General features: G+C 71.6%; 54 protein-coding genes and 3 pseudogenes. 32 read left to right on the plus strand and 25 right to left on the minus strand.

From position 1 onward, the window contains the following. The first annotated feature begins 28 nt into the window (after window positions 1-28). The 3 genes from ACIBJC_RS23430 (at window position 29) to ACIBJC_RS23440 (ending at window position 2818) form a co-directional block, all read left to right on the plus strand. Window positions 29-763, plus strand: a complete 735-nt coding sequence (locus ACIBJC_RS23430) for a hypothetical protein (protein WP_399295470.1) — start codon at window positions 29-31, stop codon at window positions 761-763. Window positions 764-936: 173 nt separating this feature from the next. Beyond that, window positions 937-2163: an MFS transporter gene (locus ACIBJC_RS23435; protein WP_399295472.1), complete on the plus strand. Its 1227-nt coding sequence runs from the start codon at window positions 937-939 to the stop codon at window positions 2161-2163. 160 nt (window positions 2164-2323) lie between these two features. Then, on the plus strand, window positions 2324-2818 hold the full coding sequence (locus ACIBJC_RS23440; protein ID WP_399295474.1) for a cupin domain-containing protein: 495 nt from the start codon (window positions 2324-2326) through the stop codon (window positions 2816-2818). Between the two features lie 90 nt (window positions 2819-2908). Here ACIBJC_RS23440 and ACIBJC_RS23445 read toward each other — a convergent pair whose 3' ends face one another. Then, on the minus strand, window positions 2909-4366 hold the full coding sequence (locus tag ACIBJC_RS23445; RefSeq protein ID WP_399295476.1) for a hypothetical protein: 1458 nt from the start codon (window positions 4364-4366) through the stop codon (window positions 2909-2911). Window positions 4367-4521: 155 nt separating this feature from the next. On the opposite strand from ACIBJC_RS23445, the gene ACIBJC_RS23450 reads away from it, so the two are divergent. The 7 genes and pseudogenes from ACIBJC_RS23450 to ACIBJC_RS23480 form a co-directional block, all read left to right on the plus strand. Further along, complete coding sequence (locus ACIBJC_RS23450; RefSeq protein ID WP_399295478.1) at window positions 4522-5529, plus strand: small ribosomal subunit Rsm22 family protein; 1008 nt, start codon at window positions 4522-4524, stop codon at window positions 5527-5529. Between the two features lie 438 nt (window positions 5530-5967). Continuing rightward, the gene (locus ACIBJC_RS23455; RefSeq protein WP_399295480.1) at window positions 5968-6612 is read left to right on the plus strand and encodes a dihydrofolate reductase family protein; all 645 of its coding nucleotides are present in this window, start codon (window positions 5968-5970) and stop codon (window positions 6610-6612) included. Window positions 6613-7202: 590 nt separating this feature from the next. Further along, window positions 7203-7802 (plus strand): hypothetical protein, encoded by a 600-nt coding sequence (locus ACIBJC_RS23460; protein WP_399295482.1) that lies wholly within the window; start codon window positions 7203-7205, stop codon window positions 7800-7802. Between the two features lie 82 nt (window positions 7803-7884). Continuing rightward, window positions 7885-8226 carry a PadR family transcriptional regulator gene (locus ACIBJC_RS23465; protein ID WP_399295484.1) on the plus strand — a complete coding sequence of 114 codons (342 nt, stop codon included), beginning with the start codon at window positions 7885-7887 and terminating at the stop codon, window positions 8224-8226. Further along, entirely contained in the window at window positions 8223-9182 is a 960-nt protein-coding gene (locus ACIBJC_RS23470; RefSeq protein ID WP_399295486.1) for a hypothetical protein, read from the plus strand. The genes ACIBJC_RS23465 and ACIBJC_RS23470 overlap by 4 nt, the downstream gene beginning before the upstream one ends. Window positions 9183-9384: 202 nt before the next feature. Then, a complete protein-coding gene (locus tag ACIBJC_RS23475; protein WP_399295488.1) occupies window positions 9385-10218 on the plus strand; it encodes a phosphatase PAP2 family protein in 834 nt (277 codons plus the stop codon). Further along, a pseudogene (locus tag ACIBJC_RS23480) lies at window positions 10143-10374 on the plus strand (hypothetical protein); the annotation flags it as partial. The gene ACIBJC_RS23475 and the pseudogene ACIBJC_RS23480, both read left to right, overlap by 76 nt. Before the next feature lie 7 nt (window positions 10375-10381). Here the strand turns inward: ACIBJC_RS23480 and ACIBJC_RS23485 are convergent. Then, the gene (locus tag ACIBJC_RS23485; RefSeq protein WP_399295490.1) at window positions 10382-10588 is read right to left on the minus strand and encodes a DUF397 domain-containing protein; all 207 of its coding nucleotides are present in this window, start codon (window positions 10586-10588) and stop codon (window positions 10382-10384) included. Further along, on the minus strand, window positions 10585-11418 hold the full coding sequence (locus tag ACIBJC_RS23490; RefSeq protein WP_399295492.1) for a helix-turn-helix transcriptional regulator: 834 nt from the start codon (window positions 11416-11418) through the stop codon (window positions 10585-10587). The genes ACIBJC_RS23485 and ACIBJC_RS23490 overlap by 4 nt, the downstream gene beginning before the upstream one ends. A gap of 176 nt (window positions 11419-11594) precedes the next feature. Here ACIBJC_RS23490 and ACIBJC_RS23495 point away from each other — a divergent pair, with 176 nt between their 5' ends. From ACIBJC_RS23495 to ACIBJC_RS23510, 4 genes are all read left to right on the plus strand, one after another. Beyond that, complete coding sequence (locus ACIBJC_RS23495; protein WP_399295494.1) at window positions 11595-11810, plus strand: hypothetical protein; 216 nt, start codon at window positions 11595-11597, stop codon at window positions 11808-11810. Further along, a complete protein-coding gene (locus ACIBJC_RS23500) occupies window positions 11807-11980 on the plus strand; it encodes a hypothetical protein (protein ID WP_399295496.1) in 174 nt (57 codons plus the stop codon). Before ACIBJC_RS23495 ends, ACIBJC_RS23500 begins: the two co-directional genes overlap by 4 nt. A gap of 614 nt (window positions 11981-12594) precedes the next feature. Continuing rightward, entirely contained in the window at window positions 12595-12804 is a 210-nt protein-coding gene (locus ACIBJC_RS23505) for a hypothetical protein (protein WP_399295498.1), read from the plus strand. Window positions 12805-12993: 189 nt separating this feature from the next. Further along, a complete protein-coding gene (locus tag ACIBJC_RS23510; RefSeq protein ID WP_399296026.1) occupies window positions 12994-14160 on the plus strand; it encodes a pentapeptide repeat-containing protein in 1167 nt (388 codons plus the stop codon). Between the two features lie 63 nt (window positions 14161-14223). Here ACIBJC_RS23510 and ACIBJC_RS23515 read toward each other — a convergent pair. Next, window positions 14224-14340, minus strand: a pseudogene (locus ACIBJC_RS23515) (AAA family ATPase); the annotation flags it as partial. A gap of 80 nt (window positions 14341-14420) precedes the next feature. On the opposite strand from ACIBJC_RS23515, the gene ACIBJC_RS23520 reads away from it, so the two are divergent. The 4 genes from ACIBJC_RS23520 (at window position 14421) to ACIBJC_RS23535 (ending at window position 17536) form a co-directional block, all read left to right on the plus strand. After that, complete coding sequence (locus tag ACIBJC_RS23520; RefSeq protein WP_399295500.1) at window positions 14421-14900, plus strand: Tn3 family transposase; 480 nt, start codon at window positions 14421-14423, stop codon at window positions 14898-14900. 635 nt (window positions 14901-15535) lie between these two features. Further along, window positions 15536-16372, plus strand: a complete 837-nt coding sequence (locus ACIBJC_RS23525) for an alpha/beta fold hydrolase (protein ID WP_399295502.1) — start codon at window positions 15536-15538, stop codon at window positions 16370-16372. Further along, window positions 16365-16985, plus strand: a complete 621-nt coding sequence (locus ACIBJC_RS23530) for a TetR-like C-terminal domain-containing protein (RefSeq protein WP_399295504.1) — start codon at window positions 16365-16367, stop codon at window positions 16983-16985. Before ACIBJC_RS23525 ends, ACIBJC_RS23530 begins: the two co-directional genes overlap by 8 nt. Before the next feature lie 110 nt (window positions 16986-17095). Continuing rightward, complete coding sequence (locus tag ACIBJC_RS23535) at window positions 17096-17536, plus strand: SRPBCC family protein (RefSeq protein WP_399295506.1); 441 nt, start codon at window positions 17096-17098, stop codon at window positions 17534-17536. A gap of 294 nt (window positions 17537-17830) precedes the next feature. Here ACIBJC_RS23535 and ddaH read toward each other — a convergent pair whose 3' ends face one another. Next, window positions 17831-18934, minus strand: coding sequence for a dimethylargininase (gene ddaH / locus ACIBJC_RS23540; protein WP_399295508.1), 1104 nt, complete (start codon window positions 18932-18934; stop codon window positions 17831-17833). On the opposite strand from ddaH, the gene ACIBJC_RS23545 reads away from it, so the two are divergent. Beyond that, window positions 18876-19499 (plus strand): TetR/AcrR family transcriptional regulator, encoded by a 624-nt coding sequence (locus tag ACIBJC_RS23545; protein ID WP_399295511.1) that lies wholly within the window; start codon window positions 18876-18878, stop codon window positions 19497-19499. The two genes, ddaH and ACIBJC_RS23545, sit on opposite strands and share 59 nt — an antisense overlap. Window positions 19500-19786: 287 nt before the next feature. After that, window positions 19787-20536, plus strand: coding sequence for a bifunctional DNA primase/polymerase (locus ACIBJC_RS23550; protein WP_399295513.1), 750 nt, complete (start codon window positions 19787-19789; stop codon window positions 20534-20536). 96 nt (window positions 20537-20632) lie between these two features. Here the strand turns inward: ACIBJC_RS23550 and ACIBJC_RS23555 are convergent, their stop codons facing one another. The 7 genes from ACIBJC_RS23555 to ACIBJC_RS23585 all read right to left on the minus strand — a co-directional run bounded on the left by ACIBJC_RS23555 (window position 20633) and on the right by ACIBJC_RS23585 (window position 28353). Next, window positions 20633-21553 (minus strand): hypothetical protein, encoded by a 921-nt coding sequence (locus ACIBJC_RS23555; RefSeq protein ID WP_399295515.1) that lies wholly within the window; start codon window positions 21551-21553, stop codon window positions 20633-20635. After that, window positions 21504-22526, minus strand: coding sequence for an iron uptake transporter permease EfeU (gene efeU, locus ACIBJC_RS23560; RefSeq protein WP_399295517.1), 1023 nt, complete (start codon window positions 22524-22526; stop codon window positions 21504-21506). Before efeU ends, ACIBJC_RS23555 begins: the two co-directional genes overlap by 50 nt. Window positions 22527-22555: 29 nt before the next feature. Continuing rightward, on the minus strand, window positions 22556-23875 hold the full coding sequence (efeB, locus tag ACIBJC_RS23565) for an iron uptake transporter deferrochelatase/peroxidase subunit (protein WP_399296028.1): 1320 nt from the start codon (window positions 23873-23875) through the stop codon (window positions 22556-22558). Between the two features lie 31 nt (window positions 23876-23906). Continuing rightward, entirely contained in the window at window positions 23907-25082 is a 1176-nt protein-coding gene (efeO, locus tag ACIBJC_RS23570; RefSeq protein WP_399295519.1) for an iron uptake system protein EfeO, read from the minus strand. 259 nt (window positions 25083-25341) lie between these two features. Further along, window positions 25342-26190, minus strand: coding sequence for a heme ABC transporter ATP-binding protein (locus ACIBJC_RS23575; protein ID WP_399295521.1), 849 nt, complete (start codon window positions 26188-26190; stop codon window positions 25342-25344). Next, a complete protein-coding gene (locus ACIBJC_RS23580; RefSeq protein ID WP_399295523.1) occupies window positions 26187-27311 on the minus strand; it encodes a FecCD family ABC transporter permease in 1125 nt (374 codons plus the stop codon). Before ACIBJC_RS23580 ends, ACIBJC_RS23575 begins: the two co-directional genes overlap by 4 nt. Before the next feature lie 16 nt (window positions 27312-27327). Beyond that, the gene (locus tag ACIBJC_RS23585) at window positions 27328-28353 is read right to left on the minus strand and encodes a hemin ABC transporter substrate-binding protein (protein WP_399295525.1); all 1026 of its coding nucleotides are present in this window, start codon (window positions 28351-28353) and stop codon (window positions 27328-27330) included. Between ACIBJC_RS23585 and ACIBJC_RS23590 the strand changes: the two genes are divergently transcribed. The 4 genes from ACIBJC_RS23590 (at window position 28341) to ACIBJC_RS23605 (ending at window position 32859) form a co-directional block, all read left to right on the plus strand. Further along, complete coding sequence (locus ACIBJC_RS23590; RefSeq protein ID WP_399295527.1) at window positions 28341-28475, plus strand: hypothetical protein; 135 nt, start codon at window positions 28341-28343, stop codon at window positions 28473-28475. The genes ACIBJC_RS23585 and ACIBJC_RS23590 overlap by 13 nt on opposite strands. A gap of 163 nt (window positions 28476-28638) precedes the next feature. Then, the gene (locus ACIBJC_RS23595) at window positions 28639-30081 is read left to right on the plus strand and encodes an HtaA domain-containing protein (protein ID WP_399296030.1); all 1443 of its coding nucleotides are present in this window, start codon (window positions 28639-28641) and stop codon (window positions 30079-30081) included. A gap of 59 nt (window positions 30082-30140) precedes the next feature. Beyond that, window positions 30141-31763 carry an HtaA domain-containing protein gene (locus tag ACIBJC_RS23600; protein WP_399295529.1) on the plus strand — a complete coding sequence of 541 codons (1623 nt, stop codon included), beginning with the start codon at window positions 30141-30143 and terminating at the stop codon, window positions 31761-31763. A gap of 493 nt (window positions 31764-32256) precedes the next feature. After that, entirely contained in the window at window positions 32257-32859 is a 603-nt protein-coding gene (locus ACIBJC_RS23605) for a PhzF family phenazine biosynthesis protein (RefSeq protein ID WP_399296032.1), read from the plus strand. Between the two features lie 69 nt (window positions 32860-32928). Here ACIBJC_RS23605 and ACIBJC_RS23610 read toward each other — a convergent pair whose 3' ends face one another. Both ACIBJC_RS23610 and map read right to left on the minus strand, forming a co-directional pair. Next, complete coding sequence (locus ACIBJC_RS23610; protein WP_399295531.1) at window positions 32929-33606, minus strand: heme oxygenase (biliverdin-producing); 678 nt, start codon at window positions 33604-33606, stop codon at window positions 32929-32931. A gap of 212 nt (window positions 33607-33818) precedes the next feature. Next, window positions 33819-34676, minus strand: a complete 858-nt coding sequence (map, locus tag ACIBJC_RS23615) for a type I methionyl aminopeptidase (protein ID WP_399295533.1) — start codon at window positions 34674-34676, stop codon at window positions 33819-33821. Window positions 34677-34747: 71 nt separating this feature from the next. Here map and ACIBJC_RS23620 point away from each other — a divergent pair, with 71 nt between their 5' ends. Next, complete coding sequence (locus ACIBJC_RS23620) at window positions 34748-34999, plus strand: hypothetical protein (RefSeq protein WP_399295535.1); 252 nt, start codon at window positions 34748-34750, stop codon at window positions 34997-34999. Between the two features lie 61 nt (window positions 35000-35060). Here ACIBJC_RS23620 and ACIBJC_RS23625 read toward each other — a convergent pair whose 3' ends face one another. Beyond that, window positions 35061-36410 carry an MFS transporter gene (locus ACIBJC_RS23625; protein ID WP_399295537.1) on the minus strand — a complete coding sequence of 450 codons (1350 nt, stop codon included), beginning with the start codon at window positions 36408-36410 and terminating at the stop codon, window positions 35061-35063. A gap of 104 nt (window positions 36411-36514) precedes the next feature. Continuing rightward, entirely contained in the window at window positions 36515-37126 is a 612-nt protein-coding gene (locus ACIBJC_RS23630) for a hypothetical protein (protein ID WP_329825881.1), read from the minus strand. Between the two features lie 136 nt (window positions 37127-37262). Between ACIBJC_RS23630 and npdG the strand changes: the two genes are divergently transcribed. Further along, complete coding sequence (gene npdG / locus ACIBJC_RS23635) at window positions 37263-38027, plus strand: NADPH-dependent F420 reductase (protein WP_399295539.1); 765 nt, start codon at window positions 37263-37265, stop codon at window positions 38025-38027. Window positions 38028-38133: 106 nt separating this feature from the next. Here the strand turns inward: npdG and ACIBJC_RS23640 are convergent, their stop codons facing one another. Continuing rightward, window positions 38134-39531 (minus strand): hydrolase, encoded by a 1398-nt coding sequence (locus ACIBJC_RS23640; RefSeq protein ID WP_399295541.1) that lies wholly within the window; start codon window positions 39529-39531, stop codon window positions 38134-38136. Between the two features lie 331 nt (window positions 39532-39862). Between ACIBJC_RS23640 and ACIBJC_RS23645 the strand changes: the two genes are divergently transcribed. Further along, the gene (locus tag ACIBJC_RS23645) at window positions 39863-40045 is read left to right on the plus strand and encodes a hypothetical protein (protein ID WP_399295543.1); all 183 of its coding nucleotides are present in this window, start codon (window positions 39863-39865) and stop codon (window positions 40043-40045) included. 85 nt (window positions 40046-40130) lie between these two features. Here the strand turns inward: ACIBJC_RS23645 and ACIBJC_RS23650 are convergent, their stop codons facing one another. Next, window positions 40131-40934, minus strand: a complete 804-nt coding sequence (locus tag ACIBJC_RS23650; protein WP_399295545.1) for a site-2 protease family protein — start codon at window positions 40932-40934, stop codon at window positions 40131-40133. 218 nt (window positions 40935-41152) lie between these two features. On the opposite strand from ACIBJC_RS23650, the gene ACIBJC_RS23655 reads away from it, so the two are divergent. Both ACIBJC_RS23655 and ACIBJC_RS23660 read left to right on the plus strand, forming a co-directional pair. Next, window positions 41153-41383, plus strand: a complete 231-nt coding sequence (locus ACIBJC_RS23655) for a hypothetical protein (RefSeq protein ID WP_399295547.1) — start codon at window positions 41153-41155, stop codon at window positions 41381-41383. 23 nt (window positions 41384-41406) lie between these two features. Continuing rightward, complete coding sequence (locus ACIBJC_RS23660) at window positions 41407-44901, plus strand: AfsR/SARP family transcriptional regulator (protein WP_399295549.1); 3495 nt, start codon at window positions 41407-41409, stop codon at window positions 44899-44901. A gap of 19 nt (window positions 44902-44920) precedes the next feature. On the opposite strand, the gene ACIBJC_RS23665 is transcribed toward ACIBJC_RS23660, so the two are convergent. The 3 genes from ACIBJC_RS23665 to panB form a co-directional block, all read right to left on the minus strand. Next, window positions 44921-45832: an ABC transporter permease gene (locus ACIBJC_RS23665; protein WP_399295551.1), complete on the minus strand. Its 912-nt coding sequence runs from the start codon at window positions 45830-45832 to the stop codon at window positions 44921-44923. After that, window positions 45829-46872, minus strand: coding sequence for an ATP-binding cassette domain-containing protein (locus tag ACIBJC_RS23670; protein ID WP_399295554.1), 1044 nt, complete (start codon window positions 46870-46872; stop codon window positions 45829-45831). The genes ACIBJC_RS23665 and ACIBJC_RS23670 overlap by 4 nt, the downstream gene beginning before the upstream one ends. A 181-nt stretch (window positions 46873-47053) precedes the next feature. After that, complete coding sequence (gene panB / locus ACIBJC_RS23675) at window positions 47054-47887, minus strand: 3-methyl-2-oxobutanoate hydroxymethyltransferase (protein WP_399295556.1); 834 nt, start codon at window positions 47885-47887, stop codon at window positions 47054-47056. Between the two features lie 126 nt (window positions 47888-48013). On the opposite strand from panB, the pseudogene ACIBJC_RS23680 reads away from it, so the two are divergent. The 3 genes and pseudogenes from ACIBJC_RS23680 to ACIBJC_RS23690 all read left to right on the plus strand — a co-directional run. After that, a pseudogene (locus ACIBJC_RS23680) lies at window positions 48014-48262 on the plus strand (TetR-like C-terminal domain-containing protein); the annotation flags it as partial. 357 nt (window positions 48263-48619) lie between these two features. After that, window positions 48620-49645: an endonuclease/exonuclease/phosphatase family protein gene (locus ACIBJC_RS23685; protein ID WP_399295558.1), complete on the plus strand. Its 1026-nt coding sequence runs from the start codon at window positions 48620-48622 to the stop codon at window positions 49643-49645. Between the two features lie 125 nt (window positions 49646-49770). Continuing rightward, window positions 49771-51012 (plus strand): MFS transporter, encoded by a 1242-nt coding sequence (locus tag ACIBJC_RS23690; protein WP_399295560.1) that lies wholly within the window; start codon window positions 49771-49773, stop codon window positions 51010-51012. A gap of 54 nt (window positions 51013-51066) precedes the next feature. On the opposite strand, the gene ACIBJC_RS23695 is transcribed toward ACIBJC_RS23690, so the two are convergent. From ACIBJC_RS23695 to ACIBJC_RS23710, 4 genes are all read right to left on the minus strand, one after another. Then, window positions 51067-52821, minus strand: a complete 1755-nt coding sequence (locus tag ACIBJC_RS23695; RefSeq protein ID WP_399295562.1) for an NAD+ synthase — start codon at window positions 52819-52821, stop codon at window positions 51067-51069. Between the two features lie 93 nt (window positions 52822-52914). Then, on the minus strand, window positions 52915-53334 hold the full coding sequence (locus tag ACIBJC_RS23700) for a CBS domain-containing protein (protein WP_399295564.1): 420 nt from the start codon (window positions 53332-53334) through the stop codon (window positions 52915-52917). 201 nt (window positions 53335-53535) lie between these two features. Continuing rightward, window positions 53536-54261: a DUF305 domain-containing protein gene (locus ACIBJC_RS23705; RefSeq protein ID WP_399295566.1), complete on the minus strand. Its 726-nt coding sequence runs from the start codon at window positions 54259-54261 to the stop codon at window positions 53536-53538. Beyond that, window positions 54258-54905, minus strand: a complete 648-nt coding sequence (locus tag ACIBJC_RS23710; protein ID WP_399295568.1) for a DUF3105 domain-containing protein — start codon at window positions 54903-54905, stop codon at window positions 54258-54260. Before ACIBJC_RS23710 ends, ACIBJC_RS23705 begins: the two co-directional genes overlap by 4 nt. Window positions 54906-54935 lie beyond the last annotated feature (30 nt).

Raw genomic sequence — 54935 nt, forward strand, 5'->3', positions numbered from 1 at the left:
TCAACCGCTACTCACCTCAGGACTGGAAATGACCAAGACAGATCTCACGCTCTCCTACATCGACGGACGACCGTCCACGATCGGCATCGAGGCCGTCAACGAGGTGCTGCGCACCGTGGGCGTCCACGCCGGCCGGACTCCCGTTCCCGATCAGGCTCTCCCGATCCTGGAGGTGTCCAAGACCCGGGCGCTTTCGGAGGACGAGCAGGCCGGGCTGATCTCGATGTTCAGCCAGCACCGCAGCGACCTGCTGGCGCACATCCAGCTCGCCGGCCGCACGCCCGAGGCCCCTGACGGCGGCCATCTGAACACGTCCGAGCACGGGGTCGCTCCGTACCCGAAGGTCTACGACATGCAGGCCATGGACGACGACGCCAAGCACTTTGTGCAGGCGCGCTTCGGCCGCCTCCACGTCAACACCACCGACGACGGCGTCGGCATCGACGAGGTCATGACCGTGGTGTCCGGCGGCCCGATGACGTGGTTCTACCGGCTCCCCGACGGCGTTGTCGTCAAGCTCTCCGTGCCCGCAGTGGAGACCGGCGACTTGGCCTGGCGCATCAGCTACCCCGGCAAGCGTCCCCACGGCGCGTTCCTGGACGCCGAGCACGGCCTGATCGTGGCATACGCCCACGGCCCCGAGAAGTTCGTCATGCGCTACGAGGCCCCGAGTGCCGAGGGCGCAGACGCGCTGGGCACCAACCCGTGGATCGAGTTCGACGGCGACGCGCCTCGGATGCTGGACGACGTGACCGCGAGCTGACCGCGAGCTGACCGCCTACGAGGTGAACAGGCCGGCCATGGCCCTACGCGCCCTGCCAGCCGTTCGCCTCACGCTCCCTCTGGAACTCCAGGCCGTCGCCACCGGACAAACCGGGTGGTCCGGCCCCATCCCTCCTCCCTTCCATCCCACTGTCCACCGGCACAGGAAGAGTCATGTCCATCACGACCGGACCAGCCACCACGCGCACCCCCGCTTCCGTGAACGAACCCACCCGCCGCGTCCCCGTCCTCTGGCTGGCGTTGCTCGCCACTCCGGTCGCCGCCGCCAACAACGCCGCCGTCCTGATCCTCGGCGACATGAGCCGCTCCCTCGGTATCACCAAGGCCACCGCGTCGTGGCTGGTCACCGTGTTCGCGCTGACGCTGGCCGTCGCGACCCCGCTGATCGCGACGTTGGTGCGCCGGCGTGGCACCCGCGCGGCGCTGTGGACCAGCGCGGCCTTCGTCGTCGCCGGCACCGCGCTCGTGGCCGTCTCGCCGTGGCTGCCGCTCACCCTCGTCGGCCGGGCCGGACAGGCGGCGGGCGGCGCGGGCATGATGGCCATTGCCATGAATCTCGCCGGCACCGCCCGCCGCATGGGCGTCATCAGCGCCGGCTCCGGGATCCTCGGAGGCGTCGGCCCGCTGCTCGGCGAACGCCTCACCGACGTGGTCTCCTGGCGGGCGGCCCTGTCCATCCTGATCATCACCCTCCTGGCCGTCCCCGCCGTCAGCCGGCACACCACCAAGGCGCCCCCCACGACCGAGGGCCACTTCGATGCCCGCGGCGCGGTGTTGCTCGCGATCCTGTCCAGCGGCATCGTCCTCCTGCCGTCGAACCCGCTGCCCGCCCTGGCCGTGGCGGCCGTCACCGCCGCCCTCCTGGCCCTGCACATACGGCGCCGCCCGCACGGCTACGTCCCCCTGGCCGCGCTGCGGTCCCGGCTCTTCCGCGGCTCGGTGCTGATCGCCGTCGCCCTGTCCGTTCTCTACTTCACGTTGCTGTTCGGGATCCCCCAGCTGATCACCGACCGGGCCGACTGGTCGACCGGATCGGTCGCGGTCGGCCAGATGACCGCCATGATCGCCGGGTCCATGCTCACCCTCGCCTTCGCCGCCGTCTCCGCGCGCCTGGGCCAGAGCACGGTACGAGCACTCCTGCTCGCGGTCGGAGCGCTCGCCGCCGCGGCGGCGATCTTCGCCCACAGCGCGATCGTCCTGTTCCTCGCGATCGGCCTGGCTGTCTTCACCGCGACCGGCGCCAACGCCACCCAGTCCATGGCCGCCGCCTCCGCCGTCCCCGAACGTCAGCGGCCCACCGCCATCGGCCTGTTCCAACTCGCCTACCTCATGGGCGGAGCCCTCGGCCCGGCCCTGGCAACCATGCTCATCCTCAGCTGAGTGACCGGCCGCACCACGGACCGGGCGAGTCACCACGCCCATTCGGCCCACCCCGCCCACCTGCGGCAACGCAGCAGACAGGCGTGTCACCGCCCTTACCAACCGCTCTGTCTGAAGAATCCCGTCGCGGCGTCAAACCGCCCTCACGAAAGGAACCATCGTGTCGTACCCCGACCCTCGCTACCTCAACGACAACGGCGAGATCAGCGCGAAGTACCAACCCTCGGCCGAGGAGCCCGACACCGGCTTCATCGGCGCCACCAACATCAGCTACGTGGCCACCGAGGAGACGACCGGGGGCGAGTACGGCCTGTACAAGGTCGACATGGGACCGAAGACCATGGGCGCCGAAGAGCACTTCCACCGGGCGATCTCGGAGTCGTTCTACGTGCTCTCCGGCGAGGTCCAGTTCTACAACGGCGAACGCTGGATCAGGGGCGGGGAGGGAGACTTCCTCTACGTGCCCGCCGGTGGCCTGCATGCCTTCCAGAACGACTCCGATGAGCCGCTGTCCATGTTGATGATCTTCTCGCCGGGTGCGCCGCGCGAGGAGTACTTCGAGAAGGCCGCAGAGTACGCGGAACGCGGCCGCGAAGAGGCCAAGGCCTTCCAGGTGCGACACGACACCTACTTCACGGACATGCTTGACGCCTAGACATCCCCCTCCGCAAGGGCTCGCCAGATGTGCCGGGCGGCCAGCCCCCTCCCCGGCCCCGGGTCGCGTAGGCCCCGGTCCCCGGGGCCCTCAGCTCCAGTTGTCGCGGTGCGGAAAGCCGGTCAGATGTGACCTGTCCCTGCCGTCCGTCCAGCGGAAGAGACCGACCCCGGCGATCTCCGCGCCGGGCAGCCGCACATTGCGGGCCAGCGTCTCGGGCGTCGCGGTCGCCAGATCCACGGTGACCGGGGCGCTGCCCCCGCCCGCCAGCGCGTCCGCCGCGCTCCGGGCGCTGCGCGCCCCGTACGCCGTGCCGTCGTCCGCGACCGTGGCCAGCGTCAGCGGGCGGGTACCGTCCTCCTCCTCGAAGCAGTACGCGCGCTTCTCCTCCAGGTCGAAGGCGAGCCGCCCGGCGACCAGGTAGTTGCCCTGCGGCGAGATGACGAGCTGCGGGTCGTCGGCCGGGGTGATCGCGGGCTTGCGGCAGCGGACCTGGAGCACCGCCTTGCCCGTCGCCGCGTCGTGCAGCGCCCACACCTCGTGCGTACGGGCGTCCTTCGCGCCCTTCTTCTTCTGCCAGGTGGCGAGGATGTAGCCGCCCGCCGTCGAGGCGGGCACCCCGGTCGCCGCGTCCGTGTCCTTCGGCGCGACCTTCCTGCTGTACCAGCCGCCGCGCACCCAGAACTCCTTGGCGCCGCTGACGAGCAGGCCCTTGTCGGTCGTCCCGCGCACCTGCGTCAGCTTGCGGCACTCCTTGCAGCCCTTGGGGTAGCCGAGCGCGCCCGGCGGAACACTGACCGCCTCGCCGGTCACCGGGTCCACGACGGCGCTGGTGGCCTTGCCGTCGGTGATCAGCAGGCCGGGCCCCGACGCGGTGACCTTCGGCGCGTCGGCCCAGGGGATCTCGACCCGTCGCACGGAGCCGTCGGACGCGCTGTAGATGTCGAGGGAGATGAGCGCGTCCGAGGGCTGCCCCGGACCCTGGTTGATCCGCCCGTACGACCAGGTGACGAAGAACTCCCGGTTGTCGCCGGTCGTCACGGTGAGCAGCCGGGGGAAGCGGTCGGCGGGGAACAGGGTGCGCCGGGGCTCACCGTTCCAGTCGGCCTTCCCGGTGGCGGGGTCGACGGTACGGATCAGATACCGGTCGTCGTCGGTCCTGGACAGATAGGCGACGAGCCCGGTGTCCTCGGCGATCGCATAGGTGGGGGAGCCGTCGATGATGTCCCAGCCGCGCCCCGTGTCGTACGCGGCCGGCACGGGGAGCTGCGGAATCCGTGACGTACCGCTCGGCGACGGCATCGTGGCCTTGGTCCCGGTGGTCGTGCTCTTGCCGTCCCGGTCGCCCTTGGCGTCCTTCGTCGGGCCGCCGCAGGTGGCGAGCAGGAGCAGCAGCGCGAGCACGATCACTCCGGCCACCAGGGACCCGCGTACGATCCGCTCTCTCCTGGTCGGGGCTTCCCCGAGGGGCCGCATCCGCCGCATGGGTCTGAAGGTCCCCGTGGGGCCGATGGTTTTGAGCCGGATCCGCTGCCACCTGGTCCCCATGGTCCCCGTGGTCCTCCCGTGAGAGCCCCCGCCCCGCCTGACAAGGCCGTCAGCGTAGCAACAGGCCGTCAGGCCTTCGGCGTTCGCACCGGGGTGACGGGCGGGCGACCTGTCGGCGGCGCTGCGGGTTGCCCCGGTTGCCTACAATCTGGCCGGTGAACGCCACCCTCTCCACCGCGGAAACCCTGCGCGCCCAGCTCGGCCGCCTGCTCGACGGGCTGCCGCCCAAGCAGGCCACGCAGGCCGTCGACCGGCTGATCGCCAACTATCGCGGGACCACCCCGACGGACGCGCCCGTACTCCGGGACCGCTCGGACGTCGCCGCGTACGCCGCGTACCGGATGCCCGCCACCTTCGAGGCCGTACGGTCCGCACTGGAGGCCCTGGCGGACGCGGCGCCCGGCTGGACGCCGGGCAGCCACCTCGACGTGGGCGGCGGTACGGGGGCGGCGGTATGGGCGGCGGACGCGGTCTGGGGCGACGCCCCGGACGCACCACGGGCCACCACCGTCCTGGACTGGGCCGAACCGGCGCTCGCCCTCGGCCGCGAACTGGCCCAGTCCTCGGGCCTCCCCGCGCTGCGCGCCGCCGAATGGCGCGGCGGTCGGATCGAGGAGGCCCTGAAGCTGGCCGGAAGCGATCTCGTGACGGTCTCGTACGTCCTGAAGGAACTGGCCGCGCCGGACCGTACGGCACTGGTCACCGAGGCCGCGCGGGCCGCCCGGGCCGTGGTGATCGTGGAACCGGGCACCCCCGACGGCTACCTGCGCATCATCGAGGCCCGCGACCTCCTGATCGGCGCGGGCTTCCACGTCGCGGCCCCCTGCCCCCACGACCGCGCCTGCCCGATCACCCCGGGCACGGACTGGTGCCACTTCTCGGCCCGGGTCAGCAGATCGTCCCTGCACCGCCAGGTGAAGGGCGGCTCACTCCCGTACGAGGACGAGAAGTTCAGCTACGTAGCGGCGGTCCGCTTCACCCCTGACCCGGCCCCGGCGCGCGTGACCCGCAGGCCGCAGATCCGCAAGGGCCAGGTACTCCTGGAACTCTGCACGGCGGACGACGCCCTGCGCCGCGAAACGGTCACGAAGCGCCACGGCCCCCTCTACCGCGCGGCGAGGGACACGGACTGGGGCGACGCGTGGCCGCCGCGCGAAGGCTAGTGCCCCTCCCGGCACTAGTCCCGTATTTCGCGGGTCGCTGATTCGGCTGGAGAGCGGGGCCGGGCAGTGTCCGGCACGGGCCTGTCAACGTTCGATCGGGTGTGTCGATGACTTCCCGGTCCCCGCGGCCACGAACGGAACGCCCCCGTATGGAGTGCGTGATCGAGGCCGTGGTGACCAAGCGTTTGGGCGCTCTGCCCGTCGCTGCCGAGTTTCTGCGCCGGCTGGACGTCAAGGACCGGAAGCCCCCCCGCTTCCGCTGGACGCTCGCCCGGTGAGGGGTACGCGGCCGCGCCGGGGGATGACCACGGGGAGTCGTCGCCGTGCGCGCGGCTGCGGGAGCTCGCTGAGAACTGCACGATGCGGCGATGAGTTTTCCCGGCCCGGCCGGTCTACGGTTCGTCAGGTGATCAGAAAGTGCGAAGCAGGAGGAGCGACATGAGCCAGTTGCTGCGGGTCCAGAACTTCACCGTCTCGAGCGACGGGTTCGGCGCCGGCGAGGGCCAGAGCCTCGAAAAGCCTTTCGGCCATGCCGATCCGGGGAACTTGCTCGCCTGGGCCTTTGCCACCGACCACCCACCCATCAACCGCTCCGAACCCGGTGGCCGAGGTCTGGACGACTACTTCACGCGGGACTACGCCCGCAACATCGGCGCCGAGATCATGGGCCGCAACAAGTTCGGGCCGCAGCGCGGGCCCTGGCAGGACCACGAGTGGCAGGGATGGTGGGGTGACGAGCCCCCGTTCCACACGCCGGTGTTCGTCATGACGCACCACAAGCGCCCGTCGTTCACGCTCTCCGACACCACGTTCCACTTCGTCGACGGCGACCCGGCCGCGGTGCTCGCCCAGGCGAAGGAGGCAGCGCAGGGCCAGGACGTCCGGCTTGGCGGTGGGGCCACGATCATCCGGCAGTTCCTCGATGCCGACCTCGTCGACACCGTGCATGTGGCGGTCGCGCCGACGAAGCTCGGCTCCGGGGCCCGGCTGTGGGAGTCCCCCGACGAGCTGCTCGACCGGTTCCACCAGGACGTCGTGCCCAGCCCGAGCGGCGTGACGCACCACCTGTTCTGGCGGAAGTGAGGCCGGGCCGGCCGGCCGGCGCGGGCTCCGTCACCCGGCGCCCGCGGCATGGCCGCTGCCCAGCGGCGTCCTGGCCTCGCATTTCGCGGGTCGCTGCGGGTGCTGTTCAGGTCTGCAGCCAGCGTGGGCGTCGCACGTCGAGTCCCAGCAGATCGAGGAGGTCGACCTGGACGATAGTCCAGCAGGACCTGGGCGGGGGTGGCCTGCTCGATCGGGCGGGAGGCGATCAGCGCGTACCAGCCGTCGGCCGCCGCCTGCACGACCAGCACCTGCTCGTCGAAGTGCCAGGCCAGGGTCGGCCGGCCCTCCTCGTCGGTGCCGATCTCGGTGCGTAGGCAGGAGGCGACCCTGCGGGTCTTGGCGATTACCCCGACCCGGGCGGCGAGCTTCTCAGCCGTGTTGTAGTAGCGGCCACCGGCCCCGCGCTGAACTTTCTCCAGTTCGGCTGTGGCCTTGGCCAGCCGCTTGGTGCGCGCTTGGCGCTGGCCGGCGGCGTTACCGGTGGAATGCACCAGGATCCGGCGCACCTGTAGCACCGGATCGCGCTTGCGGGGCCCGGGGATGCGCTGGATGTCCTGAAGGACGCGGTAGTGCCCACGCTGCTCGGGCGGCAGGTGCTCCTCCCGCTCGGCGGTGCAGTCCACCGGCGCGGCATGCTGGAGGTCCAGGCCGGCCCGGAACTCGTCGCTGATCTTGGACGCCGGTACCGGCGCGATGAAGTCCACCTCGGCGGCCAGCAGCGCACCGATGTTGCCCCAGGAATACAGCTTGGAGTCCGCGACCATCAGCAGGCGTCGCTCGCCGGCGAGTGCCTTGAGGGCCTGTATCGCGCCGACGACCTGGGAGACCTCCCCGGCGTCGCCGGAAAGGACGCGGGAGAAGACCGGGACGCCGCCGTCGGCGGCCACCCCGATGCCGGCCTGGACCTGCTTCAAGTCCACCCGCCGGTCCTTGGGATGCCCGAACTTGACCACCGGGTAGTCCTCGTCCTGCCCGGCCTCGGGGTAGGCGCCGTGCACGGACATGCTCGTCATATCCCAGTGGATGCGGGCCACATCGATGCCGAAGTCGGCGATCGCGGCCGCCCCGACGCTGCCGGCAGGCCGGACCAGGTCGCGGTGAGCATCCGCCAACGCCGCGCGGGTGCGTCGAGGAGACCGCCGTCGCGCCCGCCGGCCGGGAGAGGGTGACGCTCGCCGCAGGCGTGGAGGCGCTGCCGGTGACCACCCGAGGCTGGCGGATATATTTCGTAGCTCGATATATGCTCGACGCATGACCAGACGGAATCCGCCCTTGACGGAACCGCAGTACTTCATCCTTGCCGCACTCATGGATGGTCCGTTGCACGGTTACGGCATCATCAAGGCTGCCGGGCAGGCCACCGACGGGCGGCTCCGGATCGCTGTCGGCACTCTCTACGGCGCGCTGGAGCGGATGGAGCGGGCCGGGCTGGTGGCCGCCGGCGACGAGGAGATCGTGGACGGGCGGGCGCGGCGCTACTACCGGCTCACGGAGGACGGCACCGAGGCGCTCGCCCGGGAGGCGCTGCGGATGCAGCAGGCGGCGGCTGTCGTCATCGGACACTCGCGGGATGCCGGGGTGGCCCCGGCGTGAATCGTCTGCTGCTTGCGACCTATCCCGAGCCCTACCGTTCCCGGCAGGGAGAGGAAGTGCTGGCCTGCCTGGCCGAGGCGTATCCCGGCCGCTCCTGGCCCCCGCCGCGGGAAGTTGCCGCCTTGGCGCGTGCCGGGGTGCAGGCCCGCGCCCGTGCCGTCGCCGACGACACGGCCCGGCCGTGGTGGCTGGACGGCATCCATCTGACCGCTCTCGTCCTCGCCGCGCTGGCGCTGGTTCCGTACTTGCAGGATGTGTGGCACTGGGCACTGCGCATCGACCCCGGACAGCACGCCATCGCCTTCCACTTCTCCGGCTGGTACCCGTGGGCGCAAGGTCCCGGCGGCCGGACACGGCTGCTGCCCTACGGGCTGCTTCCGCTGGTCTGCCTGATCGCCCTGCTGCGCGGCAGGGCCTGGATCGCACTGCCGGCCGCAACGGTGATGATCTACGCCGGTGCCACGTTCAACAGCACTACGTTCTTCGGCGACGAGGGCAAGGCGGGCCTGAGCTACTACGGTCTCGGCGCCCCGATAACCGCCCGTGACCTGGTGCTCTCGGGGACACTGTGCGCCGCGTGCGCCGTGCTGGCGCTCTGCCGTCCCAGCCGCCTGCGACGCCGCTCCTACCGCTGGCTGGCCCCCGTCGTACTCGCCATGTTCATTGCCGGGAGCCTGCACATCATCTCCGTCAGTCCGGCTTTCCAGCGCGGCTTGTTCGTCCTCGAAGCCACCGCGCTGCTCGGCGCGTGGGTTGCGACGGCAGCCACCGGCGACCACCGGTGGCTGATCCCCGTCGCGGCGGTCGCGATCGTCCGCACGCAGGCGATCGTCGTCCGGCCGGACGCGTTCATGCAGTCCTTTCCAGACCTGGTCGTCTTCCTCCTGCTGATCGCACCCCTCCCCGCCCTGGCGTTCACCGCCCAGCGCCGACAGGGGCAGGCACCCGCCGAATAGGAGCGGACCCCCGGTGGGCCGGCCGAGCCCGGCGGCCCACGTCGTGCCACAAGGCGTGCGTGACCGAACTCCCCCCAACGGAAGAAACAGAGCGATGACTCAGCACGAATCTCCGATCCTGCCCGCGAACCGTCCGGGGGCCTCAAGGCGGGCCCCCGAGGCCCCCGACGGCCTCGGCCCGTCGCGTACGACACGGCCGTGGATGCCGGCTCTGCTGTACACCCTGGGGTTCCTGACGGTCTACCTGCTCGCCATCTGCACCCCGTGGGGGCAACGAGCTGAGAACGTCCTGTTTGATCTCGGTAGAGACAACCCTGAAGATGTATGGATCTACCCCCTGTCAGGAGCGGAATACGGCTCGACGCCCCTGCCGCCGCTGGAATTGAGCGCCAAGCCCACCCTGATGGTGGGCCTGGCCGTCATCGTGGTCCTCACTCTGGTGCGGCGGTGCTGGTGGCAGGGGTGCGCGGCGCTCGGGGTCGTCATTCTCACGGCCGGAGGCAAGGAGGTGCTCAAATCGACCATCCTGCCCCGTCCCGATCTGGTGGGCGCGCGCGAGAGTCTCCTTGATCAGGGTTTCCCCAGCGGGCACACGGCCATCCCCGCCGCGCTGACTCTTGCCGCCGTCCTGGTGGTTTCCCCCCGCATCCGCCCCTACGTCGCCACGGCCGGTGTGCTGTGGCTCGCCTGCATCGCCGCCTACAGCGCGACCAACGGCGGCCACCGGCCCAGCGAAGTGCTGGGAGCCACACTGTTGGCCTGTGCCTGTTACGGCCTCGCAACCTGGCTGCTGCCGCCAGCCGCCGCGCCAGGCGCCATGCGGAGCCCCCGTGCGCTGCCCGTCATCACCCTGACGACGGCACTGGCCGTCGCCCTCGTTTCCGGCGCACGGAACGACACCCTCACAAGGTCACTGGTCTCCGCGGCGACGGCCTTCATATGTGCGGCCCTGGTCTGGTACGCCGCAGTCGGGCGACCCGCACACGCCCACACGGAGTCAGGCACCTGTTCGCCGCCTACGACCTGGCCAAGGTAAAGCTCTACGGCCACATCAAGCCGAAGAAGAAATGGCACCGACCACTCCAGCCACAAGGAGCAGGACAGCATGATTCGCCGCTACATCATCTTGCGGAACAAGCACGCCGCCGGCGAACGCCTACGCGAGACCGTGGACAGGGCGAACGTTGCTTGATGCGGCACTAGTTGTCGTTGGCTGCGAAGGCGACGAAGTCGCTCCAGGCGATGGGAGTGAGGAGGAGCACGGGCCCGGTGGGGGTCTTGCTGTCGCGGACGGGGACGACGCCGGAGGGGACGAGGTTACGGGCGAACTCGACGCACTCGCCTTCGTGGCCGCTGCTGTAGCTGGACTTCTCCCAGAGCGCGTCGGAGAGGTCGCATGTGTTCATGGGGTCCAGTCCTCCCTTGCCTTGCGCAAGAAATCGATTGACGCCGCCGGGGCAAGTGCATCGGCGCGTAGCCGATCGTAAAGTACGCCAGCTTCCGCCACGACCTTTCGGGAGTCGGTCACATGGCCCGCCCCCAGAGTCTCCTGGTAGAGGACGTCCGGTTCATTGTCGTCGAACTTCATCAGCGTGAATGCCAGCGGCCAGGCGGGAGCACCTGAGCTGTACGGGAGTACCTGAACGGTGAAGCGAGGGGATTCCGCTTCCTTGATCAAGTGCGCCAGTTGCTCAGCCATGACAGCGCGACTGCCGATCTCCCGCCGAAGGCAGGACTCATCCAGAAGGACCCACATCAATGGTGGATCCTCGCGCTCCAGCACGTCACGCCGTTTCAACCGGCGTGCGACCTTCGCGCTGGTCTCGTCCGCGTCGTCGGTCGGGCAGCCTTTCCGGAAAACCGCATGGGCATACGCCTCGGTCTGCAACAGGCCGGCAACCAGGTTATTGCTGTAGTTCAGTACCGTGGAGGCCTTCTGTTCGAGCTGAACGTACGGCTCGAACCAGTCCGGGTACCCGCCCTTCTCGGCGCACCGGTCCCGCAGCCGGGCGAACATCCGTGGCGTGCCGAAGACTTCGTCGCACCCGGCGGCGAATTCCGGACTGGCCATCCGCTCCCCGGCCTCCACCTTCGCCACGTACTGCTGCCCGTACCGCGCGGGCGCGCCCACCGCGCGCTGGCTCAGGCCCCTGCCGACCCGCCACTCCCGTACCTCGTTGCCGAAGTAGGCCGCCCCGCTGACCGGCCCCGTCGGTCCCTTCACCCCGTCCGACATACGTCCGTCTCCTTCACCCCAGGCCCGTTGCCGTGCTCTCAACTCTGGTCAGCGTACGCGCGAATGCCGAAGCTTGGGCACAGACAGTAATTATTCGGCGACAGAGGGGCGCGGCGATGGCTGACCGGAAACTACCCGTCCAAGGCACCGGAGTTGACGGAACGCGGGGCCGGCCGATGAAGGGCAGTGAGGCGCGCAGGCGGTTGTCCCTGCTGATCGCCGCGTACGGGGTGGACGGCTCGCTCGTCGTACCGGCGGCCGGGTACGGCCCCGGCGCCGAGGGCGCGGACCTGGCCCCGGGGGGCGCGCTCAGGTGGCCCCCGTGCGAGTGCGGCCACGCGCTGTGCCCGGACGCCCCCGATGCCCCCGGCTCTTCCGGATCCGGGCGATGACCGCACCCCCGCCGGGAGTTGAGCCCGATCCCGCGACCGGATGCGATGTGTGCGCGGCCCTCTGCCGTCAGCGCGAGGAGGCCCGCGCACGCGGCGACCGGCGCACCGTACAGGCCTGGAACGACGAACTCCGCAACCACCCGCACCGCCGCTCGGGGGACTGGAAGTGACCCCTGGACCCCCTGAACCCCCTGGACTCCCCTGGCCCCCGTCGACCGCTCCCCGTGTCGCGGCCGGTGCCGGGTGAACTCCGCGTCGGCATGGCCGTCTGCGACCGTCACTACGACATGCCCGCCGAAGTCACCGGCTTTGCCGGCCCGATGGTCCTCCTCCGACGTGTTCGTGCCGGGCTCGCGGCGCTACGACAACCCGGCCGCCCACCTGTTCAAGCCCGCCCAGTGGGAGACACACCGTACGGAGTTCTGCCGTCTGGTCGGCAAGAGCCCCGACGCCTCACAGGCGCTGCCGCTGGTGATGGACGAACTGGATGAGGCCCTCACCGACCTGGAGGAGGTCTTGGGGCGCGGCGACGGACCGGTTCGGCTGAACGACGACGGGGAGTTGGTCATCTCTCCGCTGACCGCGGAGAACATCCCCACCGAGGCCGAGGATCTGCACGCCGAGCTGGAGCGGATGCCGCCGAACGTCCCGATCGCCTCGCTGCTGGTGGAGATGGACCGGCACACAGTCCGGCCTGAGGCGAGACGTCGCCTACGGCGACCACAGGGACCTCGTCGAGGAGTTCCAGGCCCGCGTCAAAGCTCAGAACACCACGCCGGCTGCCATGCGGGAACCGGCCGACAAGTGCAGCGAGGTGAAGGAGAAGCTGGCGGCCGTCACGGAGAACCTCACGAAGGAACAGGCCGTCAGCGCCGCGCTGCGGCGGATCATTGCCGAGCTCGACCTTGAACTGATGCAGGCCCGAGAGGAACTTGAGCTCTCCGGGAACGTCACCCGTCTTCCCGCCCCGCGTCGACGGGCGTCGCGCAGATGAGAGGCGGCAACACAAATACTGAAGCCGAATTGAGGACTTACAGGATTACCAACCCGCAAAATAGCGATGAGAACTGGCAACGCCCTGCGTCGTCCGGTGATGGCCCGTCGAGCCAGTGGCAGTTGAACGCCGCCGCTCGAAGTCGTGCACCTTGATCGTTTTTTGAGCGGCGCCTAGGCTCCCATGCTCATGGAGATGGGGGAGCCGGGCCGCGGTCGCAGGCCGTGGCGCGACCGGCTGGTCAGGCATCGTGCGATCGCGGCCCTGCTGGCCGGGACAGCGGGGCCGGCCCTTCTTGGCACGGTGCTTGTCGTCCTGCCGGGTGTGGTGGTCGACCATGATCTCGCCGGGGCGAGCGTCGCTGCGCAGGACCGGCTGAAAGCGGTGAACGACGTCCGTACGACGCTTCTGCAGGCCGTGGGCGGCATGGTCGTGCTGTTCGGCGCGTACGCCACATGGCGGCAACTGCAAGTCAGCCAGGCGGGCTTGCGCGCCACCCAGGAGGGCTATGTCACCGACCGGTTCAGCACGGCCGTCGATCAGCTCGGCAGTGACAAGCTGGAAACGCGCATCGGCGGGCTCCACGCGCTGTGGCGAATCGCGGAGCACTCCGCCCGTGACCGTGAGGCCGTCATCTCCATTCAGGCCGCTTACCTGCGTACACACCTGCCGTGGCCGCCCGCCGGACCGGAAGCTCCAGCGGCGGACGTGCCCATCAACGACGTCGTGCCGCTGGAGGTCCGTGCCGCCGACGCCCAGGTGGCGCTGACGGGGCTCGGCGTGTTGTTGCTGCAACCCCGGGAGCAGTCCTGGGTCAACCTCAGCGTCACGGACCTGCGCCGGGCCGACTGCGACGGGCTGTGGCTGCATGAGGTCAACCTCGACCGGTCCTGTATGGAGGCGGCGGGCCTGTACCACGCCAACCTGACGCAGGCGTCTCTCGTCTCGGTCAACCTGCGGCACGCCGACCTCAAGACCGCGATCCTGCGCCGGGCCCGCTGCGTTCTGGCTGACCTGCGGGGCGCCCGGTTGGTCGAAACCGACTTGCGTGACGCGGACTTCACCGAGGCCGACCTCCGCGAGGCGAACCTGCGCAAGGCCGACGCAGGCGGCGCTGTCTTCCGCAGCGCCGATCTGCGCCTGGCCGACTTGCGTGGCTCGAACTTGAGCACGGCCGACCTTCTCCAGGCACGTCTGACCGGCGCGCTGGCCAGCGAGCGTACTCGCTGGCCAGCCGGTTTCGACCACGTGGCCGCCGGCGTCGTGGTCACCGAGGATCCCGGCCCCGAACCTCCGCCACTGCTCCAGCCTTCAGGGATAACGACGCAGCACCCGCCCCTGCGGTCAATGCCGTGACCGAGGGGCCCGCTGCGCGCGGGAAGACCCGGCCGTCCAACCCCTGCTCTGTGGGGTCCGTGGTCAGCTCGTGGCAGCGTCCTGCCCGGCGGCCCGGGACCTGGTGCTGGCGAGCCGGTAGGACTCGGTACCGGTCTCGATGATGTTGCCGCCGAAGGTGAGCCGGTCCACGATGGCCGCGCCAGCGCCAGAATGAACCTACGGTCGGGCGCGTGTTCTAAAGAAGCCGACACCTTGTCACCCGGCAACGCACTTGCCTCATGAACGCCGGGCAGAACGCACCGGCCGCCGCGCTGAAGGAGTACGGCGCGATCCGGCGCACGATCTACGCGCCGAAGTACCTGTCGGACGAGGGCTGCCGGCGCAGGATCGCCCGGCGGCTCAACAAGGGCGAGTCCCTCCACGCCCTGCGCCGCCGGCTCCACTACGCCCGCGAAGGCAAGGTCACCCGCCGCCGGCCCGAGCAGCAGAACGAACAGGCGTGGTGCCTGACCGTCGTGACGAACGCAGTGGTCTGCTGGCACACGGAGTACATGGGCCAGGCCGTCGGCGAACTGCGTACCGCCGGGCGCGGGGTGGACGCCGAGGTGTTGGCGCACATCCCCCCGGCGCGCAGTTCGGTGGTCAACTGCTACGGCCCGATCACCGTCGACTACGAACGCGAACTCGCCCAGCCCGACGACCAGGGACACCGGCCGCTGCGGACCGCCGGCATGGACGAGCTCGGAGCCGGGCTGTAGCAGCCGGACACGGGCTTGCTGTCCGCTGCGCGCCCCGGATGCATCAGACGATGCCGACGACGGGGAGTGGACCAGCGCGGTGGCCGGCGTAGTCCGCCTGGTTCACTGTCGCCTCCCTTGCCGTTGGTGCGGGCTTGTCCAGCCGGGCGCGCGGGATCGAGCGGTCGCAGCGGCAGGCGGGTTTGCGCCGCCCCGGTCAGCGTCCCGGATCGGTGGCGAGGATCTCCTGCCGTCCCGGCCCAGGCGGTGAACGGGGTCAGCGCGGACAGGTGCCGGTTCCAGGTCGCGGCCGCTGCGGCGTCCCACCGGTCCATCACCGCAGCGTGGTCCTCAGGCACCAGCGCGGCTGCGGGCCGGTCCCCGGCGAGCGTGGTCAGCCGGGCGGGATGGGGAACGGCAATACGAATTCTGTGTCACCTAGCGAGGAGGGCGGAGCCAGGGCCGGCGGACCGACCACCACGTCGGCTGGGGAGGGGAACCAGCAGTCCCGCTGGGAAGCCAGGCCCGAAGGCGTTCGGCGGGGAGTCTTCGTTCCCGATGCCCGGCCCCGATCGAGCGCGGCTGGGTGTGGTGTTGACCTTCGTAGCTAATGTGACTAGCCTATAGCTAATCAGATTAGCTATTTGGAGGACGGCATGACCGAGCACCTGAGAATCGGCAAGAACACCATCGCCTTCGACGTGGCCGGGGAAGGTCCCCTGGTCGTGCTGGCGCACGGTATCGGCGACAGCCGGCACTCCTACCGCTTCCTCGTTCCCGGCCTCGTGGCCGCCGGTTACCGGGTCGCGAACGTCGACATCCGCGGGTGCGGGGAGTCCAGCCTCGGCTGGGACGGTTACAGCCGCACCGACATCGCCGGAGATCTGGTCGCCGTCGTGCGTCACCTCGGCGGCCCGGCCGTGATCATCGGGCAGTCGATCAGCGGCGGCGCCGCGACCATCGCGGCTGCCACTGCGCCCGACGTGATCAGCGGAGTGATCGAGCTGGCTCCGTTCACCCGTGCGCAGCCGGTCGACCTGGGCGGGCTGATCCGGGTCAAGCGCTTCCGGACCGGGTACACGCGGATGGCGCAGGTCATCGTCAGGGGGCGCCTGGCGGACTGGAAGAAGTACCTCGACGTGGCCTACCCGGCCAAGCCCGCCGACTGGAACAGCGAACTGGCCCGCATCGAGGCCAACCTGAGTGAGCCCGGCCGGATGAAGGCCCTGCAGGACATGTGCAAGTCCAAGCCCACCGACGCCGGCACCCAGCTCGCCCACGTCACCTGCCCGGTCCTTATCGTCGAGGGCAGTCTGGACCCCGACTGGGCCGACCCCCGCGCCGAAGGGGCGAAGATCATCGCCGACCTGCCCGCCGGCCTCGGCGAGCTGGCCGTGATCGACGGCGCCGGCCACTACCCGCACGCCCAGACCCCCGACCAGGTCCTCGCGCTGGCCCTGCCGTTCCTGGCCAAGACGGCCTCCCGTGCCTAGGGCCGGACTCACCGCCACGGCGGTCACCGAAGCCGCCGCCGCCCTGGTCGACGAGGTCGGGTTCGACCAGCTCGGCATGGGCCTGGTCGCCGAACGGCTCGGGGTCAAAACCCCCTCGCTGTACAAGCACGTCACCGGCCAGACCGACCTCGCCCACCGCATCGCCATCCTGGCCATGAACCAGTGCGCCGACGCCATCCGCGACGCCATTCAGGGTCGTTCCGGCACCGAAGCCCTGGCCCGCGGCGCACAGGCGATGCGGACCTTCGTCAAGGACCACCACGGCCGATACGCCGCAGCCAACGCCGCCCGCCCCACCGGGCCCGACGACCCCCTCATCGACGCCCTCAACCGGGTGGTCGACTCCTGGGCCGCCATGCTCCACGGCTACCACATCGACCCGGACCAGCAGATCCACGCGCTGCGGATGCTGCGCACCGTCCTGCACGGATACGCATCCCTGGAAGCAGCCGGCGGGTTCCAGTTCGCCACCGACATCGACGACAGCTTCACCTGGATGATCGACTTCATCGACCACGGCCTGCAGGAGACCACGGCCACCAGCACCGACAGCGCCCCCTCCCGCAGGGCCGCGCCGGGCGTGTCGCTCTGACCCGCCGGGGACTGCGCTCCACGCCAGTCCCCGGCCCCACCGGCCTCGGTGGACCACCCGCTCGCCGCCCCCGCCCCTCCCTGCCGCACCAGCCAGAAGTGGAAACCACCATGAAGCCGGTCCTCACCGCCGTTATTGACATCGACGCCACCCCGCAAGCGGTGTGGGACGTCCTTACCGACTTCGCCGCCTACGGCGAGTGGAGCACCTTCTCCGCAGCCGAGGGAACCGCTCAAGTGGGAAGCCGGCTCACGATGCGCATGCCGGGCATGACCTTCAGGCCCACGGTCACCGTCGCGACGCCCGGCGAGGAACTGCGGTGGGTCGGCACGCTCGGCATCAAGCAGCTGTTCCACGGCCGGCACTCCTTCGTCCTTTCCCCCAACCACGACGGCACCACCCGCCTGACCAACCACGAGGAATTCTCCGGCGCCCTGGTCACCCTGATCCGGCCCTTCCTGAGAACACCCAAAAAAGACGGGTACGCCGCGTTCAACACCGGCCTCAAGCAGCGGGTGGAAGTCCGCACCGAGCTCGGGCCGGGTGCGTGAGGTGCCGGTGGCCAGGGTGGTCGCGGGGTCGGGATGGCCGCCGCGATTCCCTGCCCCAGCGCTCATCCTGCCGGCCACGCGATCGACACAGCAGGGGAGTTCGCCAGAGGCGGCAAGCGCGGTAGAGCGCTGCGCGACGCGGCTCGGGCGGTGCTCAGGGCAGCGAAGGAAGCCCAGCCGGCCGCAGCGGACGCGGCGCCCGCTGCGATGGCGGCGGCCGGCGCCGCCTACGTGCATCCGTTGCCGAACGCCACCCAGGTCAAGCACATTCTCGGGTCGGCTGCGCACGCGGAGCTAGCCCCGTGGCACGGCCTCCACGGCTCTCGCGGGTCTGCGCAGCTCCTGCGTACAGCACTTGACGCTGCCGCCGCCCTTGAGCAGTTCCCCGAGGTCCATCCCGATCGGTTCGAACCCCCGCTCCCGCAGCGGCTCGAACAGCCCGGTGGCGGCCTGCGGCAGCAGGACGTGGAGGCCGTCGCTCACCGCGTTCAGACCGAGCCGGGCCGCGTCGGGGCCGGCGGCGATCAGGGCGTCGGGGAAGAGCCGGGCGAGAACGGAGCGGCTGCCGGGGGAGAACGCGTCCGGGTAGTACATGATCTCGTCGGCCGCGTCGTCCAGTACGCAGAGCGCCGTGTCCAGGTGGTAGAAGCGCGGGTCGACCAGGTCCAGGCCGATCACCGGGCGGCCGAAGAACTCCTGCGCCTCCCCGTGGGAGAGCGGGCTCGACCGGAAGCCGCGTCCGGCCAGCAGGTAGGAGGCGGTGACGGCGAAGTCGCCCTCGCCCTCGTTGATGTGCACGGGCTCGCTGATGTCCGGGTAGCCGTGGCTCCGGAACCAGTCCAGATGCGCCTCCGCCTCCCCGAACCGCTCCTCGTGCGCGAACCGCGCCCCCAGGACCCGGCCGTCGACCACCGTCGCACCGTTCGCCGCGTACACCATGTCGGGCAGGTCGGGCTCGGGGTCGAGTACGGAGACGGTGTGGCCGAGCGCCCGGTAGCGGTCGCGCAGGTCCTCCCACTGGACGAGCGCCAGGGCCTGGTCCACGGGCTTGGTCGGATCCATCCAGGGGTTGATCGAGTACGTCACGCGGAAGTGCTCCGGCGGACACATCAGATAGCTGCGGGGCGAGGCGTCACGAGGCAACGGAGGCTCCTCACGAGCGGCGGTGCGCACGATGTGTGCGTGAGTGTCATGGTCCGCCGCGTACGGTCCGCGCGCTGTGCACCGTTCGGGTGGTTCTTTGCGCATGTCAGACGGCTGGGCGAGACGGTACGTTTCGACTCGCAGACCCGCCTGGGTGCGGCTCCCGCCACCCGGGAGAAGGACTAGATTGGCCGTCATGGCTGAGAGCAAGGCACCCGACTCCTCCCGCCGCAGCGAGCGGTCCCGCCGCGCCATCTACGACGCCGCTCTCGCTCTGGTCACCGAGTCCGGCTACGCGCGCACGACCATCGAGGGCATCGCGGCCCGCGCCGGGGTCGGCAAGCAGACGATCTACCGCTGGTGGCCCTCCAAGGCCGCCGTACTGCTGGAAGCCTTCGTCGACCTCGGCGACCAGGCGGCGCGCGAGGCGGGCGGCGGGGCGACGGCGTACGAGATCCCCGACACCGGAGACCTGGAGACCGACCTCAAACTGGTGCTGCGCGCCACGGTCGACGAGATGAACAACCCCGCCTACGACCTGCCGTCCCGGGCGCTCGCCGCCGAGGGGATCATCGACTCGGAACTGGGCGCCGAGTTCGCGCGCAAGCTGCTCGAACCGCAGCTCAGGCTGTATGTGCGGCGCCTGGCCGCCGGACAGGACGCCGGTGCCGTACGGCGCGACCTCGACCTGCGGATCGCGCTGGAGCTGCTGGTCGGGCCGGTCGCCCACCGCTGGCTGCTGCGGACGCTCCCGCTGACGCACGAGTACGCGGACACGGTCGTCGAGTACGCGCTCCACGGGCTGGCCCCCCGAACCTGAACCGGGCCGGGCCGGGTCGGACCGGGGCGGACCGGCCCGGGGCCCGGCGCCCCGGGGGCGCGCGGGGGCGCGTCGAGGCATGTGGGGCGGGTGTGGTGAAGACCACCGGGCGCCCGAGCCGCCCCGGAGCCGCCCATCACCCCCTCGTACCGCCGCATAAGCCGCAATTCTCCGGCTTGTGAGGGATGAGCCCTCCGCCCCCGGTGCGGGAGCGCGGCGACCCGAGGCGCAGGATGGTGCGACCATGGGAAGAGTCCGCAGGGACGAGCATGAGGGCGAGGGGATAGATGGGCGACGATTTCGGCCGCTACCGCGGCACGGAGAGCAGGATTCCCCAGTGGCTGCGCAGGCGACCCAAGAAGAGCGCCGCTGCCACGCTCGAAGGGGACGCGGCGGGCCGTGAGGCGCTGCTGCTCGCCGTGGCCGAAGCGGGAATGCCCGTCTCGCCCGCCGCCCACCCCGTCGGATACCGATGTTCGTGCGAACGCATCGGCTGTCCCACCCCGGCCAGACACCCCATCTCCTTCGCCTGGCAGACCCAGTCCACGACCGACCGGGCGCAGATCGAGCGCTGGGCGCGCAACCAGCCCGAGGCCAACTTCATCACCGCGACGGGCATGATCCACGATGTCCTCGACGTCCCCCTCGAAGCGGGCAGCCGCGCCCTGGAACGCCTGCTGGAACAGGGCATCGACGTCGGCCCCGTCGCCGACTCCGGCGGCGACCGGATGCTCTTCTTCACCGCGACCCGCGGCACCCCGGAGGACGAGGACGAGTGGTGGCCCTGTGAGCTGGACTGCCACCCCGAGACGATGGACGAGCACCCCGGGCTGCGCTGGCACTGCCGGGGCAGCTATGTCCTCGTACCCCCGGCGCGGCTCCCCGGCGAACTGTCCGTCCGCTGGCTGCGCGGCCCCGAGTACCCGCTCCCGGACCCGCTGACCCTCCTGGAGACGCTGACCGACGCGTGCGCGCGGTACGCGGGCGAGAACGGCGAACTGGACCCGCACGCGGTGGCCTGGCCCCTGGGCCGCTAGGGCTGCGCCGGGCGGCGTCGCCGGACGGACGGGCCACCGCCCGTCCGGCGCGCTCCCGGCGCCTGGACGTGCGTCCCGCGCCAACGAGTCCGGCGCCTACGAGCCCTTCGCCGCGATGACGCCCTGGAGCCGTCCCTCCACCGTCACCTTCGGGTCACCCGCGTCGGCCGGCGGGACCAGGACGACCTGGCTGGAGATCCACTCCTTGGTGAGCGTGCTCGTCACCTCGCCCGTCGTCAGCGCCTTCACGTCCGGGCTCAGCTCCGGCTTGACGCCCTTCGCGCCCGTCAGCCGCTCGAAGTAGCGCGTGGCGAAGAAGACCAGCGCGCCGCCGTCCCGCGTCGCGAGCCCCAGGGGCTCGAAGTCGCCGCTGCTGGCCGCCTGGTCGACGTACTGCGTCGTCAGACCCTGCAGCCGCTCCTTCTTCCTGCGGGTCTCCCGCAACTCGCTGGTGTGCGGTCCGTCCGCGAAGCGGTCCGGCTCGCCGTCCTCCAGGTACGAGGCGTACTCCGCGCTCAGATCCTTCGGCGCCACCGACAGCCCCTCGCTGCCCGGCTCCACCGCCTCGCCCCAGCCCTCGCCGTCCGTCCTGAACTCCGGGACCGCGTCCGCCGCGAGGATCGTCAGATACGGGACCTCCCACTTCTGGCCGGGCCCGTTGCGCAGGAAGACCAGCACCCAGCGGGTGTCCTGCTCGCCGCCGCTGTCCTGGTCCCGGTTGCTGTCGGTGTCCGCCACGAACCAGCGCGGCCAGCCGGCCTTCTTCGGGATCGTGAACTTCGCGTCGCCCAGCTCCAGCGGCTGGTGCGCGGGGTTCCCGTTCGGGGAGGTGATCGAACGCGCCTTCAGACCGGCCTGGTTGATCGCGCCGAGCGCGCCGGTCACCCGGTCCGCGTCGAGCGCCGGATCGTACGCCTTGTCCGCCGCGTTGTACGCGTCGGTGAAATCCTTCAGGGCCCGCTCGGCCTCACTCCGGTCCGCCGACGGCAGGACCGCCAGCTCCCCGTGCACCGTCACGCACCCGCTCGCCGTCAGCGACAGCACCGTCACCGCCGCGAGGGCCGCCACCGCCCGGCCTGCTGCCCGGTGCGTCCCCCGCATCGGCCTTCCCCGCCTGCTCATCGGCCGCCTCTGTTCCTTGACGCCTACCAGGTCCCGTACGCCTGCCAAGACCCGTACGAACGGTTCGCCACCCTACCGGGGCCAGGAACACCGCGAGCGTCGGGACCAGATACAGGAACCAGACGGTGACCTGAAGCACCGTCGGGTCCGGCTGGAAGTTGAGAACGCCCTTCAGGAGCGTGCCGTACCAACTGTCCGGCGGGACCGTCGTACTGATGTCGAAGGCCTTGTCCGACAGCCCGCCCAGGAAGCGCGCCTCCTGGAGGTCGTGGACCCCGTACGCGAGCACCCCCGCCGCCACGACCACCAGCATCCCGCCGGTCCAGGTGAAGAACCTGGCCAGGTTGATCCGCAGCGCGCCCCGGTAGAAGAGCCACCCCAGGAGGACCGCGGTGGCGATCCCGAGCAGCACCCCGATCAGCGGCGCGTGCGTACCGTCCGACGAGGCGCGCACCGACGCCCACACGAACAGCGCCGTCTCCAGCCCCTCCCGGCCCACCGCCAGGAACGCCGTCGCGACCAGGGCGCCCGTCCCCATCCGCAGCGCCGCGTCCAGCTTCCCGTGCAGCTCGGACCTGAGATGCCGCGCCGTACGCCGCATCCAGAAGACCATCCAGGTCACCAGCCCCACCGCGAGGATCGACAGCGAGCCGCCCAGCGCCTCCTGCGCCTCGAACGTCAGCTCCTGCGAGCCGAATTCGAGCCCGAAGCCGAAGCCCAGCGCGAGCACCACGGCGACGCCGATACCGGTCCAGATGGGCCGCAGCGCGTCGCGCCGCCCCGTCTTCACCAGATACGCGATCAGGATGCAGACGACGAGGCTCGCCTCCAGCCCCTCGCGCAGGCCGATCAGATAGTTTCCGAACACGTCGGAACTCCTTTGGGAATATGCGCAGGTCAGGTGAGCAGTGCCCGGCCCCACCAGTCGTCCTTGTCCCGGACGCCCGGCGGGATCGCGAAGACCGCTGAACCCACGTGCTGGATGTACTCGTTGAGCGCGTCGGAGCGCGCCAGTGACCGCTGTACGGGGATGAACGCGTCCCGCACGTCCCGCTGGTACGCCAGGAAGAACAGCCCCGCGTCGAGCCGGCCGAGCCCGTCCGTACCGTCCGTGAAGGAGTAGCCGCGGCGCAGCATCCGTACCCCGTGGTGGGACTCCGGATGGGCCAGCCGCACATGCGAGGTCGGCAGCATCGCCGCGAGGTTCGGCTTGTCGTGCTCGCGCGCCGTGCCGACCGCCGCGCCCTCGCCCTTGTCCCGGCCGAAGACGTCCTCCTGCTCCTGGAGCGAGGTACGGTCCCAGCTCTCGATCCGCATCGAGATCCGCCGGGCGACGAGATACGAGCCGCCCGCGAGCCAGCCTGCTCCCTCCGGCCCGCCGGACCCCTCCTGCCCACCCACCCAGACGTACCGGTCCAGCGCGGCGGTCTCGGTGACGGCGATGTTGCTGGTGCCGTCCTTGAACCCGAAGAGATTGCGCGGGGTCTGCGCGCCGGGCGTCGTCGACGACGTCTTGCCGAAGCCGAGCTGCGACCAGCGCACCGCGACCTTCCCGAAGCCGATCCTGGCGAGATTACGGATCGCGTGCACGGCGACCTGCGGATCGTCCGCGCACGCCTGCACACAGAGATCGCCGCCGCCGCGCGCCGGGTCGAGGTGGTCGCCCGGGAACTTCGGCAGGTCGACCAGCGCGTCCGGTCGGCGCGCCGCAAGACCGAACCGGTCCGTGCGCTCCGTGCCGTGCGCGAAGAGCCCGGGGCCGAAGCCCACGGTCAGGGTGAGCCGGGAGGGCTTGAGCCCCAGCGCCTCGCCCGTGTCGTCCGGCGGCGCCTCGGCGAGACCGCCGTACGCGCCCTCGCCGACCGCGTGCCCCGCGGTCATCCGCTCGGCGGCCCGCGTCCAGTCCTTCAGCAACTGGACCAGTTCCGCGCGGTCGTCCGTCGTCACGTCGAACGCCGCGAAGTGCAGCCGGTCCTGGACGGGCGTGGCGATACCCGCCTGGTGCGCGCCGTGGAAGGGCACCGCGGCGCCGCTGTCGGCGGCGGGCTCGGCGGCGTCCCCGACCCGGACCACCGCCACGGCGCCGCCGGCCGCGGCGGCCCCGAGCGCGAGCCCGGCACCGCCCCAGCCGAGCAGGGCGCGCCGCGACGGGACGGCCGGGGACGGGACGGCCGGGGACGGGGCGGGCGGGGCCTCGCCCTTCGCTTCGTCGTTCATCTCATCGGTGCCGGACATCGCGCGCGGTCGCCTACTTCACCACGGCGGCGGCGAGCTTCGACAGCGGTTCGGCCAGCGCGTTGACGCCGTCCGACAGCTTCTTGCGCTCCGCCTTGCCGACCTTCTCGTACGACGTGAACGTGTACGAGTCCGCCGAACCGGCCGCGTCCGACGAGCCGTTCGCTTCCGCGCCCTCCCGGTGGGTGTCCAGCAGCGTGTTGAGCGCGGCGAACTGCTTGTCCAGCTCGGTCACCAGCGCCGGGTCGTTCTTCGCGGCCACCGGCTTCAGCAGCTCGTACGAGTGCTCCGCGCCCTCGACATTGGCCTTGAAGTCGACGAGGTCGGTGTGGCTGTACCGCTCCTCCTCGCCGGTGACCTTGCCGGAGGCGACCTCGTCGAGGAGTTCCTTCGCGCCGTTGGCCATGGACGTCGGCGTGATCTCGGCGCGGCCCACCCGCTTCTGCCAGTCCAGCAGGTCCTTGTCGAGGGCGTCGGCGAGGGTCTTCGCGTCCGGGCCGAGCTTCTTGTCCTGCCAGAGCTCCTTCTCCAGCCGGTGCCAGCCCGTCCACTTCTGCCCCGGCTCCAGGCCGTCGGCGCGTACGTCCACCTTCGGGTCGATGTCGCCGAAGGACTCGGCGACCGGCTCCGTACGCTCCCAGCCGATCCGCGACGGCGCGTACGCCTTCTTCGCGGCCTCCAGGTCACCGGCGCGCACGGCGTCGGTGAAGACCTTCACCTTCGGCAGCGTCGCATCGGCCTGCTCCTGGACGTATCCGCGGTACGCGGCGACCGCGGCGTCCATCTCCGGGCTGCGCTTGGCGGCCGTACCGCCGGTCACGGTGACCTTCTGCCGGATGCCGTCGCCCTTCATGCCGGGCTTGCAGGCGATCTCGTACGCACCGGACTTCACCTCGGCGGTGATCTTCGCCTTCGTGCCGGGGCCGATGTTCTCGCGCTCGGTGACGATCCGGTCGTCGGGGAAGAGGAGATAGACCTCGGTGACCTTGGACCCCTTGTTCTCGACGGCCAGTTCGAGATGGCCGGCGGGGAACTCGTTCGTGGAGACCTCGCAGGCGTCGTCCTTCGCGGTGACCTGGACGGCGCCCGCGCCGCCCTTGGATTCGCTCTTCTCGGCGCACCCCGTGACGGCGGTCAGGGCCAGCACCGCGGCGGTGGCGGTGACGACGGAGAGACGGGCAGGTCGCATACGGGGCTCCACGAGGGGCGGGAAACGGATGGGATCCGAACAAGGGACATTGGGCGGTAATGCCGACATGGCAGGAGAATGCGGCGCGCTCAACTTAACTTAGGCTTACCTGAGTGGCACCCCTTCGTTCAGTGATTCAGCTCTCACTCCCGCCCCGGAATGACACCCGGACACAGGCAGGTCACAGCAGCCCCTCGGCCGCCCCACGGCAGGGCAAAGCCAGGGTCAAGAAGGGCGCGCGACGGTCAAGGGGGCAGCGTCAGCCGGGACGTTTGGGCACGATCAGCGGAACGCCCGTACGGGGGTGCGGCAGGACCTCCACGGGCTGGCGGTAGACCCGGCTCAGCAACTCGTCGCGGAGGACCTCGGAGGGCGGCCCCTCGGCGGCGATCCGCCCGTCGTGGAGCACGGCCGTACGGTCCGCGTGCGCCGCCGCCAGCCCCAGATCGTGCAGGACCACCACCACGGCGTCGCCCGCCGCCGCACGCTCCCGGCAGAGCCGCAGCACGAGTTCCTGATGGCGCAGGTCGAGCGCGGCGGTCGGCTCGTCGAGCAGGAGCAGCGGGGCCCGCTGGGCGAGGACCCGCGCGAGCGCGACCCGGGCGCGTTCGCCGCCGGAGAGCGCGGAGAAGGGGCGGGCGGCGAAGGCGGCGACCTCGGTGGCCGCCATCGCCGCCGCGACCGCCTCGTCGTCCTCGTCCTCCCGTACGGTCCCGGCCCACGGCGCCCGGCCCATCCGTACGACTTCGGCGACCGGGAAGGGGAACGAGAGCGTCGCGGCCTGCGGCAGTACGGAGCGGCGCAGGGCCAGTTCGGCCGGGGACCACTCCCGTACGGAGCGCCCGTCGATCCGTACCGTGCCCCGGTCGGCCGGCAGATCGGCGGCGAGCGCGGCGAGCAGGGTCGACTTCCCGGCCCCGTTGGGCCCGACGAGGGCGACGACCTCCCCGGCGCGCGCGGTCAGCTCGATCCCGGACAGCACCTCGCGCTGCCCGAGCCGCAGATGGAGCCCGGCGACCTCGGCGACGGGGGAGCCGGGGGCGACGGGGGAGGGCAGGACGCGCCCCCGCACGGCGAACAGCCCGCCGACCGCTGTACGCAGAGTCATGCCCAACCACCTTGCTTACGACGGGTCCTGCGCAGCAGCCAGAAGAAGAACGGGCTGCCGAAGAGCGCCGTCAGCACCCCCAGCGGAAGCTCGGCGGGCGCCGCCACGGTACGGGCCGCCAGGTCGCCCGCCACCAGGATCAGCGCACCGCCGAGCGCGCTGCCCGGGACCAGGAAGCGGTGGCCCGGGCCGTTCGCCATCCGCAGCAGATGCGGGACGAGCAGCCCCACGAACGTGATGATCCCGGCCACCGCTACCGCCGCCGCGGTCAGCAGCGCGACGACCAGCACCAGCAGGATCCGCAGCTTCTCGACGTCCACGCCCAGGTGACGGGCGGGCCGTTCGCCGAGCGCGAGCAGGTCCAGCTTCCGGGACGCGAGCGGCGCGAACGCCAGCCCGGCCAGCGCGCACGGCAGCACCGCGAGCACCTTCGGCCAGGTCGCCTGGGCCAGCGAACCGAGCTGCCAGAAGGTGATCTGGGTGATCTGCGCGCTGTCCGCGAAGAAGACGAACAGCCCGATCAGCGCGCCCGCGAACGCGTTGACCGCGATGCCGGTGAGGATGAGCGTGACCACTTCCGTACGGCCGCCCGAGCGGGACAGCGCGTACACCAGCAGGACCGTCGCCAGCCCCGCGACGAACGCGCAGACCGTCACCGTCCAGTTGCCGAAGAAGCTCAGCCCCAGAGCGATCGAGGCGACCGCGCCGACCGCCGCGCCCGACGAGATCCCGATGACGCCCGGCTCGGCGAGCGGATTGCCGAACACGCCCTGCATCAGCGCGCCCGCGCAGCCGAGCGAGGCGCCGACGAGCAGCGCGAGGACGACGCGGGGGAGCCGTACGTTCCACAGCACGCTCTCCCCGACCCGGTCGAGCGGCGCGCCGCCGAGCCCCAACCGGTGCTGGAGGGAGGCGAGGACGTCCCCGAGGGGGATGTCGTACGCGCCGATCCCGGCGGAGAACAGGCAGAGGACGACGAGCCCGCCGAGGAGCCCGGCGGTGAGGAGGACGGTGGCACCGGGGCGCCGCCGCTCGCCGCGGTCGGGTTCGGAGCCGGGACCGGGACCGTCCGGCGCAGGGCTCGGCGCCTTCGAGGTCCGCGCGGCGGGACTGGTGGTCACTTCTCGTGCCGTCCCGTCACTTCTCGTCCGCGTAGAGCTGCTCGACGATCGACGCCAGCACCTCGTCCGTACGCGGGCCGTAGTTCAGCAGCACCCCGTCCTCGACGGAGACGACCCGGCGGTCCATCCCCGCCGGTGTCTCCGCGACGCCCGGGATCTTCACCAGGCCGTCGAGCCCGTCCACCGACGCGAGCCCCTTCGCCATCACCAGGATCGCGTCGGGCGCGGCCTTCACCAGGGCCTCGCTGGTGATCGGGGTGAAGTCCTTCGTGAGCCCTGATTCCTTGCCCGCGTCGACCGCGCCGGCCGCTTCCAGCAGCGAACTCGCCCCGGAGCCGGCGCCGCCGAGCAGATAGACGGAGGCCGAGCCGCGCAGGTAGAGGAAGGCGACACGCGGCTTCCGCTCGCCCTCGCGCGCCGGAATGTCCTTCTGTACGGCGGCGATCCGCTTCTCCGTACGCTCCTTCAGCTCCGTCCCGGCCGCCGTGACGCCAAGTGCCCCGGCCACCGCGTCGATCCGCTTGCCGACATCCGCGAGGCTCTTGGCCGGTTCGACGACGAGGAGCGGGATGCCCGCCGCCCGGATCTGCCCGATGGCCTCGGCGGGGCCCGTGGTGGTGTCGGCGAGGACGAGGGTCGGCCTGAGGGAGAGCACGCCCTCCGCCGAGACGTCATGGGCGCGCGTGACCACGGGCAGTTTCGCGGCCTGTTCGAACGTGGCGGTGATGTCGCGGGCCACGACCCGCTTGCCGAGGCCGAGCGTGAAGACGATCTCGCTCAGCGATCCGGTCAGCGGCACGATCCGGTCGGTGGAGGCGACGGTGACCTTCCTGCCGTCCGCCGAGCCGACGGTGACGGGCAGTCGCGGCTCCGGGGCCGCCGCCGGCGGCTCCACCCGGTCGGCCGCCCCGGCCGCCCCGGCGCGCTGCTCCGGCTGCCCTGTTCCGCCCGTACCGCCCGTGCCGTTTCCGCCGCAACCGGTGGCGGCCAGGGCGAGGGCGAGCACGGAGACGAGCGCACCCGCCAGGCGTGATCTGCGCACGGAGCGCACCGTCCTTCGTCGAGTTCGAGTTCGAGGTCGAGTTCGAGGTCGAGGTCGAGGTCAAGCTCAAGTTCAAGGCTTCTGTGGCGGAAGGGTTCCGGCACGGACTGGAAGTAGCTTAGGTTAGCCTTACCTCGGTTTCCAGGCCTGAGGCTGTTTCACGTCAGATGCGGGAGTGACCCCATGCTGTCCTTCAGACCCGTGCGTCCGTACCGCGTCGGGTTCTCCGCCCGGTACCCCGGCGGGATCCCCGGTACGTTGCCCCTCGCGCTCCTCGCGCTTCTCATGGCGCTGCCGGTGGCCCTGCTCCCGGCCGCCGGCGCGCACGCGGCGGACCGTACGGTGCAGGGCGGCAGGCTGGACTGGGGCATCAAATCCTCCTTCCTGAGCTATGTCACCGGGCCCATCGCGCAAGGCAGTTGGGGCCTCACCGGGGGAGCGGCCACGGTGGGAAGCCAGTTCCGGTTCCACTCGGCGACCGGTTCGTACGACCCGGACAGCGGCGCCTTCCGCTCCGCGTTCTCCGGCGGCGTACGGTTCGTCGGCCACCAGAAGTCCGACGGCTCGTACGAACTCGACCTCAGCGTCTCCCGCCCCACCGTGCGGATCTCCGGTGGCAAGGGCACCCTCCACGCCGACCTGGTCAGCAAGGCGAAGGGCTCGGGCAAGGTCACCACGTCCTCCCAGGTCCCGTTCGCCTCGCTGAACCTCTCCGGGATCGACATGCGTGGCGGCTCCTCGCCGATCGCCCTCAGCAACGTCCCGGCGACCCTCACCACACAGGGCGCGACGGCCTTCGCCGGGTACTACACGGCCGGTACGGCGCTCGACCCCGTCAGCCTCTCCGTGGACGTCACCGCGGCGAAGAGGACGGCGGCGCCGACGGCGACCATGTCACCGGACGCGGAGGAGAAGGAGAAGGGCGCCGGGACACCGGAGAAGCCCACGACCGCCGCACTTCAAGACGCGGCCGTCGACTGGGGCGTCCGCCGCACGTACCGCGAGTACGTCACCGGCTCCATCGCCCGGGGCACGTGGACGCTCGGCGACGGCGCCCAGGACGGCGGCGCGCTCTTCCGCTTCCCCCGGGGCAAGGGCACCTACGACGCGAAGAAGGGCACTCTGGACGCCGACTTCGCGGGCAGCGTCCGCTTCACCGGCACCCGGCTCGACCTGACGCTGAGCAAGGTCGCCGTGGCGGTGAAGGACGGCAAGGGCACGCTCTCCGCCGACGTCACCGACGCGGCCGAGGGCAGCCCGCCGCGCAAGGCCGTCCCCCTCGTCACCTTCGAAGCCAAGGACTTCACCCCGAAGGACGGCCTCGCCGCCCTCACCGAGACCCCGGCGAAACTGACGGAACAGGGCGCCAAGAGCTTCGGCTCCCTCTACCCGGCCGGTACGGAGATGGACCCCGTCTCGCTCGCCGTCACCGTCGACCCGAAGGCGAAGCTCCCCGCGCTCCCGGACCTGGGCAGCGACGCGGCGACGGCCACCCCGGCGCCCACACCCACGCCGTCCGGTACGGAGACCGCCGGGACCAGGACCGACACCGAGTCGTCCGTCACCTCCGTCACCTCCGTGGGCGCGGGAACGTACACGGCGATCGGTGCCGGGGTGGTCCTGGCCGCCGGAGTCACGGTCTTCGTGGCGCGCAGGCGCCGCGCGGCCACGGCGCCGGACGGCGCGCCCAGCTCTTCCGGTCCCACCGGCCCGCCCGACGCAGGCTGACGGGCCCGTTCTCTCCCCCTGACATGTCTTGTCTCACACCATCGAGGAGTACCCCGCCCATGGCAGCCACTCGCCGTCCCGTCGCTCTCGCCGCCGCCATCGCGACGGCGGTCACACTCGGCGCGACCGTGCTCACCCTCCCGGCGCTCGCGTCGGGCGGCCTCGGCGCCGCGCCGGCCGCCGCCCCGGCCGCCGCGCCCGGCGCCGCCCCGGACTTCGTCCTGAAGGACGGCACCCTGGACTGGGGCCTGAAGGAGTCCTTCCGTAAGTACGTGACGGGCATCGCCGCGGGCACCATCACCCCCTCGGACGGCGCCACCCAGGCCACCGGCAACGGACCGTTCACCTTCGTCAACGGCACCGGCACGTACGACTCCACGACGAACGACGTGGCGACGGAGTTCGACGGCGGCGTCCGCTTCTCCTCCACCGCCCACGGCTTCGACATCAAGATCGCCGACATCGAACTGGTCACCTCGGGGACGGGCGGCGCCATCGAGGCCGACGTCACCCTCAACGGCGCCACCCAGGAGGACATCGAGCTGGCCTCCATCGACCTGACGGGCATCCGCCCGGAGAACGCCAACGGCACGATGGTCTTCAAGGACATCCCCGCCGAACTGACCGCCGACGGCGCCAAGGCGTTCAACGGTATGTACGCCGAGGGCACCGAACTCGACAAGGCCACCCTCTCCGTCGGGTACGAGGCGGCCTCCTCCCCGGCCCCCACTCCCACCCCCACGCCGCCCCCCACCGGAGCGACGCCTACCCCGACTCCGACGCCGCCCCCCACCTCCGCGGCGCCGACCACCCGGCCCACCCAGACCGCCGGGCCCTCGGCCGGACCGGGCGTCACGCCCTCGGTGTCGGCCCCGTCCGCAGAGGACGGCGCGATCGTCGACGGCCACCTCGACTGGGGCGTGAAGGCGTCCTTCCGGTCGTACGTCACCGGCCCGATCGCCTCCGGCAAGGTCGAACTCGGCGACGGCGCCACCCAGCCGGGCGGCGCCGCCTACCGCTTCCCGAAGGCCACCGGCGCCTTCGACGCGGCCACGGGGACCCTCGACGCCTCCCTCGGCGGTACGGTCCGCTTCCTGGGCCACCGGGAGTCCGACGGTACGTACGTTCTCGATATGCGGCTCAGCGGCCTCCAGGTCACAGTGAAGGACGGCAAGGGCACGCTGGTCACGGACGTCTCCACCAAGGACCGCGAGACGCACAAGGTCTCCTCGTACAAGGACCTCACCTTCGCCACCCTCGACGTCCCGGCCACCCTGCCGGCCGCCAAGGACGGCGTCGTCACCCTGAACGCCGTCCCGGCGACGCTCACCGCCGACGGCACCAAGGCGTTCGGCGGCATGTACCCGGAGGCCACGGCCCTCGACCCGCTGACCCTCGCGATCTCCCTGGACGCCGACGCGAACCTCCCCGGCACGACAGGCGGCACATCGGGCGGCACCACCGGCGGCACCACAGGCGGCACGACCGGCGGCTCGGGCACCACGGGCGGCACCGTGGGCGGCGGCACGGTCGGCGGCGGTACGGGCGGCGCCCTGGCCTCCACGGGCTCCGACATCCCCACCGGCGCCCTCCTGGGCGCGGCGGGCGCCATCGCGGCAGCGGGAGCGGCAGCGGTCTTCGCGGCACGCCGGCGCCGACCGGCGGAAGAGGGCACGGCGTAACGGACGCGACACGGCGGCGGGTTCGTGCCGAGGGGCGACCGAGGTCGCCCAGGGTGCCTGATGGCGGGCGGGGCCGCCCCCTCCGGTTCTGATGGTCGCGGTTCCGGGCCGTGCGTCAAGGGCGCTCCTGCGTCGCGTCGGCTTCGCCGATGTCGCTGCGCTCCACCCGTGACCCCCGTCCCTCCACCGCTGGTACAGCCTTGTGGGAGGGGGCGGCCGGGGGGAGGGGGCCACTGGGGAACACCTGTGTCGCTGGGGTCCGTCGCAGGCTTGCGGGTGGGTTCGCCCGGCGGGTGGTGTGTGCGGAGAAGTGCGAGAAGTGGGCCATTGGGCGGCCGGTCGTTCCGGAAGGAGCCGTGGGACGATGCCGCTGTTGCTGATGTGATGTTTGAATGCGTGCGTGACTGTGACTGGGGCTGGAACCGAGACGTTGACCGTGGCTGACATCGACGTGCTCAGCGTCTTCTGCGGCGCCGACGGCCGGCACGGAAACATGCTCGGGGTCGTCCGCGAGGGGCGGCACCACCCCGACCCGGCGGCCCGGCAGGCCATCGCCGCCCAACTCGGCTACAGCGAGACCGTCTTCGTCGACGACCCCGAGCGGGGCGTGGTCGACATCTACACCCCCGGGCTGCGGCTGCCGTTCGCCGGGCATCCGCTCGTCGGCGCGGCGTGGCTGCTCGATCTGGAGGCCGTGAACCCGCCGGCCGGGGAGGTCTGGGTGCGGCAGGACGGCGAGTTCACGTGGATCACCGCGCGTCCCGAGTGGGCGCCGCCGCGCGCGCTGGAGCAGTACGCCTCCGCCGCCGAGGTCGACGCGCTGGCAGCGCCGCCGCCCGGTGAGGGGTGGCTGTACGCGTGGGCCTGGGAGGACGAGGCCGCGGGGCGGGTCAGGGCGCGGGCCTTCCCGCGCCGGGACGACGGCATCGTGGAGGACGAGGCGACCGGCGCCGCCGCCCTGCTGCTCACGGCGCGGCTCGGGCGGGCGCTGAACATCACGCAGGGCCGGGGTTCACAGCTCATCACCGCCCCCGGCCCCGACGGGACCATCGAGATCGGCGGGCGCGTCCGGCTGCTCACGGAGCACGCCCTCTGAGCCCCGAGGAGCCCAGAGGAGCCCCGGGGGCTCCGGGCCGCCTGAGCTGCCCGGCCCCCGTACGTACGCCTACGCGCTCAGCGGGAACTCCGCGCTCAGCTCCTCGAACACCGCCCCGTTGAAGTCGAACGCGCGCTTGCACTCGTCGACGATCCGCTGCTTCTCCAGGTCGTCCGCCGCGATCGTGTCCAGCAGTTCCCGGTATCCGCGCTTGAAGGCGGCCGGGTTGGAGATCCCCTCGAAGACGTAGAACCGTACGCCGTCGCTCTTGCGGGCGAAGCCATAGGTCTTCTCCGCCTTGTCGCGGACTATCTGGCCGCCGGAGAGGTCGCCCATGTAGCGCGTGTAGTGGTGCGCCACGAACCCGCCGGGCCACTCGCGCGCGCACTCCTCGACCCGTGCGGCGTACGCGGCCGTCGCGGGCAGCGGTTCGAGCCCCGTACGCCAGTCGGCGCCCCGCAGATGCGCCAGGTCGCGCTCCAGCTCGGGGGTGCGCGCCAGCTTGTTCTGGATGAAGGGCCCGGCGACCGGGTCCTCTCTCAGTGTCTCGGAGGCGCCCTCCAGCACCCGGTACACGAACCAGAGCTGCTCCGTGTACCGGGTGTACGCGTCCACCCCGAGCCGGCCGCCGAGCAGGTTGCTCATGAACGGCGCCGCGTTCGCCTCGTCGTGCTTCTCGTGCGAGGCGACCCGGATCAGCGTGGAGAAGGGGGTGGCGGCGGTGGCGGTGGTGGCGGTTGCGTCCAAGGCGGGCCTCCGGAGACCGAGGGGGACGGGAAGGACGGACTGGCAGCGGATACGGCGTACGGCCGCCATGACCGATACTCTTACTTAGGCTTACCTAAGTCAATGGTTCCCGACGTCCTGTCGGTAAAAACGTTACCCCGGGATCGCCACATGGCAATCCCGGGGTTTTCGCGCGGTCAGGCGTCAGGCGTACCTACGTGCGTACGTACGGCTCAGGGCAGCGTCAGGATCTCCGCGCCCGACTCCGTCACCACGAGCGTGTGCTCGAACTGCGCGGTCCGCTTGCGGTCCTTCGTCACCACGGTCCAGCCGTCGTCCCACATGTCGTGCTCGTACGTGCCGAGGGTGAGCATCGGCTCGATCGTGAACGTCATGCCCCGCTCGATCAGCGTGGTGGCGTGCGGGCTGTCGTAGTGCGGGATGATCAGCCCGGAGTGGAAGGACGAGTTGATCCCGTGCCCGGTGAAGTCGCGGACCACGCCGTAGCCGAACCGCTTGGCGTACGACTCGATGACCCGCCCGATCACATTGATCCTGCGCCCCGGCCGTACCGCCTTGATCGCACGGTTCAGCGCCTCACGGGTCCGCTCCACCAGGAGCTTCGACTCCTCGTCGACGTTCCCGCAGAAGTAGGTGGCGTTGTTGTCGCCGTGCACCCCGTTGATGTACGCGGTCACGTCCAGGTTGACGATGTCGCCGTCCTGGAGCACGGTCGAGTCCGGGATCCCGTGGCAGATGACCTCGTTGACGGAGGTGCAGAGCGACTTGGGGAACCCCCGGTAACCGAGCGTCGAGGGGTAGGCCCCGTGGTCGCACATGTACGCGTGCGCCACCCGGTCCAGCTCGTCCGTGGTCACGCCCGGCGCGATCAGCTTCGCGGCCTCCTCCATCGCCTGGGCGGCGATGCGCCCGGCGATCCGCATCAGCTCCACCGTCTCGGCGGTCTGCACTTCCGGCCCGGTGTACGGGGTGGGAGCGGGCTTCCCGACGTACTCGGGGCGCCGGATCTTTCCGGGCACGGAACGGACGGGAGTGATCTCCCCTGGTACGAGCAGCGACTGGCCAGACATACCGGCGAGTCTATGGCAGGGCTCAACCGGCCCAGGTGGGGCAGCATGACGTCAGAGGAAGGGAGCCGATGATGGCCCTGTTCAAGAAGCGCACGGTCGGCAAGCCCGGCGAGTGGTACTACTGCCTGCGGCACCAGAAGGTGGAGGAGGGGCCCGACTGCCCCGCCAAGGACCGCTTCGGGCCGTACGCCGGCCGCCAGGAGGCGGAGCACGCGATGGAGACGGCGCGGGAGCGCAATCTGGAGTGGGAGACGGATCCGCGCTGGCACGACCCGTCGAAGGGCGGGGAGAGCGGATCGGGCGGACCGGACGGACGGGCCTGAGGGGTCCGAGGCCGGGGGTGGCTCACCTGCGGGCTTCCCCCGCCCCGCGTACCCCGTGTGCTCAGGGCGCCGCCGTCTCCGTCGCCGTACCCGTGATCGCTCCCGGAGCGGGCGACTCCTGCGCGGCCGTCGCCGCCTGCTTCTGGGCGCGGCGGCGCAGCGCGTCCTCGTCCGTGTCCGCGTCGTACGTCACCAGCTTCGGCAGCACCGCCGCCAGCAGCCCCACCGTGGCCACGCACGCGACCCCGCCGCCCCAGATCGCCGGCCTGGTCCCGGTCCAGCCCGCCATCGCGCCCGCGCGGACCTGGCCGAGCTGCGGGCCGATGCTGTACGAGAGCACCTCGATGCCCGCGAGCCTGCCGCGCAGCTCCTCGGGGATCGTCTGGTTCCAGATGGTGGAGCGGCCCAGCCCGCTCAGGGTGTCGCCCATGCCCGCGAAGGCCAGGCAGACCAGCACGAGCCAGATGTCGGAGAACCACCCGGCGGCCGTGATCGCCAGCCCCCACGCCGCCGCGCCGAACACCACGAAGAGGCCGTGCCGCCGCACCCGTGAGGTCCAGCCGCTGGTCACGCTGAGCAGGACCGAGCCGACCGCGCCCGCCGCGTACATCAGCCCGAGCGACCAGGGCGCGTCCAGTTCGTCGGCGAGGAAGGGGAAGATCGTGTTCGGGAAGGCGAAGAACATCGCGGCCAGGTCGATCGCGTACGTCCCCAGCAGCACCGGCCGGCTCCACGCGTAGCGCGCGCCCTCCGCGATGCCGCGCAGCGACGGGCGTTCCGCGTTGTGCGCGGCGGGCGCGGGCGACAGGCGCAGACAGAGGAGTACGGAGGCGGCGAAGCCCAGGATCGTGATCCCGTACGCGGGGGCGTGACCGGCGTACGCGACGACGACGCCCGCCACCGAGGGGCCCGCGATCGTGCCGAGCTGCCAGCGCGCCGCGTTGAGCGCCGCCGCGGCGGTGAGCTGGTCGTGCGGGACGATACGGGCCATCAGCGAGTCCAGCGCGGGCCGTTGGAGCCCGGCCAGCGCGGAGACCCCGGCGGCCACGACGTACAGCGGCCACAGCATGGGGCGCGGCAGCAGGGCGTTCATCAGCAGGACGGCGGCCAGCAGACCGAGCCCCGCCTCGGTGAGCAGGATGACGCGGCGCCGGTCGACGGCGTCGGCGAGGGCCCCGCCGTACAGCCCGAAAACGATCAGCGGCACCAGCTCCACGGCGCCCATCGCGCCGACGGCCAGCGGGGATCCGGTGAGGTCCTTGATCTGGAGCGGCAGCGCGATCATCGCCATGAAGCTGCCGAAGGTCGTCACCAGCCCCTGCACCCAGAGCAGCCGGAAATCCCGGGAGGAGCGGAGCGGGGAGAGGTCCGGCAGGATCGAGCGGATCGAACGGAGGGGGGCTGTGGTCACGAGAGGCCATGGTGCGTGGCCAGGGGGTGCCACGGCAAGCCGATCGCGCGACGCACGGGGCGGCCGGACGGCTCACCCGACGACGGCGGGGCGGGCCGGGTGACTCACCAGCGGGCGGGCGGCGGCGCCGTCAACTGGTCCGCCAGCCGCGACAACCGGTCCCGGAAGCGGCGCCGCCCGCGCGGCGCCGGCAGGCTGTTCTCGCCGGTGGCGGCGGCCACGAGATGCTGCACGGTGTCCAGGTCCACGCCCTGCGCCGCGTCCGCCGCCGCCACCGTCAGCGCGTCGTGCGCGAGCCCCCGTACGTCCGCGTCGCCACCGTCCAGGGACAGCACCGTCGCCCCGGCGCGCCGCGCGTCGTGCACCCGCTCCAGCAGCCCGCCGTCCGGCCGCTCCGGTGCCACGACGAGCAGCGTCTCGCCCCGGCCCGCCGCCTCCAGACGGCCGAGCCCGACGGCGAGATGCGCCGGATCGCCGGGCAGCACCCGGTGGCGTACGAGGGTGGGGTTCAGCTCCGGCTGGCCCGACCAGGCCGCCTCGTCCACGAGGTGCGCGGCGAGGTGCCACGGCTCGTACGCCTCGGTCCCGACCAGCAGCAGCCCGCCGCCCTGGGGCACGACGGAGGAGCGCAGCGCCCCCGCGAACCGCCGGGTCGCCGACGGCCACTGCGTACCGGTGAGGACTTCGCGGAGCAGGGCGACGCGTACGGCATCCATGGGCCCGCATCCTGCCGCAGTACGGGGCGGGGCGGGGCGGGTCCCGGCCCCTCTCACCCGAACGGGGCCGCCGGGACCCCTGTTACCGGCGAACGGGGCTGCGGGGAGCCCGGTTACCGACCCGTAGAGTCTGACCATGACTTCAACGGACAGTGGCAGCACGCCCGACCAGCCCACCGCCGAGCCCGCGGCCAGGCCCGCCGCCAAGGACCCGTGGGACCTCCCTGACGTCTCCGGGCTGGTCGTCGGTGTGCTGGGCGGTACGGGGCCGCAGGGCAAGGGGCTCGCCTACCGGCTGGCGCGCGCCGGACAGAAAGTGATCATCGGGTCCCGGGCGGCCGACCGGGCCGAGGCGGCGGCGGCCGAACTCGGCAACGGCGTCGAGGGCGCCGACAACGCCGACTGCGCGCGCCGCAGCGACATCGTCATCGTTGCCGTGCCGTGGGACGGGCACGCCAGGACGCTGGAGGCCCTGCGCGGGGAGCTGGCGGGCAAGCTGGTCGTCGACTGCGTCAACCCGCTCGGCTTCGACAAGAAGGGCGCGTACGCCCTGAAGCCCGAGGAGGGCAGCGCCGCCGAGCAGGCCGCCGCCCTGCTCCCCGACTCGCGGGTGACCGCCGCCTTCCACCACCTCTCCGCGGTGCTCCTCCAGGACGCGGAGATCGAGCGGATCGAGACGGATGTGATGGTGCTGGGCGAGGTCCGCGCCGACACCGACCTCGTCCAGGCGCTGGCGGCCCGGATCCCGGGCATGCGCGGGGTCTTCGCCGGGCGGCTGCGCAACGCCCACCAGGTGGAGTCGCTGGTGGCCAACCTGATCTCGGTGAACCGCCGTTACAAGGCGCACGCGGGGCTGCGGATCACGGACGTCGAGCCGAAGGGCGTCCAGCCGGGCGCCTAGCGGGGCGTGGTCGGTCGGAGACGTGGTCGTGACCGTGAGGGCCTGATGCCGGCCCGGTGGTGGGCCGGCATCGGGCGTTCCGCCGGTCAGGCTCGGGTTTCCGTCGTCACACGATGAGCTTGAAGGCTTCCAGCGCCAGATCCTTGGCCAAGGTCCCGCCGAACTTGTAACCACCGGGGTCGGTGCACGCCTTCTCCAGCCATTCCTGGCTGTGGACCCGCGCGGTGACACAGACGCTGCCCTCACCGACGCTGATCGCCATTCCCCGCATGAACGCTTCCTGGTCCGGGGTGCCGATGTACACGTCCTTGAGGTTCTCGCCGCCCTTCCACTTCGGCTCCCAGTCCGTGTTCTCGATGTACCCGTTGGCGGCCATTCCGTTCGTGCCGGACACGGCGATGTTGATGCTCTCGATGGGCCGGTCCTGGCCCTCCGTACCCGAGGTGAGGCCGTCGCAGACCGGGTCCTGCCAGCCGGTGCCCCGTACATAGGCCCGGTAGCAGACGTGCCGGCCCGGGGTCCGTTCGTTCAGCTTGGTCACGGCGACCGCCGCGGTGTTCTCCACCGGCTCGGTCGGCTCCTCTTTCTCCTTCTCGCCGCCGCCCGACTTCCCGCTGTCCTTCTCCTCGGCCGGTGACTCCTGCACAGGAGTGCTGGGTGCGGGGGCGGGCGGTTCGGCCGAGGGCAGGCTCGGCGGCTTCGACGGTTCCGCATTGGGGATCGCACGCGCGGCGGCCGACTGGGACTTCTCCTGGGCGAGGCTGCGCAGCGCGGGCTTGTAGGCGAACCAGAGCACGGCGAAGGTGATCGCCAGCGCGAGGAGGATGCTCAGCAGGGTGGCGAGCCAGAGGGGCAGGAAGCCCCGTTGTACGTAGGTCCCGTCCGTCTCCAGCGGTGTCGTTCCCGATCGCTGGAGGTCCAGTGTGTACGGCCGTTCCTGTTTCTGGCCGAACCAGATGATGTGCCGGGGCTTGAGCTTCGCGTCCACGAACACGGCGCGGCCCGGCTCGATCTGCACGCTGGCGGGAAATATCTCGTACGAGAGCGAGTCGCCGTTGTCACTGCCGGAGAGGGAGGCGGTGAGGCGGGTGTTGCCGAGGTTGTCGATGGCCAGCTTGGGCCGGCCGCGGAACCATCCCTTCACGGTCGGCGGGACCAGCTCGGTCCGCACCTCCGTGAAGGGGGTGAAGCTGACGTTGCCCTCCGCGACCGTGGTGGCTTCGGGGTGCTCCGTCGGGACGACCTGCACCCCGTACGGATGCGCCCCGGCGGTCGCGTCCGGGGTACGGGGCGGCGACAAGGTGAGCTCGAGGACGCCCGTGGTCCCCGGGAAAAGTCGGAGGGAAGTGGGTTCGGCGGTGATGTACGGGGCAACATCACCGACGGGAACGAAGTGGTATTCGTCGACGACATCACCGGTGTTGCGTATACGCAGCCGCACGGTGGTCGTGTCGCCAGGGGCCACCGTGGTGGACGCGGGCTCAAGAGAAGTCCAGAGGCTCACGCGCTGACGTTAGCGGGCGCGCGGACCCCCGTCAGGTAGCGCAGGGGCGAAGTATTCTGCCCCGAAAACCGAGGACTCTGCCTTCCGTTCCCTGTCGCATGGCCTGGACGCTCACCCTTACCGATGGGTAGCTCGCGCCGGTCAGTGGTCGGTCGGCAGCCGGTGGGTGGCGGGTGGGTGGCCGGTGAGTGTGGGGCGTGCGTGCGCCGCCCGGCGGGTCTGAGGGAGACTGGGGCCGTACGACGCCCCCCCGGTCCATCCCGGACCCCCGGGTCCTGGCCGGTTCGCCGGGTCCACCGGCCCGGAACGCCCCCGACAGGAGCCGACCCGCATGCCCCGCCTCGCTCTCTACGCCCTCGCCGTCTGCGTCCTGACCGTGGCCGCGGCCGTGGTCTCCTTCGCCCAGGGCATCTGGCTCGGTGTCGTGTGGGTGCTGCTCGCGGGGCTCTCGTCCAACATGGCCTGGTACTACGTACGCAAGGCGAAGGCGGAGCGGGCGGCGGCCCAGCCGTAGGGAGCGCTGCCCGAAGGTGCGCCGTTCGGCAGACCCGCTGCCCGAAGGGCCGCTGTCCGGCAGGCCCGTTATTCGACCAGGCCCGTTATCCGACAGGCCCGCACACGAATTCCTGCCGGCTCGTCCAGAAGCTGTAGAGGTTCCGGCCGCAGTACGTCTCCAACTCCGAGACGCCCAGCGCCCGCAGCAGCGCGTCGATGCCGTCGAAGAACGCGATGTTCACCTCGGGGATGAAGAGGACACCGAAGACGGCGAGCAGCCCGAACGGTGCGAACGGCTCCACCTGGCGGCGGAACTTGTGGGACAGCCAGGGCTCGATGATCCCGTACCCGTCCAGGCCGGGCACCGGCAGGAAGTTCAGCAGCGCCGCCGTGACCTGGAGCAGGGCGAGGAAGCCGAGCGCGTAACGGAAGCCGAGGGGGACGCCGGACAGGGCGTCCAGCCAGAACGGCGCCGTGCAGACGATCGCGAACAGCACGTTCGTCAGCGGCCCGGCCGCCGAGATCAGGCTGTGCTTCCAGCGGCCCTGGATACGGTTCCGCTCGATGAAGACCGCCCCGCCCGGCAGCCCGATCCCGCCCATGATCACGAAGATGACGGGCAGCACGATGCTCAGCAGCGCGTGCGTGTACTTGAGCGGGTTGAGCGTCAGATAGCCCTTCGCGCCGATCGAGATGTCGCCGCTGTGCAGCGCCGTGCGGGCGTGCGCGTACTCGTGCAGACAGAGCGAGGTGATCCACGCGCCCGTGACGAAGAGGAAGACGCCGATCCTGATGTCCGCGGCGAAGTCCGTCCACACCGCCCAGCCGGTGACCGCCGTGACGGCGACGATGCCCAGGAAGACGGGGGAGATCCGGCGGTCGCTGTGGCGGGAGGTGACGCTGGTCATAGCTGGGGCTCCGTGGTCGTGGGTGGGCTCCCCGGGGAGGGCTGGTCCGGCGGGCCGGGCGTGGCGGGCGTGGCGGGCGTGGCGGGCGTGGCGGGCGTGGCGGGCGTGGCGCGACCGTACGGCCCGGGACCTCCCCGACCGTACCGCCGACTCTTCCCGAACGTCCGACACGCGGAAAACGTCTCGCCCCCGGGCACGGTTCCGGGGAGGCTGGGCGCATGGCGCTGTGGACGATCCCGTACGACGACGGGCGGCAGGACGGCCGGGGGCAGGACGAGGCCGGGGCGAGGGGCGGGAGCGGGGCAACGGGCGGGAACGGGGCGAGGGGCTGGGGCGACGGTACGGGCGGGGGTGACGGTACGGGCGGGGTGCTCGCCCGCGACGGACGAGCCGGGCTCCTCGCGGTCCCCCGGCGTCCGGCGTCACCGCACGCGGGGCGGTCCCGGTGAGCGCCGTCCAGGACAATGGGCCCATGCGCCCGCGCTACCGGATTCTCGGCCCCACCCTCGCCCAGCACGCCGACGGCACCCCCGCCGCCCTCGGCGGCGCCCGGCTGCGCGCGCTGCTGACCGTGCTGGCGCTGCGGCCGGGCCGTACCGTCCCGGTCGGCGTGCTCGTCGCGGAGGTCTGGGACGGCGATCCGCCCGCCGACGCGGTCGGCGCGCTCCAGGCGCTGGTCGGACGGTTGCGGCGGGTCCTCGGCGCCTCGGCCGTGGCCTCGGAGAACGGCGGCTATCTGCTCCGCGCCCACGAGGACGACGTGGACCTCCACCGCTTCGGCTCCCTCGCCCGCGAGGGCGCGCAGGCGCTGGAGGCGGGCGACGCCGCCAAGGCGGCCGACCTGCTGGACGACGCGCTCGCGCTCTGGCGCGGGCCCGCGCTGGCCGACCTCCCCGACCGTACGACGGAGGCGGCCCGCTGGGAGACCCGCCGGATGGAGGCCCGCAGGACCCGGCTGACGGCCGCGCTCGCGCTGGGCCGGGCGGACGAGGCCCTGCCCGAACTGGCCGCGCTCTGCGGCGAGTTCCCGCTCGACGAACCCCTCCAGGCGCTACGGATCCGGGCCCTGCGCGACGCGGCGCGCCCAGCGGCGGCGCTGGCCGCCTACGAGCAGGTGCGCCGCGCCCTCGCGGACCGGCTGGGCACCGACCCGGGCCCGGAGCTGCGCGCCCTGCACGGGGAGCTGCTGCACGGCGGGAGCGGCGAAAGCGGCGGGAGCGAGGGGACGGGCCGTGAGGCCCCGCGCCCCCCGGAAATACCGGAGATATCCGTCGGCCCCCTCACCAACGGCACCCCCGCCCACGGCCCCGGCGCCCCCGTTCCGCCGCTCGCCCCCGCGCCCGTACGCCCTGGGAACCTCCGCGCCCGGCTGACCAGCTTCGTCGGGCGCGAGGCGGACATCGAGGCGATACGGAGCGACCTCGGCGGCGCCCGGCTCGTCACCCTGCTCGGGCCCGGCGGGGCCGGGAAGACCCGGCTCTCGCAGGAGGCCGCCGAGCTGATGGCCGGGGACTGGCCCGACGGCGTCTGGCTGGCCGAGCTGGCCCCCGTCGACGATCCGGCGACGGTCCCCGAGGCCGTCCTCACCGCTCTCGGCGCGCGGGAGGCCGTACTGCGCGGCGCCGGGGCCGAGGAACTGCGCGCCGCCGACCGGCACGCCGGCGAACCGCTCGTACGGCTGACCGAGCACTGCGCCCGCCGCCGCATGCTCCTCCTGCTCGACAACTGCGAGCACGTGATCGGCGCGGCGGCCTCCCTCGCCGACGAACTCCTCGCGCACTGCCCCGGGCTGACCGTCCTGGCGACCAGCCGGGAGGTGCTGGGGGTGCCGGGCGAGGTGGTGCGCCCGGTGGAGCCGCTGCCGCCGGACCCGGCGCACCGGCTGTTCGCGGAGCGCGGGCGCGCGGCACGGCCGTCGTTCGACCCGGCGGAGGACCCGGGGGCGGTGGCGGAGATCTGCCGCCGGCTGGACGGGCTGCCGCTGGCGATCGAGCTGGCGGCGGCGCGGCTGCGGATGCTGACGCCGCGTCAGGTGGCTGACCGGCTCGACGACCGCTTCCGTCTGCTGACGAGCGGGAGCCGGACCGTACTGCCGCGCCAGCAGACCCTGCGCGCCGTCGTGGACTGGTCCTGGGACCTGCTGGACGCCCAGGAGCGCGCCGTGCTGCGGCGGCTCTCCGTCTTCGCGGGCGGCTGCGACCTCACGGCCGCGGAGGCGGTCTGCGCCGACGGCGCCCGCCCGGCCGCCGGCCCGGGGGCTCGCCCGTCGGCGCCCGTCGTCGATGCCCGGGATGTCGCCGGGCTGCTCGGCTCCCTCATCGACAAGTCCCTCGTCGTCGCCGGACCCGCGCCGGACGGCACCATGCGGTACCGGCTGCTGGAGACCGTCGCGGAGTACACCGCCGAACGCCTCGGCCAGGCGGACAGGACCGGCGACCCGGGCGAGTCCGGCGGGCCCGAGGGGTTCCGTGGTGTCACCGAGCGCGCCGCGACCGAGCGCCGCCATCTCGTCCACTTCCGGGAACTGGCCCGCACCACCGACGTCACGCTGCGCGGCCCCGGTCAGGGTGCCGGGATCCGGCTGCTCCAGCAGGAGTACGAGAACCTGCGCACCGCCCTGCGCCGCGCCGTGGCCGCCGCCGACGAGCAGGAGACACTCTGCCTCGTCCTCTCCCTCGTCTGGTTCTGGCAGATGCTGGACCTGCGCGCCGAGGCCCGCCAGTGGACGCAGGCCGCCTCGGCCCTCGGGCCCGATCCGTTCGCCCCGCCCGGCGAGCCCGCCCCGCCGATCCTGTCGCGCTGCACGGACGCGCCGCCGCCGATGGCCCCCGACCTGCTCCAGGAGGCGCGGCGCCAGGTGCGGTTGGTCGAGATGGTCAACATGGACCACGACAACGGCGACTGGCTCTCCACGGAACGGCTCGCCTGGCTCGGTGTGGTGTCCACCGTCTACCGGCCGGGGCTCCCGCAGACCTGCCGATTCCCGGCCACCCTCTGGTTCTTCGCGATCATGCTCACCGGGGACGCCGAGGGCCTGCGGGTGGCGCTCAACGGGACCGTGCGCGCCTGCGAGGAGTTCGGATACGAATGGGAACTGGCCGGCGCGCTGCACATGCGGGCCAACGTGCTCGCCAACCGTGCCGAATGGGCGGGCGACGCACGCGCGGACGCCGACCGCAGCCTGGAGATCTACGACCGGCTCGGTGACCGCTGGGGCACCGCGGAGGCGCTGTCCGCCCGGGGCGAGGCCCGGGAGAAACGCGGCGACTACGCCCTCGCCGCCGAGGACTACGCGGCGGCCGTCGGCCACGCCGAACGGCTCGGCGCGCTCAGCCAGGTGGCCCTGCTGCGCACCCGGCTGGCCGGGACGATGTTCGAGACGGGCACGGGCGACGAGGGCGAGCGGATCCTGCGCGATGTGCTGCGCGGCGAGCGGGACGGCGGGCACGAGGCGGTGGTGGGCGCCCGGCTCTTCCTCGCGCTGCGGCTGGGTCGTACCGGACGCCGCGACGAGGCCAGGGAACAGATGAATGTGCTGCTCGGCATGTTCCGCAACGAGTCCCTGGACCCGTTCGAGGGGTTCGTACGGAGCGGCCTGGCCTGGCTGGACTGCCAGGAAGGCCACTTCGCCGAGGCGCTGAAGGGCGTGCGCGTGGCCCTGGGGACGGCGCTGACCCCGCTGTCGTTGATGATCGCGCCCGAGATGGCCGCGGGGCACCTGCTGACGGCGGCCTGGGCGCTGAGCGGACTCCCCGCCGACGAAGGGTGCCGGGCCCTGGACGCCGCCCGGCTGATCGGCGCGTACGAGGCGCTGCTCCCCGCCGGGCACTTCAGTAACGCCCGGGAGCGGGAACTGCTCGCCGCCGCCGAGGCCGCCACACGGGCCGTTCTCGACGGCCCGGCGTTCGACGCGGCGCGGGCCGAGGGCGCCGGTCTCTCCCTGGAGGAGGCCGCCGCCCTCGTCTGAAGCCGCGCCGCACCTCACGTCACGACTTCTTACGGAACTTGGCCACCGCCAGCGGAGCCGTCACCACCGTGATCGCCGCCGCCCACCCCAGCGTCATCCACACGGAGTGCGCCACAGGGCCGCCGTTGATCAGGTTGCGCGCGGCGTCCGCGAGGTTGGAGAGCGGGTTGTAGTCGGTGAACGCCTGGAGCCAGCCGGGCATCGTCGACGGCGGGGCGAAGATCGAGGAACCGAACTGCATCGGCATCAGCACGAGCATGGCCACCCCCTGGACGGCCTGTGCCGTCTTCATGGTGAGTCCCAGCAGAATGAAGATCCACATCAGCGAGGCGCCGAACGCCAGGGAGAGACCGATGGCGGCGCCCAGGTCGAGCACCGACGTCTTGATCTCCATGCCGAGCAGGAAGCCCATGCCGAGCAGGATCGCTATGGCGACCAGCATCCGGCCGATCTCCACGACTATCTTCGCGATCAGTACGGAGGAGCGGGCGATCGGCATCGTACGGAACCGGTCCATGACCCCCTTGCGGAAGTCGTCGTTCACCCCCGTGCCGACGGCCATGGCGATGTTCATGCCCATCATCGCCATGAGGCCCGGGACCACATAGTTCACGTAGTCCTCGCGGCTGCCGCCGAGGCTCGCGCCCACGGACCCGCCGAAGACGTACACGAACAGCAGCGTGAAGATGATCGGCATCAGCAGGACGTCGAACATCGACTCCGGGTCCTGCTTGATCTGCAGGGCGTTGCGGCGCACCAGTGCGCCGATGTGGCGCAGATTGGCCCGCAGTCCGATCCGGCCCTCGTCGGAACCGGCGGTCGGAACGGACCGGGAGCCGGGGCCGCCGGAGCCGGCGGGGGAGGCGGCGACGGCTGTGCCGGAGGCGGCGCCCGAAGCGGGCGGTGTGACGGTGGTGTCGGTCGTGCTCATGCCGCGACCTCCTCGGGTGTGGTGTCGGACGGGGTCACGGAGGCGGTCTTCTGGCCGGTGATGGCCAGGAAGACCTCGTCCAGGCTGGGCAGATGGGTGCCTATGTCGGTGATGGCGAAGCCGCGCTCGGCCAGCAGGCCGATGACGGCGGTCAGTTGGCCGTCGCTCAGGATCGGCACGTACAGCAGCCCCTCGTCGGGCACGGGCTGCACACCGGAGATCCCGTCGAGACCGCTCTCGGAGACCGCCCGCGCCATCGCGGCGAGCTGCGCCGGGTCCGCCGGCCTGATCTGGAGCGTCCGGCCGCCGACCTTCGCCTTCAGCTCGTCCACCCCGCCGTTGGCGATGATCCGGCCGCGGTCGATGACCGTCAGCTCGTCGGCGAGCTGCTCGGCCTCCTCCATGTACTGGGTGGTGAGCAGGACGGTGGCCCCCTCGTCGACCATCCGCCGCACCTCGTCCCAGACCTCGTTACGCGTACGGGGGTCGAGCCCCGTCGTCGGCTCGTCCAGGTAGAGCACCGACGGCCGGCCGATCATCGACGCGGCCAGGTCGAGCCGGCGCCGCATGCCGCCCGAGTACTGCATCGCGGACTTCTTCGCCGCCTCGGTGAGCGAGAACCGCTCCAGCAGCTCGTCGGCGCGGCGCCGGGCGTCCGCCCGGGACAGATCGAGCAGCCGCCCGATCATGTACAGGTTCTCCCAGCCGGAGAGCTTCTCGTCGACCGAGGCGTACTGGCCCGTGAGGCCGATCCTGCGGCGCAACTGGCGCGGCTGCCGCAGTACGTCGTACCCCGCGACCATGGCCGTGCCCGCGTCGGGCGCGACCAGCGTGGAAAGGATGCGGACGAGGGTGGTCTTGCCCGCGCCGTTGGGTCCGAGCACGCCGAGCACGGTGCCCTCGCGCACATCGAGATCGACGCCGTCGAGGGCCCGGGTGCCCTGCGGTCCGCCGTACTGCTTGACCAGCCCCCGTACCTCGACGGCGTTGCCGGCCCGGCCGCCGTTGGGGTTCTTGCCGAATTTCGTCATGTGCCCCATCAGAGCATCCGCCACCGACAACGCACCGACAAGCCGCCGACAGCCTGTGGATAACTCGTCGACATCCAGGTGCCGGGCGCTCGACAGCCCGCCGACGGGGGAAGATCGGCGGGCTGTCGTCGTGCGGGCAGTGGTCTGGGTGCCGAGCCGGACCGGAGCGCTCAGGCTGGGCCGAACCTGCCTAGTGGAAGGTGTGCTCCTCCTGAGGGAACGTTCCTCCAACGACCTCCTCGGCAAACTCCTTCGCCGCGTCGCCGAGCGCCTTCCGCAGGTTCGCGTACTGCTTCGAGAAGCGCGGCATCTTCCCGCTCGTCAGTCCGGCCATGTCCGTCCAGACGAGCACCTGCGCGTCCGTCTCGGCCCCGGCGCCGATCCCGATCGTCGGGATGTGCAGGACCCGCGTGACCTCGGCGGCCAGCTCGGCCGGCACCAGCTCCAGCACGACCGCGAAGGCGCCCGCGTCCTGGACGGCCTTCGCGTCGCGCAGCAACTGCTGCGCGGCCTCCTCGCCACGGCCCTGGACCCGGTAGCCCAGGGTGTTGACGGACTGCGGGGTGAGCCCGATGTGCCCCATCACCGGGATGCCCGCCTGCACCAGCAGCTCGATCTGGCCGTGCGAGCGCTCGCCGCCCTCCAGCTTGACCGCGCCGACGCCCGCGTCCTTCACCAGCCGGGTGGCGCTGCGCAGCGCCTGCACGGGGCTCTCCTGGTACGAGCCGAACGGGAGGTCGCCGACGATCAGGGCGCGCTTGGTGCCCCGTACGACGGCGGCGGAGAGCATCGTCATCTCGTCGAGGGTGACGGGCACGGTGGTCTCGTACCCGAGGTGGCAGTTGCCCATCGAGTCGCCGACGAGCATGACCGGGATGCCGGCCTCGTCGAAGACGGACGCGGTCGTCGCGTCGTAGGCGGTGAGCATGGGCCACTTCTCGCCGCGTTCCTTGGAAGCGGTGATGTCGTGGACGGTGATACGGCGGGAGAGCTTGCCACCGTAGAGCGCCAGTTGAGCAGTCATGGCCGAAGGCCCCTTCGTCATCTCGAGGCACCCTGACGGTGTCCCCGGACCGCCTCCATGGTGGCATCCCCGGACCCGCACGGGAAGTGGGGCCCCGTAGCGGGGCCCCATGGGGGCGCTCTCGGTATGAAGAGCCACCCCAAGCTCTGGGAGGAGTACCGCCGTACGGTCGTGGCCCCCCGCCGCGCGGCCACGCTGGCCCTGGTCCGGCGGGGGATCGCCGACGGGGAGTTCCGCGCCGACCTGGACCCGGAACTGGTCGACGACCTGATCGTCGGGCCGATGCTGATGCGCACCCTGCACCGGCCCGGCGCGCCGCTCCCCGACGACCTGGCCGAGCAGATCATCGGTGCGGCGCTCCAGGGGGTGGGCCCGCACCCGCACCCGCAGCACCCGCACCCGCACCCGCAGCACCCGCACCCGCACCCGCAGCACCCGCACCCGCCACGTCCGTCCACGGAGGGCGAAACGCCCGGGCCGTGAGACCTGTCACACCCGTTTCGACCCCCGGTCCCGCCCGCTTTCCCCGTCGCGTCACATGACCGTTCTGTCACAGCTCCCGGTCATTCGTCCGCGACAGGAACTCGTGTCGGCGGCTCCTTCGTCCCTGTCCCCGTACGGCCGTCGGGAGACGGCGGAGAAAGGGTCCGTTCATCGCCTAGGGTCTGTTCCGCACGGAACAGGTCCTAGGGTCAGTGGCGGGCGTGCACGGGCAAGGCAGTGAGGGCGGACATGACGCAGGAGTACACGGCTCAGTCGGTGACGACGGACGGCGAGGACCACCGCTCCCGATCCCGTGTCAGGGACCTGCTGGACCGCTTGCGCAGGGATCCCGGCATCTGGCGGCGCGGCATCGTGCTGGCTCTTCTCGCCCTGCTGGCCGCCCTGTTGATGATCCTGCACGCGCAGATCCCCAACACCATCGGCAACCTCGGCAGCCTCAACGAGACCTTCCTGCCCTGGCTGGGTCTGGTCGTCCCGCTGGTCCTGGTCCTCGGCCTCGTGCGCCGCTCCGCCACCGCGCTGATCGCCCTGCTGCTGCCCGCCGTTGTCTGGGTCAACCTCTTCGGCGGCCTCATCACCGACAAGTCGGGCGGCGGCGGTGACCTCACCGTCGCCACGCACAACGTCAACGCGGACAATCCCGATCCGGAGGGCACGGCGGCCTCGCTGGCGGAGTCCGGGGCGGACGTCGTCGCGCTGGAGGAGCTGAAGGCCAGCGCCGTCAAGACGTACGAGAAGGCCCTGGCCGGGACGTACAAGTACCACTCCGTGCAGGGCACCGTCGGGCTCTGGAGCAAGTACCCGATGTCCGACACCAAGCCCGTCGGCATCCGGCTCGGCTGGGTCCGCGCGATGCGCTCCACCGTCACCACCCCGCACGGCCCGGTCGCCTTCTACGTGGCGCACCTGCCGTCCGTACGGGTCAAACTGCACGCCGGGTTCACCGCCAACCAGCGCGACAAGAGCGCCGACGCGCTCGGCGAGGCCATCTCCCACGAGCCGCTGGAACAGGTGATCCTGCTCGGCGACCTCAACGGCACGATGAACGACCGCTCCCTCAAGGCCGTCACCGCCCAGATGCGCTCGACGCAGGGCGCGGCGGGCGACGGGTACGGCTTCTCCTGGCCGGCCGCGTTCCCGCTGGCCAGGATCGACCAGATCATGGTCAAGGACGTCGAGCCGACCTCGTCGTGGACCCTGCCCAGGACGGACAGCGACCATCTGCCGATAGCGGCACGGGTCAAACTGCGCTGAGTGATGCATCGCACGCAATGCGGTGTTCACCTGCCGGAATACAGGGCCTGAGACACTTTGTTCCGCAGGGGTACTAAGTAAGTTCCGTACCCCCCCGTGAACCCCCTTCGAAAGGCTGTCTCGTCATGCCCCTGGCTCTGCTCGCCCTCGCTGTGAGCGCCTTCGGCATCGGTACCACCGAGTTCGTCATGATGGGCCTGCTGCCCAATGTCGCGGACGATCTGGGAACGTCCGTGCCCACCGCCGGCTACCTCGTGTCGGCGTACGCGATCGGTGTCGTCATCGGCGCCCCGCTGCTCACCGCCTTCGGCTCCCGCATCCCGCGCAAGCGGATGCTCCTGCTGCTGATGGGCCTCTTCATCGTCGGCAACCTCGCCTCCGCGCTCGCCCCCGGCTTCGGCTGGCTGCTGGCGGGCCGGGTCCTCGCGGGGCTGCCGCACGGCGCGTTCTTCGGCGTCGGCGCGGTCGTCGCCGCCCGGCTGGTCCACGAGGGCCGGCAGGCGCGCGCGGTGGCCACCATGTTCCTCGGCCTGACCGTCGCGAACATCGTCGGTGTCCCCGCCGCCACCCTGCTCGGCCAGCACCTCGGCTGGCGCGCCACCTTCCTCGTGGTCACCGTCATCGGCCTGGTCGCGCTCGCCGCGCTGGCCCGGCTCGTCCCGTACGTACCCGTGGACGCCCAGCAGAGCGTCCGCCGCGAGGTGCGCGCCCTCGGCAACCAGCAGGTGCTGCTCGGCCTCGCCACCGCCGTCCTCGGCTTCGGCGGCGTCTTCGCCGTCTACTCCTACCTCGCCTCGATGACCACCGAGGTCATGGGCTTCGGGGAGTCCTCCGTCACCCTCGTCCTCGCCCTCTTCGGCATCGGCATGACGCTCGGCGCGCTGGCGGCCGGGCCGCTCACCGACCGGGCGCTGCGCCCCACCCTGTACGGCTCGCTCGCCACCCTGGCGCTGGTCCTGGTCGCGTTCCGCTTCACGGTGCACGTGCAGTGGATGGCGCTGGTGACCGTCGTCGTCCTGGGCGCGGTCGGCTTCATGACGACCACGCCGCTCCAGATGCTGGTCATGCAGAAGGCCAAGCACGCGCCCACGCTCGCCTCGGCCTCGAACCACTCGGCGTTCAACCTCGCCAACGCGGGCGGCGCCTGGCTCGGCGGCATGGCGATCGCGGCGGGCTGGGGCTGGATGTCCCCGACCCTGGTCGGCGCGGTCCTCGCGGTCCTCGGCCTGGCGACCGCCGTCACTGCGGGGCTCCTCGACCGGGGCGGCCGGGGCGGCCACGACCTGGCGCCTGAGGTCTCCCGCGTGGTCGCCTCGGGCGGCGCGCAGGCCGAACCGGCGGCGACCGGGGCGACGGAGCGCGTCTGAGCCGGACCTCCGGCCCCGCTTGGGGCCGGAGGCCGGGGTCCCGGCGGCAGGGCGTCAGACCTGCTCGCGCCAGTGGTTCGTGATCGGCAGACGCCGGTCCTTGCCGAAGCCCTTGGCCGAGATCTTGGTGCCCGGCGGGTACTGGCGCCGCTTGTACTCCGCCGTGTCCACCATCCGCAGCGTCTTCGCCACCAGCTCCGCGTCGAAGCCCGCCGCGACGATCGCGTCCATGCCCTGGTCGCGGTCGACGTACAGCTCCAGGATCCGGTCCAGTACGTCGTAGTCCGGCAGCGAGTCCGTGTCGACCTGGCCCGGCCGCAGCTCGGCGCTGGGCGGCTTCGAGATGGACGCCTCGGGGATCGGCGGGGTCCGGCCGCGCTCCTCGGCGGCGCGGTTGCGCCACCGGGCGAGCCGGAAGACCGACGTCTTGTAGACGTCCTTGATCGGGCCGTACGCGCCCACGGCGTCGCCGTACAGCGTCGAGTACCCCACCGCCAGCTCGGACTTGTTGCCCGGCGCGAGCACGATGTGCCCCTCCTGGTTGGAGAGGGACATCAGCATCGTGCCGCGCAGCCGCGCCTGGAGGTTCTCCTCCGCGAGCCCGGTGAGCCCGAGCGACCCCATGTACGCGTCGAACATCGGCTCGATCGGGTGGGTACGGAAGTTGAGGCCGGTACGGCGCGCCAGCTCGGCCGCGTCGCCCTTGGAGTGGTCCGAGGAGTACTTGGACGGCATGGACACCCCGTACACGTGCTGCGCGCCGAGCGCGTCGCACGCGATGGCCGCCACCAGCGCCGAGTCGATCCCGCCGGAGAGCCCGATCAGGACGGAGCGGAAGCCGTTCTTGGCGGCGTACGCGCGCAGCCCCACGACCAGCGCCGAGTACACCTCCTCGTCGTCGTCCAGGCGGTCCGCGTAGCCGCCGGTCAGCTCCGGCTCGTACGCCGGGAGCGGGTCCTCGGAGAGGACGACCCGGTCGATCCGCAGCCCGTCGTCGACGACGCCCTCCACCGGCTCCGCGGCGGCGGCCGGCAGATCGAGGTCCAGGATGACCGAGCCCTCCGCGAACTGCGGGGCGCGGGCCACGACCTCGCCGTCCCTGTCGACGACGATCGAGTCGCCGTCGAAGACCAGCTCGTCCTGGCCGCCGATCATCGCGAGGTACGCGGTGGTGCAGCCGGCCTCCTGGGCGCGCTTGCGGACCAGCTCCAGGCGGGTGTCGTCCTTCTCGCGCTCGTACGGCGAGGCGTTGACCGACAGCAGCAGCCCGGCCCCGGCGGACCGGGCGGCCGGCACGCGCCCGCCCTCCTGCCACAGGTCCTCGCAGATGGCGAGCGCGACATCGACGCCGTGCACCCGGACGACGGGCATCGTGTCGCCCGGCACGAAGTACCGGAACTCGTCGAAGACGCCGTAGTTGGGGAGGTGGTGCTTGGCGAAGTTGAGCACCACCTCCCCGCGGTGCAGTACGGCGGCGGCGTTGCGCGGGGCGCCCGCGGGCTGCCCGTACCGCGGCTGCGCCGACTCCGAGCGGTCGAGATAGCCGACGACGACGGGCACCTCCCCGAAGCCTTCCTCGGCGAGGCGCCCGGCGAGCGCGCGCACGGCGGCCCGGGACGCCTCGACGAAGGACGACCGCAGGGCCAGGTCCTCGACGGGGTAGCCGGTCAGCGCCATCTCGGGGAACGCGACGAGATGCGCTCCCTGCTCGGCGGCGTGCCGGGTCCAGTGCACGATCGCCTCGGCGTTCGCGGCGAGATCGCCGACGGTCGAGTCGATCTGATTCAGGGCGAGGCGTAGTTGAGGCACGCCGCCCAGTGTAATCGTCTGTCTGACGCGATGCCCTGGGGTGCCGGTGTGGGGCGGGCCACTCCGGGCCCACGGAATCCTGAGCGGCCGTGGTCAGCGGCCCGCGTAGACCTGTTCCGCCCACGCGGCGATCTGGATCTCGGTGAGATGCCGGGCCAGATCGGCCTCGCTGATCATCCCGACGAGGCGCTTGTCCTCGATCACCGGGAGCCTGCGGATCCGATGGCTCTGCATCTCGCTCAGAACCTCCTCGACGTCCGCGTCCGCGTCGATCCAGCGCGGTGTGCCGTGCGCCATCTCGCCCGCCGTCGTCTGCGCCGGGTCGTGGCCGCGCGCCACACAGCCGACGACGATGTCGCGGTCCGTGAGAATGCCGGTCAGCCGCTCCTGGGAGTCGGCGATGGGCAGCGCGCCCACGTCCAGCTCGCGCATGAGCTGTGCGGCGCGGTCCAGGGTCTCGTGCGCCGGGATCCACCGGGCGCCGGAATGCATGATGTCCTTGGCCGTGGTCATGGGTGCTCAGCCTCCTGAGTGCGGTGCTGCCGCTGTCGGCCCCGAGCCAGAACCATCATCGTGCGTACGTTCGGGTGACGCGACCGCAGTCACCCGAACGGGGGAGCGGGCGGCGCCCCGCCGTCAGGCCGTACGGTCCGACGGCGCCCCGCCGTCAGGCCGTACGGTCCGGCCCGACGACGGGTGCACCGCGGCCGGGCGTCAGGCGCGCGCCTTCGCGCCGCGCTCCGCGAGCAGGTCCGCCATCAGGGACAGCTCCGACTCCTGCGCCGCGACCATCCCCTCGGCGAGGCTCTTCTCCGTACCGTTGGAGCAGAGCCGGACACAGCCCTGCGCCATGGAGACGCCGCCCTTGTGGTGGTCGGTCATGAGCTGGAGGTAGAGGATCTCGGCCGCCTTGCCGCGGGCCTTGCGGAGCTGGTCCAGCTCCGTCCTGGTGGCCATGCCCGGCATCAGCGAACCGTCGTGGGCCTCGTGGCCCCCATGGCCCGCGTCGCCGTGGTCCATGCCCTCCATGCCGTCGGTGTCCGCCGTGCCCTCCATCCAGGCCATGGGCTCCGTACCGGCCTCCACCTTGGGCAGCCCCCACAGGTCCAGCCACCCCATGAGCATGCCGCGCTGGTTCGCCTGCGTGTTGGCGATGTCGTACGCCAGCCGGCGCACGTCCTCGTCGTCGGTGCTGTCCCGCACGATGAAGGACATCTCCACGGCCTGCTGGTGGTGGACGGCCATGTCCCGGGCGAAGCCCGCGTCCGCGGACTCCGACGACGGCGTACGGGACGCCGCCGCCGTACCGTCGTCCCGCGCGGCCGAGGCGACCGTGGCCGTACCGGCGAAGACCAGCGCCAGCACGACGGCGGTGATCGCCGCCCACTGCGTCCGCGTCACGGACCGCCGGGGGCCGTCCTCCGGGGCCGCCCCGCTCACTGCGCGCCCATTCCGCCCGTGCAGGCGGCGCCCGGCTCGGGGGTCTGCTTGCCCTGCACGTACTTGGTGAAGAACTGGTTGACGCGGGAGTCCGACGCGCTGTCCACCGTCACCTGCTTGCCCCAGGCGCTCAGCATGATCGCGCCGTCCTGGTCCTTGACCGGGCTCATCAGCGTGTACGGGGTCTTGCCGACCTTGTCGGAGAGCGCCTTCACGTCGTCGTCCGACGCCTTGTCGTTGTACGTGACCCAGACCGCGCCGTGCTCCAGCGAGTGCACCGCGTTGACCTCGGGGATCGCCTCCTTGTAGACGTCACCCTCGCAGTTCATCCAGACCTGGTTGTGGTCACCGCCCACCGCCGGCGTCATCGGGTACTTGACGGCCTCGGTGACATGGTTGCGGCCCAGCTTCTTGGCGTCCCACGACTTCTCCTCCTTGACGGGCGCCGCGGCGGCGGCCTTCTCCGCCTCCTTCTTGTCGGACTCCTTGTTGAGCGCGTACGCGCCGAAGCCGACGAGACCGACCACCACGACCGTGCTCAGCGTGATCGTGATGATGCGGCTGCGCCGCTCGCGGGCCCGCTCGGCACGGCGCATCTCCTCTATTCGGGCCTTGCGGTCGGCTGACTGGGACTTCGAACCCATGATGTTTTCGTCCTTCTGACTTCAGGGGAT

Origin of the sequence: Streptomyces sp. NPDC050509 (assembly GCF_044457965.1) — a bacterium.
Classification (GTDB): Bacteria; Actinomycetota; Actinomycetes; order Streptomycetales; family Streptomycetaceae; genus Streptomyces.

Coding starts and splice junctions, on each gene's coding strand:
- ACIBJC_RS23620 (WP_399295535.1), top strand. CDS start 34,748: ATGGCCCTGTTCAAGAAGCGCACGGTCGGCAAGCCCGGCGAGTGGTAC.
- ACIBJC_RS23535 (WP_399295506.1), top strand. CDS start 17,096: ATGAAGCCGGTCCTCACCGCCGTTATTGACATCGACGCCACCCCGCAA.
- ACIBJC_RS23430 (WP_399295470.1), top strand. CDS start 29: ATGACCAAGACAGATCTCACGCTCTCCTACATCGACGGACGACCGTCC.
- ACIBJC_RS23485 (WP_399295490.1), bottom strand. CDS start 10,588: ATGAACACATGCGACCTCTCCGACGCGCTCTGGGAGAAGTCCAGCTAC.
- ACIBJC_RS23710 (WP_399295568.1), bottom strand. CDS start 54,905: ATGGGTTCGAAGTCCCAGTCAGCCGACCGCAAGGCCCGAATAGAGGAG.
- ACIBJC_RS23605 (WP_399296032.1), top strand. CDS start 32,257: ATGCTCGGGGTCGTCCGCGAGGGGCGGCACCACCCCGACCCGGCGGCC.
- ACIBJC_RS23435 (WP_399295472.1), top strand. CDS start 937: ATGTCCATCACGACCGGACCAGCCACCACGCGCACCCCCGCTTCCGTG.
- ACIBJC_RS23650 (WP_399295545.1), bottom strand. CDS start 40,934: ATGACCAGCGTCACCTCCCGCCACAGCGACCGCCGGATCTCCCCCGTC.
- ACIBJC_RS23630 (WP_329825881.1), bottom strand. CDS start 37,126: ATGGATGCCGTACGCGTCGCCCTGCTCCGCGAAGTCCTCACCGGTACG.
- ACIBJC_RS23550 (WP_399295513.1), top strand. CDS start 19,787: ATGGGCGACGATTTCGGCCGCTACCGCGGCACGGAGAGCAGGATTCCC.
- ACIBJC_RS23505 (WP_399295498.1), top strand. CDS start 12,595: ATGCGGGAACCGGCCGACAAGTGCAGCGAGGTGAAGGAGAAGCTGGCG.
- ACIBJC_RS23445 (WP_399295476.1), bottom strand. CDS start 4,366: ATGGGGACCAGGTGGCAGCGGATCCGGCTCAAAACCATCGGCCCCACG.
- ddaH (WP_399295508.1), bottom strand. CDS start 18,934: ATGGCGCGGCGGGACCGCTCGCTGCGGCGGGAGGAGTCGGGTGCCTTG.
- ACIBJC_RS23525 (WP_399295502.1), top strand. CDS start 15,536: ATGACCGAGCACCTGAGAATCGGCAAGAACACCATCGCCTTCGACGTG.
- ACIBJC_RS23455 (WP_399295480.1), top strand. CDS start 5,968: ATGAGCCAGTTGCTGCGGGTCCAGAACTTCACCGTCTCGAGCGACGGG.
- ACIBJC_RS23545 (WP_399295511.1), top strand. CDS start 18,876: ATGGCTGAGAGCAAGGCACCCGACTCCTCCCGCCGCAGCGAGCGGTCC.
- ACIBJC_RS23660 (WP_399295549.1), top strand. CDS start 41,407: ATGCGCCCGCGCTACCGGATTCTCGGCCCCACCCTCGCCCAGCACGCC.
- ACIBJC_RS23700 (WP_399295564.1), bottom strand. CDS start 53,334: ATGACCACGGCCAAGGACATCATGCATTCCGGCGCCCGGTGGATCCCG.
- ACIBJC_RS23490 (WP_399295492.1), bottom strand. CDS start 11,418: ATGTCGGACGGGGTGAAGGGACCGACGGGGCCGGTCAGCGGGGCGGCC.
- ACIBJC_RS23690 (WP_399295560.1), top strand. CDS start 49,771: ATGCCCCTGGCTCTGCTCGCCCTCGCTGTGAGCGCCTTCGGCATCGGT.
- ACIBJC_RS23510 (WP_399296026.1), top strand. CDS start 12,994: ATGGAGATGGGGGAGCCGGGCCGCGGTCGCAGGCCGTGGCGCGACCGG.
- ACIBJC_RS23465 (WP_399295484.1), top strand. CDS start 7,885: ATGACCAGACGGAATCCGCCCTTGACGGAACCGCAGTACTTCATCCTT.
- ACIBJC_RS23645 (WP_399295543.1), top strand. CDS start 39,863: ATGCCCCGCCTCGCTCTCTACGCCCTCGCCGTCTGCGTCCTGACCGTG.
- ACIBJC_RS23685 (WP_399295558.1), top strand. CDS start 48,620: ATGACGCAGGAGTACACGGCTCAGTCGGTGACGACGGACGGCGAGGAC.
- efeB (WP_399296028.1), bottom strand. CDS start 23,875: ATGAACGACGAAGCGAAGGGCGAGGCCCCGCCCGCCCCGTCCCCGGCC.
- ACIBJC_RS23520 (WP_399295500.1), top strand. CDS start 14,421: ATGAACGCCGGGCAGAACGCACCGGCCGCCGCGCTGAAGGAGTACGGC.
- ACIBJC_RS23495 (WP_399295494.1), top strand. CDS start 11,595: ATGAAGGGCAGTGAGGCGCGCAGGCGGTTGTCCCTGCTGATCGCCGCG.
- ACIBJC_RS23670 (WP_399295554.1), bottom strand. CDS start 46,872: ATGGGGCACATGACGAAATTCGGCAAGAACCCCAACGGCGGCCGGGCC.
- ACIBJC_RS23600 (WP_399295529.1), top strand. CDS start 30,141: ATGGCAGCCACTCGCCGTCCCGTCGCTCTCGCCGCCGCCATCGCGACG.
- ACIBJC_RS23595 (WP_399296030.1), top strand. CDS start 28,639: ATGGCGCTGCCGGTGGCCCTGCTCCCGGCCGCCGGCGCGCACGCGGCG.
- ACIBJC_RS23475 (WP_399295488.1), top strand. CDS start 9,385: ATGCCGGCTCTGCTGTACACCCTGGGGTTCCTGACGGTCTACCTGCTC.
- ACIBJC_RS23575 (WP_399295521.1), bottom strand. CDS start 26,190: ATGACTCTGCGTACAGCGGTCGGCGGGCTGTTCGCCGTGCGGGGGCGC.
- efeO (WP_399295519.1), bottom strand. CDS start 25,082: ATGCGACCTGCCCGTCTCTCCGTCGTCACCGCCACCGCCGCGGTGCTG.
- npdG (WP_399295539.1), top strand. CDS start 37,263: ATGACTTCAACGGACAGTGGCAGCACGCCCGACCAGCCCACCGCCGAG.
- map (WP_399295533.1), bottom strand. CDS start 34,676: ATGTCTGGCCAGTCGCTGCTCGTACCAGGGGAGATCACTCCCGTCCGT.
- ACIBJC_RS23655 (WP_399295547.1), top strand. CDS start 41,153: ATGGCGCTGTGGACGATCCCGTACGACGACGGGCGGCAGGACGGCCGG.
- ACIBJC_RS23500 (WP_399295496.1), top strand. CDS start 11,807: ATGACCGCACCCCCGCCGGGAGTTGAGCCCGATCCCGCGACCGGATGC.
- panB (WP_399295556.1), bottom strand. CDS start 47,887: ATGACTGCTCAACTGGCGCTCTACGGTGGCAAGCTCTCCCGCCGTATC.
- ACIBJC_RS23665 (WP_399295551.1), bottom strand. CDS start 45,832: ATGAGCACGACCGACACCACCGTCACACCGCCCGCTTCGGGCGCCGCC.